The sequence below is a fragment of the Frigoribacterium sp. MEB024 genome (assembly GCF_000878135.1).
Classification (GTDB): Bacteria; Actinomycetota; Actinomycetes; order Actinomycetales; family Microbacteriaceae; genus Frigoribacterium.
In genome coordinates, this window is the sequence record NZ_JXQZ01000081.1 from 1 (window position 1) to 55,196 (window position 55,196).

55 protein-coding genes and 1 pseudogene (1 of these 56 running past the window's edge) are annotated in these 55,196 nt (G+C 70.3%); 39 read left to right on the forward strand and 17 right to left on the reverse strand.

Going from position 1 to position 55,196, the window contains the following annotated elements; translation table 11 throughout:
- Positions 1-286, forward strand: a pseudogene (locus tag SZ60_RS13245) (hypothetical protein); the annotation flags it as partial.
- Positions 287-353: 67 nt separating this feature from the next.
- Here SZ60_RS13245 and SZ60_RS13250 read toward each other — a convergent pair.
- The gene (locus SZ60_RS13250) at positions 354-1,487 is read right to left on the reverse strand and encodes a YihY/virulence factor BrkB family protein (RefSeq protein ID WP_082060156.1); all 1,134 of its coding nucleotides are present in this window, start codon (positions 1,485-1,487) and stop codon (positions 354-356) included.
- Positions 1,488-1,571: 84 nt separating this feature from the next.
- Between SZ60_RS13250 and SZ60_RS13255 the strand changes: the two genes are divergently transcribed.
- Positions 1,572-2,948, forward strand: a complete 1,377-nt coding sequence (locus tag SZ60_RS13255) for a PrsW family intramembrane metalloprotease (RefSeq protein ID WP_082060157.1) — start codon at positions 1,572-1,574, stop codon at positions 2,946-2,948.
- A gap of 67 nt (positions 2,949-3,015) precedes the next feature.
- Here the strand turns inward: SZ60_RS13255 and SZ60_RS13260 are convergent, their stop codons facing one another.
- Positions 3,016-4,356, reverse strand: coding sequence for an MFS transporter (locus SZ60_RS13260; RefSeq protein ID WP_231567167.1), 1,341 nt, complete (start codon positions 4,354-4,356; stop codon positions 3,016-3,018).
- Between the two features lie 264 nt (positions 4,357-4,620).
- Here SZ60_RS13260 and SZ60_RS13265 point away from each other — a divergent pair, with 264 nt between their 5' ends.
- The 3 genes from SZ60_RS13265 to SZ60_RS13275 all read left to right on the forward strand — a co-directional run bounded on the left by SZ60_RS13265 (position 4,621) and on the right by SZ60_RS13275 (position 8,268).
- Complete coding sequence (locus SZ60_RS13265; RefSeq protein ID WP_043596717.1) at positions 4,621-4,995, forward strand: FKBP-type peptidyl-prolyl cis-trans isomerase; 375 nt, start codon at positions 4,621-4,623, stop codon at positions 4,993-4,995.
- Complete coding sequence (locus SZ60_RS13270) at positions 4,995-5,828, forward strand: aldo/keto reductase (protein WP_043596643.1); 834 nt, start codon at positions 4,995-4,997, stop codon at positions 5,826-5,828. Before SZ60_RS13265 ends, SZ60_RS13270 begins: the two co-directional genes overlap by 1 nt.
- Before the next feature lie 118 nt (positions 5,829-5,946).
- Positions 5,947-8,268, forward strand: coding sequence for a UvrD-helicase domain-containing protein (locus SZ60_RS13275; protein ID WP_231567168.1), 2,322 nt, complete (start codon positions 5,947-5,949; stop codon positions 8,266-8,268).
- Positions 8,269-8,290: 22 nt separating this feature from the next.
- Here SZ60_RS13275 and SZ60_RS13280 read toward each other — a convergent pair whose 3' ends face one another.
- From SZ60_RS13280 to SZ60_RS13300, 5 genes are all read right to left on the reverse strand, one after another.
- Complete coding sequence (locus SZ60_RS13280) at positions 8,291-9,409, reverse strand: hypothetical protein (protein WP_231567169.1); 1,119 nt, start codon at positions 9,407-9,409, stop codon at positions 8,291-8,293.
- A complete protein-coding gene (locus tag SZ60_RS13285) occupies positions 9,409-10,479 on the reverse strand; it encodes an extracellular solute-binding protein (RefSeq protein ID WP_043596644.1) in 1,071 nt (356 codons plus the stop codon). Before SZ60_RS13285 ends, SZ60_RS13280 begins: the two co-directional genes overlap by 1 nt.
- A 113-nt stretch (positions 10,480-10,592) precedes the next feature.
- Positions 10,593-11,603: an ABC transporter ATP-binding protein gene (locus SZ60_RS13290; RefSeq protein ID WP_043596646.1), complete on the reverse strand. Its 1,011-nt coding sequence runs from the start codon at positions 11,601-11,603 to the stop codon at positions 10,593-10,595.
- Entirely contained in the window at positions 11,600-12,397 is a 798-nt protein-coding gene (locus SZ60_RS13295; RefSeq protein WP_231567170.1) for an ABC transporter permease, read from the reverse strand. The genes SZ60_RS13290 and SZ60_RS13295 overlap by 4 nt, the downstream gene beginning before the upstream one ends.
- Positions 12,394-13,218: an ABC transporter permease gene (locus SZ60_RS13300; RefSeq protein WP_043596647.1), complete on the reverse strand. Its 825-nt coding sequence runs from the start codon at positions 13,216-13,218 to the stop codon at positions 12,394-12,396. Before SZ60_RS13300 ends, SZ60_RS13295 begins: the two co-directional genes overlap by 4 nt.
- Before the next feature lie 176 nt (positions 13,219-13,394).
- Here SZ60_RS13300 and SZ60_RS13305 point away from each other — a divergent pair, with 176 nt between their 5' ends.
- Positions 13,395-14,363 (forward strand): LacI family DNA-binding transcriptional regulator, encoded by a 969-nt coding sequence (locus SZ60_RS13305; RefSeq protein ID WP_043596649.1) that lies wholly within the window; start codon positions 13,395-13,397, stop codon positions 14,361-14,363.
- A gap of 46 nt (positions 14,364-14,409) precedes the next feature.
- Here the strand turns inward: SZ60_RS13305 and SZ60_RS13310 are convergent, their stop codons facing one another.
- The 3 genes from SZ60_RS13310 to SZ60_RS13320 are packed head-to-tail and all read right to left on the reverse strand — an operon-like array spanning position 14,410 to position 16,429.
- Positions 14,410-15,039, reverse strand: a complete 630-nt coding sequence (locus SZ60_RS13310) for a hypothetical protein (RefSeq protein WP_052505403.1) — start codon at positions 15,037-15,039, stop codon at positions 14,410-14,412.
- Positions 15,036-15,335 carry a protealysin inhibitor emfourin gene (locus SZ60_RS13315; protein ID WP_043596651.1) on the reverse strand — a complete coding sequence of 100 codons (300 nt, stop codon included), beginning with the start codon at positions 15,333-15,335 and terminating at the stop codon, positions 15,036-15,038. Before SZ60_RS13315 ends, SZ60_RS13310 begins: the two co-directional genes overlap by 4 nt.
- 56 nt (positions 15,336-15,391) lie before the next feature.
- Complete coding sequence (locus SZ60_RS13320) at positions 15,392-16,429, reverse strand: M4 family metallopeptidase (RefSeq protein ID WP_043596653.1); 1,038 nt, start codon at positions 16,427-16,429, stop codon at positions 15,392-15,394.
- 141 nt (positions 16,430-16,570) lie between these two features.
- On the opposite strand from SZ60_RS13320, the gene SZ60_RS13325 reads away from it, so the two are divergent.
- A complete protein-coding gene (locus tag SZ60_RS13325; protein ID WP_043596654.1) occupies positions 16,571-17,110 on the forward strand; it encodes an adenine phosphoribosyltransferase in 540 nt (179 codons plus the stop codon).
- 4 nt (positions 17,111-17,114) lie between these two features.
- Positions 17,115-18,182: a hypothetical protein gene (locus SZ60_RS13330; RefSeq protein WP_043596655.1), complete on the forward strand. Its 1,068-nt coding sequence runs from the start codon at positions 17,115-17,117 to the stop codon at positions 18,180-18,182.
- A 57-nt stretch (positions 18,183-18,239) separates the two neighbouring features.
- Here the strand turns inward: SZ60_RS13330 and SZ60_RS13335 are convergent, their stop codons facing one another.
- Complete coding sequence (locus SZ60_RS13335) at positions 18,240-18,974, reverse strand: M50 family metallopeptidase (RefSeq protein WP_043596657.1); 735 nt, start codon at positions 18,972-18,974, stop codon at positions 18,240-18,242.
- A 147-nt stretch (positions 18,975-19,121) separates the two neighbouring features.
- On the opposite strand from SZ60_RS13335, the gene SZ60_RS13340 reads away from it, so the two are divergent.
- A complete protein-coding gene (locus tag SZ60_RS13340) occupies positions 19,122-19,577 on the forward strand; it encodes a VanZ family protein (RefSeq protein ID WP_043596658.1) in 456 nt (151 codons plus the stop codon).
- Positions 19,578-19,670: 93 nt separating this feature from the next.
- Positions 19,671-19,940: a 30S ribosomal protein S15 gene (gene rpsO, locus SZ60_RS13345; protein WP_043596660.1), complete on the forward strand. Its 270-nt coding sequence runs from the start codon at positions 19,671-19,673 to the stop codon at positions 19,938-19,940.
- A 121-nt stretch (positions 19,941-20,061) separates the two neighbouring features.
- On the opposite strand, the gene SZ60_RS13350 is transcribed toward rpsO, so the two are convergent.
- Positions 20,062-21,309 (reverse strand): hypothetical protein, encoded by a 1,248-nt coding sequence (locus tag SZ60_RS13350; RefSeq protein ID WP_156155611.1) that lies wholly within the window; start codon positions 21,307-21,309, stop codon positions 20,062-20,064.
- 338 nt (positions 21,310-21,647) lie between these two features.
- On the opposite strand from SZ60_RS13350, the gene SZ60_RS13355 reads away from it, so the two are divergent.
- On the forward strand, positions 21,648-23,921 hold the full coding sequence (locus SZ60_RS13355; RefSeq protein WP_043596663.1) for a polyribonucleotide nucleotidyltransferase: 2,274 nt from the start codon (positions 21,648-21,650) through the stop codon (positions 23,919-23,921).
- A 249-nt stretch (positions 23,922-24,170) separates the two neighbouring features.
- Positions 24,171-25,211, forward strand: a complete 1,041-nt coding sequence (locus SZ60_RS13360; RefSeq protein WP_231567171.1) for an aldo/keto reductase — start codon at positions 24,171-24,173, stop codon at positions 25,209-25,211.
- A gap of 91 nt (positions 25,212-25,302) precedes the next feature.
- Here SZ60_RS13360 and SZ60_RS13365 read toward each other — a convergent pair whose 3' ends face one another.
- Complete coding sequence (locus tag SZ60_RS13365) at positions 25,303-25,917, reverse strand: TetR/AcrR family transcriptional regulator (RefSeq protein WP_043596665.1); 615 nt, start codon at positions 25,915-25,917, stop codon at positions 25,303-25,305.
- 252 nt (positions 25,918-26,169) lie between these two features.
- Here SZ60_RS13365 and SZ60_RS13370 point away from each other — a divergent pair, with 252 nt between their 5' ends.
- Positions 26,170-27,528 (forward strand): pitrilysin family protein, encoded by a 1,359-nt coding sequence (locus SZ60_RS13370; protein WP_043596727.1) that lies wholly within the window; start codon positions 26,170-26,172, stop codon positions 27,526-27,528.
- A gap of 14 nt (positions 27,529-27,542) precedes the next feature.
- Positions 27,543-28,145, forward strand: a complete 603-nt coding sequence (locus tag SZ60_RS13375) for a histidine phosphatase family protein (RefSeq protein ID WP_043596729.1) — start codon at positions 27,543-27,545, stop codon at positions 28,143-28,145.
- A 27-nt stretch (positions 28,146-28,172) separates the two neighbouring features.
- On the opposite strand, the gene SZ60_RS13380 is transcribed toward SZ60_RS13375, so the two are convergent.
- Complete coding sequence (locus SZ60_RS13380; RefSeq protein WP_043596731.1) at positions 28,173-28,700, reverse strand: N-acetyltransferase; 528 nt, start codon at positions 28,698-28,700, stop codon at positions 28,173-28,175.
- Positions 28,701-28,764: 64 nt separating this feature from the next.
- Here SZ60_RS13380 and dapB point away from each other — a divergent pair, with 64 nt between their 5' ends.
- Both dapB and SZ60_RS13390 read left to right on the forward strand, forming a co-directional pair.
- Complete coding sequence (gene dapB / locus SZ60_RS13385; protein WP_043596667.1) at positions 28,765-29,499, forward strand: 4-hydroxy-tetrahydrodipicolinate reductase; 735 nt, start codon at positions 28,765-28,767, stop codon at positions 29,497-29,499.
- A complete protein-coding gene (locus SZ60_RS13390) occupies positions 29,496-29,942 on the forward strand; it encodes a tetratricopeptide repeat protein (RefSeq protein WP_369700712.1) in 447 nt (148 codons plus the stop codon). Before dapB ends, SZ60_RS13390 begins: the two co-directional genes overlap by 4 nt.
- Positions 29,943-29,969: 27 nt before the next feature.
- Here SZ60_RS13390 and SZ60_RS13395 read toward each other — a convergent pair whose 3' ends face one another.
- Positions 29,970-30,875 (reverse strand): TIGR01777 family oxidoreductase, encoded by a 906-nt coding sequence (locus tag SZ60_RS13395; RefSeq protein ID WP_043596671.1) that lies wholly within the window; start codon positions 30,873-30,875, stop codon positions 29,970-29,972.
- A 91-nt stretch (positions 30,876-30,966) separates the two neighbouring features.
- Here SZ60_RS13395 and thyX point away from each other — a divergent pair, with 91 nt between their 5' ends.
- From thyX to dapF, 16 genes are all read left to right on the forward strand, one after another.
- Complete coding sequence (thyX, locus tag SZ60_RS13400; RefSeq protein ID WP_231567172.1) at positions 30,967-31,734, forward strand: FAD-dependent thymidylate synthase; 768 nt, start codon at positions 30,967-30,969, stop codon at positions 31,732-31,734.
- A 96-nt stretch (positions 31,735-31,830) separates the two neighbouring features.
- Complete coding sequence (dapA, locus tag SZ60_RS13405; protein ID WP_043596672.1) at positions 31,831-32,808, forward strand: 4-hydroxy-tetrahydrodipicolinate synthase; 978 nt, start codon at positions 31,831-31,833, stop codon at positions 32,806-32,808.
- Between the two features lie 83 nt (positions 32,809-32,891).
- Entirely contained in the window at positions 32,892-34,568 is a 1,677-nt protein-coding gene (locus tag SZ60_RS13410) for a ribonuclease J (protein ID WP_043596674.1), read from the forward strand.
- Positions 34,569-34,760: 192 nt separating this feature from the next.
- Entirely contained in the window at positions 34,761-35,783 is a 1,023-nt protein-coding gene (locus tag SZ60_RS13415) for an efflux RND transporter periplasmic adaptor subunit (protein WP_043596676.1), read from the forward strand.
- Positions 35,783-36,544 carry an ABC transporter ATP-binding protein gene (locus SZ60_RS13420; protein WP_082060161.1) on the forward strand — a complete coding sequence of 254 codons (762 nt, stop codon included), beginning with the start codon at positions 35,783-35,785 and terminating at the stop codon, positions 36,542-36,544. Before SZ60_RS13415 ends, SZ60_RS13420 begins: the two co-directional genes overlap by 1 nt.
- Positions 36,541-37,758 carry an ABC transporter permease gene (locus tag SZ60_RS13425; protein WP_231567173.1) on the forward strand — a complete coding sequence of 406 codons (1,218 nt, stop codon included), beginning with the start codon at positions 36,541-36,543 and terminating at the stop codon, positions 37,756-37,758. The genes SZ60_RS13420 and SZ60_RS13425 overlap by 4 nt, the downstream gene beginning before the upstream one ends.
- A 54-nt stretch (positions 37,759-37,812) precedes the next feature.
- On the forward strand, positions 37,813-40,653 hold the full coding sequence (locus SZ60_RS13430; protein ID WP_043596677.1) for a DNA translocase FtsK: 2,841 nt from the start codon (positions 37,813-37,815) through the stop codon (positions 40,651-40,653).
- Positions 40,654-40,656: 3 nt separating this feature from the next.
- Complete coding sequence (gene pgsA / locus SZ60_RS13435; RefSeq protein ID WP_052505405.1) at positions 40,657-41,307, forward strand: CDP-diacylglycerol--glycerol-3-phosphate 3-phosphatidyltransferase; 651 nt, start codon at positions 40,657-40,659, stop codon at positions 41,305-41,307.
- Entirely contained in the window at positions 41,304-41,795 is a 492-nt protein-coding gene (locus tag SZ60_RS13440) for a CinA family protein (protein ID WP_043596679.1), read from the forward strand. Before pgsA ends, SZ60_RS13440 begins: the two co-directional genes overlap by 4 nt.
- Positions 41,796-41,944: 149 nt before the next feature.
- Positions 41,945-42,253, forward strand: coding sequence for a helix-turn-helix domain-containing protein (locus SZ60_RS13445; protein ID WP_043596680.1), 309 nt, complete (start codon positions 41,945-41,947; stop codon positions 42,251-42,253).
- Between the two features lie 70 nt (positions 42,254-42,323).
- Positions 42,324-42,548: a DUF3046 domain-containing protein gene (locus SZ60_RS13450; protein WP_043596682.1), complete on the forward strand. Its 225-nt coding sequence runs from the start codon at positions 42,324-42,326 to the stop codon at positions 42,546-42,548.
- Between the two features lie 294 nt (positions 42,549-42,842).
- Positions 42,843-43,904, forward strand: coding sequence for a recombinase RecA (gene recA / locus SZ60_RS13455; RefSeq protein ID WP_043596683.1), 1,062 nt, complete (start codon positions 42,843-42,845; stop codon positions 43,902-43,904).
- 386 nt (positions 43,905-44,290) lie between these two features.
- A complete protein-coding gene (locus tag SZ60_RS17550) occupies positions 44,291-44,713 on the forward strand; it encodes a regulatory protein RecX (RefSeq protein WP_171007291.1) in 423 nt (140 codons plus the stop codon).
- 37 nt (positions 44,714-44,750) lie between these two features.
- On the forward strand, positions 44,751-46,328 hold the full coding sequence (miaB, locus tag SZ60_RS13465) for a tRNA (N6-isopentenyl adenosine(37)-C2)-methylthiotransferase MiaB (RefSeq protein ID WP_043596685.1): 1,578 nt from the start codon (positions 44,751-44,753) through the stop codon (positions 46,326-46,328).
- A 1-nt stretch (position 46,329) separates the two neighbouring features.
- A complete protein-coding gene (miaA, locus tag SZ60_RS13470; RefSeq protein ID WP_043596687.1) occupies positions 46,330-47,241 on the forward strand; it encodes a tRNA (adenosine(37)-N6)-dimethylallyltransferase MiaA in 912 nt (303 codons plus the stop codon).
- Positions 47,238-48,116: a diaminopimelate epimerase gene (gene dapF, locus SZ60_RS13475; RefSeq protein WP_043596689.1), complete on the forward strand. Its 879-nt coding sequence runs from the start codon at positions 47,238-47,240 to the stop codon at positions 48,114-48,116. Before miaA ends, dapF begins: the two co-directional genes overlap by 4 nt.
- Before the next feature lie 42 nt (positions 48,117-48,158).
- Here the strand turns inward: dapF and SZ60_RS13480 are convergent, their stop codons facing one another.
- On the reverse strand, positions 48,159-48,779 hold the full coding sequence (locus SZ60_RS13480; RefSeq protein WP_043596691.1) for a class I SAM-dependent methyltransferase: 621 nt from the start codon (positions 48,777-48,779) through the stop codon (positions 48,159-48,161).
- Between the two features lie 76 nt (positions 48,780-48,855).
- On the opposite strand from SZ60_RS13480, the gene hflX reads away from it, so the two are divergent.
- Positions 48,856-50,403 (forward strand): GTPase HflX, encoded by a 1,548-nt coding sequence (gene hflX, locus SZ60_RS13485; protein WP_043596692.1) that lies wholly within the window; start codon positions 48,856-48,858, stop codon positions 50,401-50,403.
- A gap of 96 nt (positions 50,404-50,499) precedes the next feature.
- On the opposite strand, the gene lexA is transcribed toward hflX, so the two are convergent.
- Positions 50,500-51,213, reverse strand: coding sequence for a transcriptional repressor LexA (gene lexA / locus SZ60_RS13490; RefSeq protein WP_043596694.1), 714 nt, complete (start codon positions 51,211-51,213; stop codon positions 50,500-50,502).
- 272 nt (positions 51,214-51,485) lie between these two features.
- On the opposite strand from lexA, the gene SZ60_RS13495 reads away from it, so the two are divergent.
- The 6 genes from SZ60_RS13495 to SZ60_RS13520 form a co-directional block, all read left to right on the forward strand.
- On the forward strand, positions 51,486-51,854 hold the full coding sequence (locus SZ60_RS13495) for a LysM peptidoglycan-binding domain-containing protein (RefSeq protein ID WP_043596696.1): 369 nt from the start codon (positions 51,486-51,488) through the stop codon (positions 51,852-51,854).
- Between the two features lie 101 nt (positions 51,855-51,955).
- Positions 51,956-53,041, forward strand: coding sequence for a histidinol-phosphate transaminase (locus tag SZ60_RS13500; RefSeq protein WP_043596698.1), 1,086 nt, complete (start codon positions 51,956-51,958; stop codon positions 53,039-53,041).
- A 5-nt stretch (positions 53,042-53,046) separates the two neighbouring features.
- On the forward strand, positions 53,047-53,664 hold the full coding sequence (gene hisB, locus SZ60_RS13505) for an imidazoleglycerol-phosphate dehydratase HisB (protein WP_043596741.1): 618 nt from the start codon (positions 53,047-53,049) through the stop codon (positions 53,662-53,664).
- Complete coding sequence (gene hisH, locus SZ60_RS13510) at positions 53,661-54,299, forward strand: imidazole glycerol phosphate synthase subunit HisH (RefSeq protein ID WP_043596699.1); 639 nt, start codon at positions 53,661-53,663, stop codon at positions 54,297-54,299. Before hisB ends, hisH begins: the two co-directional genes overlap by 4 nt.
- A gap of 67 nt (positions 54,300-54,366) precedes the next feature.
- Positions 54,367-55,113: a bifunctional 1-(5-phosphoribosyl)-5-((5-phosphoribosylamino)methylideneamino)imidazole-4-carboxamide isomerase/phosphoribosylanthranilate isomerase PriA gene (priA, locus tag SZ60_RS13515; protein ID WP_043596701.1), complete on the forward strand. Its 747-nt coding sequence runs from the start codon at positions 54,367-54,369 to the stop codon at positions 55,111-55,113.
- On the forward strand, positions 55,113-55,196 hold the 5' end (the start) of the coding sequence (locus tag SZ60_RS13520) for an SseB family protein (RefSeq protein ID WP_043596702.1). Its footprint extends 720 nt past the window's final position; 84 of the gene's 804 nt are visible here — the first part of the coding sequence; it begins with the start codon at positions 55,113-55,115; its stop codon lies off the right edge, out of view. The genes priA and SZ60_RS13520 overlap by 1 nt, the downstream gene beginning before the upstream one ends.

Genomic DNA, 55,196 nt, shown 5'->3' on the forward strand with positions numbered 1-55,196 from the left:
CGTCGGCAGCGTCACGGCGCTCACGCCCTACATCGGCTACTCGGCGGCGGCGGCGATCGCGCACACCGCGCTGACCACGAACGCGGCGATCGCGCCGCTCGTCGTGGCAGCCGGCCTCATGACCGACGAGCAGGTGCGCAAGGTGCTCTCGCCCGCCCGCCTCTCGGGGCTCGCGCCGATCACCAGCGCGATCACCGTCATCGACGTCGACGACCCCGCCGCGGCGGTGGCCCGGGCGGCCAACACGACGGGCGCCCGCAACCCGGGCGACGAGACCGCAGGCTGACGCGACCATCGTGCAGGAGGCGCGGTGTCGGGCGGCCGGGCACCGCGCCTCCTGAAGGTCCGCGCCTCTAGGACGTCGAGGGGGCGTGGGTGCTCGGGTCGACCTGGTCGGCGCGTTGCGCGGCCTGCGGCCGTTCGTCGGCCGGCCGGTCTCGATCACCCCGGAGGTGGACGCGCCGGAGTTCGTCGGGTTCGAGCACGCCGCCGTTCTCGCGCAGGGCACGCTCGCGGATCGCCCGGCCCACCCGGACGTCCCACGCGAGGTTGCGAGCCAGGATGTGGTTGCGCGCGGTGTCACGGAGCGGCAGGGGGATGACCTCCTCGGCCTGCACCCCGCGACGAAGCTGACGCATCCGCAGGATCTCGCTGTCGAGCTCACCGCCGATGACGAGCACGAAATTGCTGATGTACGCGTAGAGCAACACGACCACGACGCCGCCCACCCAGCCGTAGAAGCGGTCGTAGTTCGACACCGTCGCGACGTAGACCGCGAAGCCGACCGTGGCGAGCGCCCAGCCGCCGAGGGCGACCATGGCCCCGTACGACACCCAGCGCAGGCGCGGAGGCCGCACGTTGGGCGTGAAGAAGTAGAGCATCGCGACCGACAGCACGGCCAGGGCGACGAGCACCGGCCACTTGGCGATGTTGTAGAGGTCGGTCCAGGGGCGGCCGATGCCGAAGCGTGCGGCCACCGCGTCGCTCAACGTGGGCGTCACGAGCAGGATGACCGCGATGACGGCGAACGACACCATGAGGACGAGCGTGACGATCATCATGTGGCCGCGGAACTTCCAGATGCGGCGCCCCTCCTCGACCTCGTAGGCCGTGTTCATGGCCCGGCCGAACGCCGTCGTGTAGGCCGACAGCGACCACAGCGTGAGCCAGAGGCCGATGCCGAACGCGACGCCGGGGTTCGACAGGCTGAGCATCTGTTCGAGCGGCCAGCGCAGGGTGTCGATCGCATCGGGGGTCAGGACGTACCGGGCCACCGAGAGGATCTCGTCCACGGCGTCGCCGTCGTCGACGAACAGGGCGACCCCCGAGACGAGGGCGAGCGCGCCGGGCACCAGGGCGAGCATCGAGAAGAAGGTGAGCGACCCGGCCGCGTCGATGGTGCGATGGCGCAGGAAATCGTGCCAGACCCGCATCACCACGTACCGGACCAGCGACGGGTCCTCGGGTAGGGAACGCGTCGAGGCCATCCTGCGAGATTACCGGGCCGTCCGGCTCGTCGGGGCAGGCCCGCAGGCTGCGCCGACCCCGGCGTCAGCCCGTAGGGTCGGGGGATGACCTGGTCCGATCCCCGCGGCGTCGGACACGACGCGTACGGCCGCCCGCTGACGCCGTACGCCGAACCCTCCTCCGTCACCCCGGGGGCCGCTCCCGGGTGGTCGGCGCATGCTCCCGCGATCAACCCCGAGCCGGTCTGGTACCCCGTGCAGCCGGTCTTCGTCCAGCCGACGCCTCGCCGCCGGGTGGCCAGTGCCGTGGCGCTCGCCGTCGGCTTCACCGTGATCGGCACCTTCGCCCTGGCCGTCGGCCTGTACTTCTTGATCTTCGTCCAGCCCGCCGTCCTGCTGGCCGGGAGCCTGCTCGCCTTCGTCCCGTTGGCCATCGTCCTGGTCGGCATCTGGTTGGTCGACCGCTGGGAGCCCGAGCCGCGCGTGGCGCTGCTCTTCGCCTTCCTCTGGGGTGCGGCGGTCGCGGTCGGCACCGCACTGATCGTCGACATCGCCCTCACGACGGCGCGGTCGGTGCTCGGGGTCCGCTCGAGCGGGCTCGAGGACGTGCTCGGGGCGGTGGTCCAGGCGCCCCTCGTCGAAGAGGGGGCCAAGGGGCTCGGCGTGTTGCTCGTCCTGTGGATCTTCCGACGACACTTCGACGGCCCGGTCGACGGCATCGTCTACGCGGCGACGGTCGCGGCGGGCTTCGCCTTCGTCGAGAACATCCAGTACTTCGCCCTGCAGGTCGGGGAAGACCTGGCGACGGGCAGCCAGGGGCTCGCCTACGTCTTCTTCGTCCGCGCCCTGATGTCGCCGTTCGCCCACGTCATGTACACGGCCTGCACGGGCTTCGCCCTCGGCCTCGCGGCACGGCGGACGGGTCCGTACGGCGCGATCGGCTGGTTCTTCGTCGGCCTCGTCCCCGCGGCGGGTCTGCACGCGCTCTGGAACGGTGCCCTCTTCGTGGTCGGCGACGGCTTCTTCGTCTACTACCTGCTCGTGCAGGTGCCGATCTTCGTGGCCATGGTGTTGCTCGTGGTGTTCCTGCGACGCAACGAGCGGAGGGTCACCCACGACCGGCTCGCCGAGTACGCCGCGGTCGGCTGGTTCAGCGCCGACGAGGTCGGCATGCTCTCGTCGAGCGCCGGTCGCCGCCGCGCGCGGTCGTGGGCGGCGTCACGGGGCATCCGACCCGCCATGAAGGTCTTCATCTCGAACGCGACGCGCCTCGCCTTCACCCGCCAGCGGCTGGTGAAGGGCCGCCGCGCGCTCGACGAGGCCGTCCAGCGCGACGAGGCCGAGCTGCTGCAGGCCCTGACCGCGAGTCGCGTCGCCCTGCAGGCTCCGCCGACGGCGTTCGTCGGGTACCCCCAGCACCCGGGGTGGCCGCCGCAGGTGCCGCAGCACCCCGGGTCGTCGCAGTCCGGCCCCGGTTGGTGACCTGCACCTCCGCGAGTCCTCTCGCCCCGGGTGCCGTCGACGTGACGACGGCCCCCGACGACTCGGGTCAGGGCGTCGGCGCCTCGGCGTCGTAGCGTCCGAACGCGGGCGTCAGCCGGGCCACGAGGGCGACGAGGGCGACGACCAACAGACCGCCGAGCAGGGGCGGCCAGAAGACGGCGATGCCCGCGACGAGTCCGACGAACAGGTCCCCGACCCGGGGGCCGCCCGTGACCACCACGATGAAGATCCCCTGGAGGCGACCCCGCATGGCGTCGGGCGCGGCCGACTGCAGGATGGTCGACCGGAAGATCGAGCTCACGTTGTCGCTCGCACCCGCTCCGGCCAGCGCGAGGGCGGCCCCGCCGAGGGCGACGAGGTTCGCCTGGTCGAGTCCCGCCGTGACGTCACCGCCGTGGGCCGGCGTCACGAGGAGCACGACGCCGAACGCGGCGATGCAGAGCCCGTAGGCGGTGATCGCCCACCGCACGGCGACGCCCTGTCGGCGCACGTGGCCGAGGCGTCCCGAGAAGACGCTGCTCAGCAGCGCCCCCACCGCGAACGAGGCGGAGAGGACGCCGACCGTCACCGCGCCTCCTCCGATCACGAGCGTGCCGACCACCGGGTAGAGCACGCGGGGCATGCCGAACGTCATCGCCACGACGTCCATGACGAAGGTCGTCCGGATGTTCGGCGACCGCTTCAGGAACGCCAGGCCGAAGCGCAACGACTCGAGCCCCGGACGTTGGGTCTCGCCCTCGGGCCGGATCGGGGGCAGCGTGACGATGCCGAGGAACGCCGTCGAGAACAGCACGACGTCGACCGTGTAGGTCAGCGGGAACCCCACGCTCGCCACCAGCACGCCGGCCAGGGCGGGCCCCACGGTCAGCATGAGACCCATGCTGATGCCGCTCAGGGCGGACGCGGCAGGCAGCAGCTCGCGGGGGAGGAGGCGCGGCACGATCGAGGCGCGCGAGGTCGCGATCATCGTGCCCGCCACGGCGTTGACCGTGGTCAAGAGGTAGAGCAGCCACACCTCGTGCAGCCCGAGGTAGGCGTGCAACGCGATGGCCGCGGTCGAGAGCCAGGCGAAGACGGCGGCGACGAGCGCGACCTTCCGCCGGTCGAAGGCGTCGGCGAGCATGCCGCCGTAGAGGCCGGCCAGGATCATCGGCACGAGCGAGACGACGCCGACGAGCGCGACGGCGAAGGTCGACCGGGTGATCTCGAAGATCTCGAGTCCGACGGCGACGAGCGTGAGCTGCGTCCCGATGCCACTGATCGCGCTCCCCGCGAAGAGGCGGGCGAAGGCCGGGCTCGTCCGCAGCGGGGTGACGTCGATGAACAGCGGGCGACGGACGGTCGCGGCGGGATCGGAAGGCGGAGGCGGAGGCGGGGTGGCGGACAAGCTGCCATTCTTGCCGATCGTGCACATTCCCGCAGGCCCGTGCCGCCCGCCGAGGTCGGTGCCGCGCCGGGTCCGCCCGGGCCCCGCCCCGACCGCGTCGGTGGTCGATCGATTTGGCGTCCCGTCACCGTCGGAGTAGCGTCCATGTGTTCGCATCGATGACGTCATCTCGGTGCGGATGTCGGGTCGGCTCCTCGAGCCTCGCAGGGAGGACGCGAGTGGCCGACCCGCCCCCCCCGGCTCGTCGGTGGTTGGATGGTCGGCATGACTCACGATCCCCAGACCAAGCCCGAGATCGACGCCCCGACCGGCCCCGCCCCCACCGAGCTGACGATCACCGACATCACCGTCGGCGACGGAGCCGAGGCGCAGTCCGGCTCGACCGTCAACGTCCACTACCTCGGCGTCGAGCACGACTCCGGCGAGGAGTTCGACTCGTCCTGGAGCCGTGGCGAGGCCATCAACTTCCCGCTGCAGGCCCTGGTCCGTGGTTGGCAGGAGGGCATCCCCGGCATGAAGGTCGGCGGACGCCGCGAGCTCGTCGTGCCGCCCCACCTGGCCTACGGCCCCGCCGGCGGCGGTCACCCGCTCTCGGGCAAGACGTTGATCTTCGTCATCGACCTGCTCGGCGTCAGCTGATGACGGTCGCCCCCTCGGTCGGCCTCAACGACGGGCGCACCCTGCCCCAGCTCGGCCTCGGCACCTACGGGCTGAACGGCGACGAGGGCACGGCCCAGGTCGTCCAGGCGATCTCGTCGGGCTACCGTCTGCTCGACACGGCGCTGAACTACGGCAACGAGGCGGCCGTCGGGGCGGCGATCCGCGAGACCGACGTGCCCCGTGACGACCTGGTCGTCACGACGAAGTTGCCCGGTCGACACCACGGGTTCGACGAGGCCCTGGCGAGCTTCGACGAGAGCCGGTCGAACCTCGGCCTCGACTTCGTCGACCTCTACCTGATCCACTGGCCCCTCCCGCGCATCGACAAGTACGTCGAGGCGTTCAAGGCCTTCGTCCGGTTGCAGGAAGACGGCCTCGTCGGCTCGGTCGGCGTCTCGAACTTCACGGCCGAGCACCTGCAGCGCGTCGCCGACGAGACGGGTGTGGTGCCCGCGGTCAACCAGATCGAGCTGCACCCGTACTTCCCCCAGGCCGAGCTGCGTGCCGTGCACGAGAGCATGGGCATCGTCACCGAGAGCTGGAGCCCGCTCGCGAAGCAGAGCGAACTCCTGACGGAGGCGCGGGTCACCGACATCGCGCGGGCCCACGGCAAGACGCCCACCCAGGTCGTCCTCCGCTGGCACGTCCAGCTCGGCGCGGTCCCCGTGCCGAAGTCGGCCGACGCCGGTCGTCAGCGCGAGAACCTCGACGTCTTCGACTTCGAACTCACGCCCGACGAGGTCGAGTCCATCAGCGGCCTCGAGCGCGGTCGGCTGTGGGACGGCGACCCGCTGACCCACGAGGAGTTCTAGACCCGGCTCCGACGGGACCACCCCAGGAGGCGCGCTCGTCCCGTCGAGGACGAGCGCGCCTCCTGCGTCCTCGGACCGATTCGGGGCCTCGGCGTCGGTGGCCGGAAGCTAGACTGGCGTGCCGACTTTTCCCGAAGGGTACGAACACCTGTTGTCATCCGAGATCGACCGCGAACGCGCCTACGTGGGCACCCTCTACGAACGCCTCGACGAGCTGAAGGCCGACGCCCGCGTCCGGCTCGAACGGACCCGCCGCGAGACCGTGGGCGGCAACCACCAGAGCCGAAGCGAGCGCGACGCCTACGCGCGCCTGTACGAGGACACCATCGTCCAGCTGGGCTCGGTCGACGAGCGGCTCGCGTTCGGTCGCCTCGAGCTCGAGACGCCCGACCTGCTCGGCCAGACCGGCGACGTCGACCGGCCGGCCGAGCCGGGCGAGGGCGGGCGCTACCGCTACATCGGTCGCATCGGCCTGCGCGACGAGGCCCACCACCCGATCCTGCTCGACTGGCGCGTGCCCGGGGCCAGCGCTTTCTACCAGGCGACCGCCGCGACTCCCATGGGGGCCCGCGCCCGTCGCCACCTGACCCTCGAGGGGCGCACCGTCACCCGTCTCGAGGACGAGGTGTTCGACCCCGACCTGCTCGACCGCGACGACGTGCAGTTGCAGGGCGAGGGGGCGCTCATGGCCGCGCTGACGGCGCAGCGCACCGGCCGCATGACCGACATCGTCGCCACGATCCAGGGCGAACAAGACCGCATCATCCGCTCGCAGCTCGACGGCGTGCTCGTCGTCCAGGGCGGCCCCGGCACGGGCAAGACGGCCGTCGCGCTGCACCGGGCCGCGTACCTGCTCTACTCGCACCGCGACCGGCTGAAGGGCTCGGGCGTGCTCGTCGTCGGGCCGTCGCGGTCGTTCCTGCGCTACATCGAACAGGTGCTGCCCTCGCTCGGCGAGAGCGGCGTCGTCCTGTCGAGCCTCGGCGGCCTGTACCCGGGCGTCGAGGCCCAGACCGACGACGCGCCCGACGTCGCCGCCCTCAAGGGGTCCGCCGAGATGGCCGAGCTGATGCGTCGTGCCGTCCGGTCTCGGCAGATCCGCCCGGCCGAGCCGACCACCATCGACATCAACGGCGAACGCCTCGTGGTGCGCCCCGAGCTCGTCGGCGAGGCCATGCGCAAGGCCCAGGAGCGCGGCAAGCCGCACAACGTGGCCCGGGTCACCTTCAACAAGGCGGCCCTCTCGGCGCTGACGCGCCAGCTGGTCGACCAGATGCGCGAGCACGGCACGACGGTCGACGAGTCCGACGAGGCCGTCCTCCGAGAAGACATCCGGCAGTCGTACGACGTGCGCGTGCTGCTCAACACGGCCTGGCTTCCGCTGAGCGCCGAGAAGCTCGTCGAAGACCTGTACGCCCGGCCGAACTGGCTCGCCTCGATCACCCGGCGTTGGACGCCCGAGCAGCGCGCCCTGCTGCGGCGCGAACGCGGGGCGGGCTTCACGGTCTCCGACGTGCCGCTGCTCGACGAGGCCGCCGAGCTGCTCGGCGAGTTCCAGGCCGGTGTCGACCCCGAGCGCCTGGCCCGCAAGGCCCAGCGCAAACGAGACATCGAGAACGCCGAGCGCGCCATCGAGAACATGGGCGTCGAGGGCATGGTCAGCGCCGAGCAGATCGCCGGGGGCTTCGCCGAGCGCGCGGCGTCGATGACCACGGCCGAGCGGGCCGCGGGGGACCGCACCTGGGCCTTCGGCCACGTGGTGGTCGACGAGGCGCAAGAACTGTCGCCCATGCAGTGGCGGCTGCTCTCCCGTCGGTGCCCGCTGCGGTCGTTCACCGTCGTCGGCGACATCGCCCAGGCCTCGAGCCCGGCGTCGGCGACCTCGTGGGACCGCGCCCTGCAGGCCCTGCTCGGCCGTCGTCGAGGCGGGGGTGCCCAGGGCACATCGGCCCCGTGGCGGCTCGAAGAGCTGACCGTCAACTACCGCACGCCGGCGCAGATCGTGACCTACGCCGAGGACGTCGCGACGTCGACCGGGCTGCGGATCACCCCGAGCCGGTCGGTGCGGTCGAGCGAGTGGCCGGTGCGCGAGGTGACCGGCGCCTCCTCGAAGGACGACTTCGTGCGCGCCACCGTCGAGGCCGTCCGGGCAGACCGCGCGATCGACTCCGAGGGCACGCTCGCGGTGATCGCCCCCGAGCAGGCCGTCCAGGCGCTGGTCGAGGCCCTGTCCGCCGAGTTCGACGGTCTCGTGGCCGCCGGCACGGCGTCGTTGACCAAGCCGATCTCGGTGCTGAGCCCGACGACGTCGAAGGGGCTCGAGTTCGACTCGGTGGTCGTGGTCGACCCCGAGCGCGTTCGCCAGGCCAGCCGCCGCGGCAACGCCAGCCTCTACGTGGCGATGACCCGGCCCACGCAACGCCTCACGGTCGTCTCGTAGGCCGGGTCGGCCCCGAGCCGGGTCAGACCCCGGCGACCCCGAACTCGTGGTCGAGGGCGGCCAGCTCGCGGTCGAACCGAGCCCGCAGCGCTTCCTTCTCGGCGCCGGGCAGCCAGCTGGCGTCGACACCGGCGTAGGCCATCGAGCGCACCTGGTCGGCGGTCGCCCCGATCTGCTCGTGCACGATCCGGTACTCGGCGGCGAGGGTCGTCGGGAACATGCCCGGGTCGTCCGACGCCGGCACGACGTTCAGGCCCGCCTCGAGCATGGCCTCGACGGAGGCGCGGCGCCAGGGACGCCACGACCGTCGCGAGGTCGTCGACACGACGGTGAACGCCACCTGCTCGTCGCGCATGCGCGCGACGACCTCGTCGTCCTCGAGCACGTAGTACCCGTGGTCGATGCGGTCGCAGCCCAGCTGGTCGAGACACGTGATCGTGTTGACCGCGGTGGGGGAGTGCTCGGACGAGTGGGCCGTCCGACCCAGCCCGGCCTCGCCCGCGAGTCGGTAGGCGTCGACGAACCGCTCGGGCGGCCCGCTCGTCTCGAGGTTGTCGAGGCCGATCCCGGCCACGTACTCGTGCGGGTGGTCGACCACCTGACGGACGAGCTCGAGGGCGTGCTCGCCGCTCCGGCTGCGGTCGATGCCCTGGATCATGCGTCCGGTCATGCCGAAGTCGCGCTCGGCGAGCCGGATGCCCTCGGCGTAGGCCTCCACCGAGCCGGTGTAGCCGAGCGACGCGAGGTGCGGCGGGACGGCGTCGAAGAACAGCTCGAGATGCCGCGTCGCACTCGCGTGGTGCGCGTCCTCGAAGGCCTCGTAGACGATCCGGGTGAGGTCGTCCGCGTCGCGCAGCACCTCGACGACCCAGTTGGACGCCTGGAACAACGAGTACGACACCTCTGGCTCGTCGGCGCTGGGCCCCTGCGGCACGGGGATGCGGGTGTCGCGGTAGAGCGCCGGGTCGGGCGGCAGCGAGTTGATGTCGGCGAAGATCCGCTCGGGCTCGTCGGGCAGGACGAGTCCCTCGCGGCGGGCCAGTTCGGCGAACGTGCTCGCGCGGACCGTCCCGATCAGGTGGCAGTGCAGGTCCGCCTTGGGCATGCGGTCCAGGTAGGCCGGGGGCAGGGTGGTGCTCATCAGCGCGAGGTCACCTCACGGGCGAAGCGGTCGACCCACTCCGAGCGGGTGGGGACGAGTTCGGTCGGGTCGAGGGTCGAGTAGCCCGCCGCGACCGGGTCGGAGGCGATGTCGCCCACGACGGCCTCGATCGTGTCGGGCACCGTGGCGCCCGGGTTGACCGGCAGGTCGCCGACGATCTCGGCGGACGAGGTCTGCGCCTCGACCGAGAGCAGGTAGTCGACGAACTGGTTCGCGCCGTCGACGTTCTCGGCACCCGTCGGGATCATCGCGCGGTTGGTGGCCATGTAGCGGCCGGTGGCCGGCGCCGTCCAGGCGATCGGTTCACCCGACTCGACGAGGTCGGTCGCGAATCCGCTCAGCGAGTCCGCGGCGACGATCTCGCCCTGCGTCAGCAGGTTGGTGACCTCGGTGGACGAGCTGTAGAACTGCAGCACGCCCGGGGCCCACTCGCCGAGCTGGTCGAGGGCCGCGTCGATGTCGTAGGGGCCGTCGCCGTACTCGGCGGCGACGCCCGAGACCATCAGCTGGCCGGCCGTCACCGAGATGTCCGGCAGGGCGACCTTGCCTGAGAGCTCGTCCTCGCCGTACAGGCTCCACTCCGCGGCCTCGTCGGCGGTCAGCTCGTCGGTCGAGTACATCGTCCCGTTGAGCTGGTAGCTGTAGGCCGGGCCGAGGTAGGTGTCCTCCTTCGCGAAGTCGGCGATCTCGTCGAGCGACGGCACGGCCGAGGCGTCCACCTGCTGGAAGAGGTCGTCCTCCTGGCCGAGGGCCGCGTAGTAATCCGAGATCAGCATGACGTCGACGTCGGGCTGCCCGCCCGCGACCTGCAGCTGCGACAGGCGGTCCGAGTTCGATCCGGTGTCGACGACGACCTCGATGCCGGTCTTCTCGGTGAACGGGTCGATGACGGCTTCCTGGAACTCCTCGACGCCGAACGGGAACGTGCTCACGGTGATCGTGTCGGCGTCGGGCTCGCCGCCGCCGTCGGCGGAGCAGCCGGCGAGCACGAGGGTCGTCGCGGCGACGCCGGCGACGATCGCCAGGCGGGTGCGGAGGGTGGAGGTCATGGTCGTGTCCTTTCGGGGCGGTCTCGGCGAGACCGGGCGGTGTGGAACGCGGGTGGGTGGGGTGGTGGAGGGGAGAGCCGAGGAGGCGCGCGCGGCTCCGCGCACCGGGCGGGTCAGTCGGCGAGGGCCACGAGCCGCGACGCCGGCGCCGTGACGGTCACCCGGTCGCCGATCGCGACCGTCTCGGAGCCCGTGCTGCGGACGTCCGAGAGCAGACGCACCTCCGCACCGGTGGCGTCGACGGCCTGCACGGTGACGAGCAGGTCGACCCCGCGGTACGCGACGTCGCTGACGACCCCGGCGAGGTGCAGACCGTCGTGCGCCGCGCCTCCTGCGGGGGTCTCGGGCGTGACCCCGAGGTGCTCGGGGCGGATCGCGAGCAGCGTGCCGTCGGCAGCGGTGACGAAGTTCTCGTAGCCGAGGAAGTCGGCGACGAAGCGGTTCGCCGGGTTCGGGAAAACGTGCTGGGGCGACCCCTGCTGCATGATGCGACCGGCACGCATGAGCACCATGTCGTCGCTCATCTCGAGCGCTTCGTCCTGGTCGTGCGTGACGAGCACGACGGTGAGGCCCGTCTCGCCCTGGATGCGGCGGATCTCGGCGCGCATCTGCACGCGCAGGCGCGCGTCGAGGTTCGACAGCGGCTCGTCGAGCAGCAGCAGCTTCGGGCGGATCGCGATGGCGCGGGCCAGGGCGACGCGTTGTTGTTGACCGCCCGAGAGCTTCTTCGGCTTGCTGCCGGCGAGGTGGGCCAGACCGACCAGGTCGAGGGTCTCCATCACGCGACGGCGGCGCTCGGCGGTGTCGACGCCGCGCAGCTTCAGGCCGTAGCCGACGTTGTCGGCGACGCTGAGGTGGGGGAAGAGCGCGTACGACTGGAACACCATGCCGAGGTCGCGCTTCTCGGGCGGGGTGCGCGTGCTGTCGACGCCGGCGATGCGGATCGTGCCCGACGTCGGGGCGGCGTAGCCGGCGAGCATGCGCAGGCTCGTCGTCTTGCCGCAGCCGCTCGGGCCGAGCAGCGTCGTGAGCTTGCCCTCGGCGATCGACAGGTCGATCGAGTCGACGGCGGTGAAGTCGCCGAAGACCTGGCTGACGGCGACGAATTCTGCTGCGGTGCTCATCTGTTGATGCCTCCGAAGATCTTGGCGAAGCCGACGGTGCGTTCGGCGATGACGGCGATGACGACGGTGCCCGCGAGGATCAGCGTGGCCATCGCCGCGACCATGGGGTCGTAGCTCTGCTGCACGTAGTCGAGCATCGTGACGGGCAGGGTGCGGAAGTCGCGGCTCTGCAGCAGCAGCGACAGGGGCACGTTGTTGAACGAGGTGACGAAGCTGAGCAGCGCCGCCGAGAAGATGCCCGGGCGCAGCAGCGGCAGGGTCACCGTGACGAAGGCCCGCAGGGGAGAGGCGCCGAGCCCGCGGGCGGCCTCTTCGAGCGCAGGGTCGGCCAGGGCCAGGGAGGCACCGGTCACGCGGACCGCGTAGGGAAGCATCAAGACGGTGTGTCCGATCAGCAGCACGGGGAAGGCGTCGAGCCGGAACCCGATGACGAGCTGCTGGTAGAGCGCGAGCCCCACCACGAGCTCGGGGACGATCAACGGCGAGAGGAACAGCGCCTCGACGAGCCCCTTGCCCGGCAGCCTGCCGCGATGGATCGCCAGGGTCGCGGGGATGCCGACGAGCAGGGCGAGCACGGTGGCGATCAGGGCGAGCTGGAGGCTCGAGACGAGGGCCTGGGTGAAGGGGTCGTAGCCGAGTGCGGCCTCGAACCAGCGCAGCGAGAACCCCTGGGGCGGGAAGCGCAGGGTGCGTTCACTCGTGAACGCGGTGGCGACGACGAAGAGGATCGGGACGATCATCACGACGTAGCCGGCGACGGCGAGGGTTCCGGCGACCGGGCGGCGGGTGGTCACGAGGTGGCTCCCTTCCGGGCGACGAGCGACGACAGGCCCGACACGACGAAGACCAGGACGGTCATGATCAACGCGGTGGCCGAGGCTCCGGCCCAGTCGATCGTCACGCTCGAGTACGAGAAGAGCTGGGTGGCGAGCATGCGTTGGCCCGAGCCGCCGAGCAGGTACGGGGTCGTGTAGGCGGTGACCGAGCCCGCGAAGACGAGGGTGGCCGCGACGACGACACCGGGCAGGGAGAGGGGCACGACGATGCTCCAGAAGGTTCGGGTGCGGCTCGCGCCGAGTCCGCGGGCGGCGTCGTCGAGGCCCGGGTCGACCTGGGCCACGGCCGAGTAGCACGAGATGATCGCGAGCGGCAGGAACAACTGGGTCAGGCCGAGGACGATCGCCAGCTCGGTGTAGAGCAGCTGTGGGGCCTCGTCGACCAGGCCGAGCGTGGTGAGCAGCTGACCGATGGCACCGTTCTTGCCGAGCACCACGAGCCAGCCGAAGGTGCGCACGACGTTGCTGAGCAGCAGCGGGAAGATCGCCAGGGCGAGCAGGACGCCCGACCAGCGTGAGGTCGAGCGGGCGAGCAGGTAGGCGACGGGGAAGCCGAGGGTCACGCAGATCACGGTCACGACCAGGCCGAGCCCGACGGTGCGTCCGATGATGCGCAGGTCGAAGGGGTCGGTGAGCATCTGGCCGAGCCGGCCGACGATCTCGCCGGCGGTCACGCCGGGTGGGGCGAAGAGCATCGCGAGCGATGGCACTGCGAACCCGATCAGCAGGAAGGCGAGGCCCGGCAGCAGCAACAGCAGCGCGGGTTTGCGGGACGTCACGAGTGTCCTCCGATGGGTTCTGCCTCAGGGGGATGTCGGTTCCACGTCGGGTGAAACCGGTTACATCGACCCTAAGGGCGCAGATCGCCCGCGTCGGTCCTGCCGTGTAAACACCTTGTTACAAGCCTCGGACCGCCGCGCGGGACCGGTTTCACGGAGGCCCTAGGGTGGTGGGCATGACTGGGGCAGGGCGGCTCGCGACGCTGGCGGACGTGGCGACGCTCGCGGGCGTCTCGAAGGCCACCGCCTCACGCGTGCTCAGTCGCCCCGAGCTGGTGTCGCCCGACACGGCCGGTCGCGTGCTCGCCGCCGCCGCGAAGCTCGGCTTCGTGCCGAACCGTGCAGCGCGGCAGCTGGCCCGCGGGCGGACGGGCGTCGTGGCCCTCGTCGTGCCGACCCTCGACAACGCGTTCTTCACGCCGATCATCGCCGGGGCCCAGGCCGCGGCGGGCGAGGCCGACCTGCAGCTGACGGTCGCGGTCCACCCGTTGGCCGAGGCGGGCGAGCTGGCCGCGTTCGAGCGGCTGTCCCACCAGGTCGACGGGTTCATCGTCGTGGCCCCGCGTGGGGCCGACGACGTCGTGCGGGCCGCGACGGGCCACAAGCCGGCCGTGCTCGTCGACCGTGAGGTGGCCGGGGCGTCGTCGGTCGTGGCCGACACGGCGACCGCGTTCGGTTCGCTCGTGTCGCGCTTCGTCGCCGAGGGGCACGAGCGCGTCGTCTACCTCGGTGGGCCCGACGGCTCGTGGCAGAACGTCCAGCGCACGGCCGCGGTGGTCGAGGCCGCCGCCGGACGGGCCGAACTCACGGTGCTGGGGCCGTACCCGTCCACCTTCGAGGCCGGGGTACGGGCGAGCGACGACGTCCTCGCCTCCGGGGCGACGGCCGTCGTTCCCTACGCCACGGCCATCGGGCTCGGCCTGATGTTCGTCCTCCGGGCCGACGAGCACCGTGACCGCTCCGTGACGGTCAGCTCGGAACGCATGGTCGTCGACGCCCTGGGGCTGGTCGGGGTCCCGGCGATCGACGTCGACGGCGAGCACCTGGGGCGGGTCGCGGCCGGTCGCCTGCTCGAGCTGCTGGCACCGGGCGGCCCGTCCGAGCCGACGACCACGCGCCTCCCGGTCCCGGTCCGCTGGCCGTGACCTCGTCGGCGGGCTCCGGCGACCTGGGCCGAGCGGTCGGGGCGGCTCAGCGGTAGTCCGCGGGCCAGGCGAAGGCCGGCGGCGCGGTGACCGTCTCGCCGATCGGCGCGAGCACGAGGTCGATGCGTTCGAAGTCCCGCAGCGGGATGCCGGCCGGGTCGGCCGTGTAGGGGCTGCCCCCGACGAAGGTGTGCAGCTCGAGCCCGTCGTCGTGCCCGAGCGACCCCACGCCCTGTCCGTCGAGCGCGACGTCCCACTCGCTGAACAGCTGTCCCAGGACGAACGTCTCGCGCGTGGGCGACTCGACGTGCACGATGCCGCTCGTGTCGTGCGTGTGGATCTCGGCGGCGAACTTCGTGTCGGAGTCGTGCCCGATGTCACCGGGCACCGTGACCGCCTGCCCGTCGACGGTGATCGAGAGGTGCGTGTGCACGTGCATGGCGAGGTCCTGCCCCCAGACGTTCTCGAGGCCGGCGGCGGCCGCCCTTGTCTCGAGCTGGTCGGTCGCAGGGCGAGCCCACGGAGGCGCGGTGGCGGCCCCGCGGACGTTCAGCGGGTTGCCGCTCTGCACCACGGCCACGCCGATCCCGCCCGCCACGAGGACGACGAGGGCGAGCAGCCCGGCCAGCACCTCGCCCGAGAGCCGTCGGCGAGGTCGGCGCACTCCGTCGCTCATCGCGTCGGACCGGCCTCGGCCTCGGACGTGCTGCGGACACGGTCCACGAGCTCGCGCCACGGGCCGGTGACCTGCTGCTCGGGCAGCTTGGCCTTGCGGGTCGGGCGGGTCTCCGCCGTGATGACCCAGACGAAGCGGTCGGGCTGCACCGCCTGCGCGGCCGCCGGGGCCTGCGACCAGGGCACCTGGTCGATGAGCACGAGCCACGACTCGGTGTCGGGCTCGGAGTCGACGTCGACCGACCAGCTGCGGGTGAGGCCGGCGAAACCACCGGAGCGCGACACGGTGACCTTCATGGGCGCGATGCTACCCCGGCGGTGTGCGGGACAGCAGGGGCTCGCGCCGGCCGGTCTCAGGCCGCCGGGGTGACCCCGACGCCCTCCCACCCGGCCGATGTCGCCCGGGTCTCGTCGGAATCCGCTCCGTACCGTGCCGTGGCGGCTCGGACCGTCGCCGCCGCGAACTGGGCGAAGGAGGCCTCGGTCGACAGGGTGCCGCCGGTGAGCGTGTCGTACCAGATCTGACCCGCTCGCAGCCAGGCCTCGCCGCCCAGGGCCTCGGCGACGAGGTAGAAGGCCCTGTTGGGGATGCCCGAGTTGAGGTGCACCCCACCGTTGTCGTCGGTGGTCTCGACGTAGTCGTCCAGATGACCGGGTTGAGGGTCCTTCCCGAGGACGTCGTCGTCGTACGCGGTGCCCGGGGCCTTCATCGACCGCAGTGCCCGACCCTGCACGTCGGGGGTGAAGAGCCCCTCGCCGATGAGCCAGGTCGCCTCGTCGGCGGTCTGGCCGAACAGGTGCTGCTCGACGAGGGCCCCGAACACGTCGCTGACCGACTCGTTGAGTGCACCCGACTGCCCCTGGTAGGTGAGGTTCGCGGTGTACTGGGTGACCCCGTGGGTGAGCTCGTGCCCGATGACGCTGACCGACGCCGTGAAGCGTTCGAAGACCTCGCCGTCTCCGTCGCCGAAGACCATCCGCTCGCCGTTCCAGAAAGCGTTGTCGTAGTCCTGGCCGTAGTGGACGGTCGCGTCGAGGGGCAGCCCGGCGCCGTCGATCGACGATCGCCCGTAGACCTCGCGGAAGAGCGCGTAGGTCGCGCCGAGTGCGTCGTACGCCTCGGTGGCGGCGACGTCGTCGGTGGCGGGTTCACCCTCGCCGCGGACGCGGACGCCCGGCAGCTCTTCCGTGCCCTGGGCGTCGAACACCGTGCGCTCGAGCACGGACTCGGCGCCGAGCGCGCTCCGGACGACGGGGGGAGTCGCGTTGCGGTCGACGGACTCCATCGCGAGCAGCCCGTTGCGTGCGGCCTGCGGCGCCCGGTGCAGGCGGGGCGAGTCGGCCTCGGCGAGGTGGGCGAGCAGGTACGGGGGGACGATGAACCGCGACATGCGTGCACTCTCGCACGCGCCTCCGACATCGGGCCCGACTGTTCACACGATCGTGACGTACCGGTCGGTCGCGCGTCGCCGTCCGGACGACGAAGGGCGCGAGGGGCGGGGGGCGCCGTCCGCCCGACTAGCGTTGACGGCATGACCGTCACCGATGCCTCCACGTTCGTCGACAGCAAGATCGCCGTCGTCCCCGACTTCCCGAAGCCCGGCATCCTCTTCCGCGACGTCACCCCGCTCTTCTCCGACGCCGACGCCTTCGCCACCGTGACCACGGCGCTCTCCGAGCCGTTCGACGGCGGGTTCGTCGCCGTCGCCGGCATCGAGGCGCGCGGCTTCGCGCTCGCCGGGGCCATCGCCATCGAGCAGGGCGTCGGCGTCCTCACGGTGCGCAAGGCGGGCAAGCTGCCCGGCGAGGTCCTGAGCGAGAGCTACGCCCTCGAGTACGGCGAGGCCACGCTCGAACTGCGTCCGAACCAGATCCCGGCGGGGTCGAGCGTCCTGATCGTCGACGACGTGCTCGCGACCGGCGGCACGGTCGAGGCGACCGTCACCCTGCTCGAGCGCGCGGGCTACGTCGTGGCCGGCGTCGCCGTGCTGCTCGAGCTCGACGGTCTCGGCGGCCGGGCCCGACTCGAAGGCCACGTCCCGGTGCACGCCCTCTCGTCCGCACCCGCCTGACGCCATGGAAGAGTTGTGGTGGTGGCTCCTGTTCCTGCTCTTGCTCAGTGCGTTCTTCTGGTACGTCCTGAGTGTCGTCTTTTTTCTCGCTCTCGGCCTCGTCTCCCGGCGGAGCGATGCATCGCTGACGGAGCGGATCTTGGGGTTTGCTCGCAGCGCGAGAAGAGACGATGCGACGCCCCATTGGCAGCTCGATCACCGCTGGTCGTCGGTGCAGCACCAGGGTCGAGCGATGAGTGTCGCCAAGCGGGCACACGCGCGATTCGCCCTACCACTGGTTCTCGTCGCATTCCTCGTCCTGCTGTTGTCGCTCGGGCAGATGATGGCGATGGTGGAGATAGCGCAGTCTGAGGCCGTTCCTCCCGCGGCATGGTCGATCGCGTTGTTCTTCTCTGGTCTCGCCCTTGCCTTTTTCACCCTGTGGATGGAAGCGCGCAGATGGGAGCAGCGGACGACGCCGTCGTGGCGCGTCCTCGACGTCGGAACCCGCATGATGGCGATGCGAAGGGCCGACGAGGTCGGTGCGGCCGGGCTGAGACCCCTCGCGGTGCGGTTGCAGACGATCGTGGTCCAGACCCTCCTCGAGAGGACGAATGCGCTCGAGCAGTTGGACTGGGCGACGAGACTCAGCGCGCCTGCCGCCGAGTGGATCGCTGGCGGCACGGATGACGTTCTCGAGGATGAGTTCCTCCTCGAGCGTTGGGTCGGCGATGCGACGGATCTCGTGGCTCTCGTCGTTCCTGCTCCTGTGTCGATGGCGGTGGACAACGGTGTCGCGATCCACCCGATCGCGGGAGCGTTACGCGAGATCGAGATGACGCGACTCCACCGAGAGCGTCCAACGCACCTCGTCGGCCTTCTGTCGGTCTGGTCCTTGGCAGCCGCATCGGCATTCGGCATCGTCGCTGTCTTGCAAGAATTCGGTGACTCTGCGCAAGTCATCGGAGGGTTGGCGGCTGGGTTGGATGACGATTTCGTGGATGTGCTCACCTCGATGGGGTCGGTGGCGGCCTTCGTAACTGCTCTCATCGCCTTGATCAAGGCGCTTGTTCGTCGAGCGCACCGCGGCTGAAGCGAAGAGGTCGCGCCTGAACGTTCTCGTCGGCCGGGCGCCGGTGGCCGACCGGCCTCAGGCGAACGAGCGCGCGGCCTCGAGCGCCCCGGGGAAGAGCAGCCCGGCCCCGCCGAGCAGGCAGGCGAGGGCCACGAGAACGAAGACCCCGACCCACACGACGCCCGGCACCCGGGTCAACCCGGCGAGCTGGTCGGCGTCCGACGCGGTCGAGCGGGAGCGACGCCGGCTCCGCTGCAGCTCGAGCGACGCGCGCAGCGCCCCGAACCCCAGCACCGCCGTGACGACCAGCCCGAACACGGCCTGCCAGGTCGGTGACGCGAAGAACGTGACGACGACGACGAGGGCCGCGCCCAGCAGCACCACCCAGAGCCCGAACCAGTTGCGGATCTGCACGAGCATCAGCGCGAGCAGCAGCAGCAGCGCCCAGAGCAGCCCCGCCGCGTAGCCGGCCGACAGCAGCCACGCGGCGCCCAGGGCGGCGATCGCGGGTGCGGTGTAGCCGGCGAGGAGCGTGATGATCATGCCCGGCCCGGTCCGCGGCCCCTTCGAGACGGTCAGGCCCGAGGTGTCCGAGTGCAGGCGGATGCCCGTGAGCCGCCGCCCGGTCAGCACCGCGGCGAGCCCGTGCCCGCCCTCGTGCACGACGGTGACGGCGTGCCGCACGGTGTGCCAGGTGCCCGGCAGCAGCACCAGCAGCAGGCCGGCGACGACGCTGCCGAGCAGCCACGAGCCGGGCAGGGGGGCGGCGAGCTGGCTGATCCGGGCCCAGAGGTCGGTGAGAGCGTCCACGCGACGAGCCTAGGAGGCGCGGTGCACGCGGTCGGACGCCGCGCCTCCTCGGCCCTGCCGCGGTCGCCCCCGGGGCGGGTCGTCCTCCAGGCTGATCTTCGGCCGTTCCGGGCGTCCTCCCACCGACCGGTGCCGCACGATGGACGGATGCGTCGCGCCGTCCTCCTCCTGCTCACCCTCGTCTACCTCGCCGGGGTCGCCTGGATGACCCTGCGCCCGAGCGTCTACGACGCGAACACCGGGGCACTGCTCTGGCGGGCGCTCGACGTCTTCGCCCGGCACGACGAGACCTCGTGGATCACCTTCGCCCGGGTCGAGGCCGCCGCGAACGTGGCGATGTTCGTGCCGATGGGCATGTTCCCGGCGCTGCTGCTGCCCAAGCGGTTCTGGTGGGTCGGCATCGTGGTGGGCTTCGCCGCGACGGTGGGCATCGAGACCGTCCAGGCGACGTACCTGTCGGCGACGCGCTTCTCCGACCCGCAGGACCTCGTGATGAACACCCTCGGGGCGGCGATCGGTGCAGCGTTCGTCGGACTCGTCCTGCCCCGTCGGCGTCGCGGTCGGAGCCGACCGCGACAGCGGGCGGCGTCGCCCGTCTGGTAGGCTCCTCAGGTTGCCGTCTGAACGGCCGCGGAGAAAGAGAGCTCGCACATCCGGTGACGAGCACCGCGCAACGAACTGAAAGGGGATCCCTCCATGGCACTCGCACCTGACGTCAAGACCCGGATCATCGAAGAATACGCGACCCACCCCGGCGACACCGGATCCCCCGAGGTCCAGGTCGCCGTGATGACGCAGCGCATCCTCGACCTGACCGAGCACCTCAAAGAGCACAAGCACGACCACCACTCGCGTCGTGGCCTGTTGCTGCTCGTCGGCCAGCGCCGTCGCCTCCTGGGCTACCTGTCCAAGGTCGACATCGAGCGCTACCGTACGCTCATCGGTCGTCTCGGCCTGCGCCGCTAGTCTTCGCGCTCCGAACGTCTCGACGACGGCCCTCTCGGCACGCAGCTCCGGCTGCACGCCGAGGGGGCCGTTCTCTCGTTCCCGCCGAGGCGCTCCCGACTGCCGGTCGACGCGACCGGACTCAGTACCAGTTGTGCGCGACCGAGTGCGCCCACGCAGAGCACATGGTGCCGTAGCTGCTCTGGATGTACGAGATGCCCCAGTTCACCTGGGTCCTGTAGTTCGTCTGCCAGTCCAGCCCGAACGAGGCCATCTTGTTGCCCGGCAGCGACTGGGGGATCCCGTACGCGCCGCTGGACGGGTTGGACGCGTTCGTCCGCCAGCCGGACTCCTTGTTCCAGAGCTGCACGAGGCAGGTGTACTCGGCTCCGCCGCCGACCTTCGTGGCGGCGTAGGCCTTCGCACCGGCCGGATCGTTCACGGCACCGACCGGGGGAGCCGTGCCGCCGCCGCCCGAACCGCCGCCGGTGCCGGGCGCCGTGCCTCCGGACGAGGCGCTGCCTCCCGACGATGCCCCACCGGCTCCGGACGAGCCCGACGGAGCCTTCGCCGCAGATGCGGCCTGAGCCTTCGCCGCCGCCTGTTGCGCCGTGAACGCCTGCTGAGCCGCGACCCCGGTCCGGTACTGCTGTTCGAGCTCGGCCGTCGAGTCCTTGAGGGCGGCGAGCTGGGCGTAGAGATCGGCCGATCGTTCGGTGGCGTCGGCGACCTCGCCGTCCGCGGTCGCCTGCGCCGCGGTGGCCTGGTCGGCCGTGGCCTGCGCGTCGCGGGCGAGGGCGTCGCGCCGATCGGCCGCGGTGGTCGCCTGCTCGCTGAGCGAGGACACCGTGTTGCTCGCGGTGGTGGCATCGGCCAGCACCGTCTGCCACCGGTCGCCGAGTTGCGTCAACGAGCCCAGTTGGTAGAGGGCGGCGCCGGGGTCGGGCGACGTGAAGAGGTCGGTGCCCATGGTCTGCGTGCCGCCGGTGCGGAACAGGCTGCCGGCCAGCTGACCGGCCTCCCGCTTCGCGGTGTCGGCGGTGGCCCGCGCACGCTCGGCGTCCGCGGCGAGTTCGTCCGCCCGTTGCGCGGCAGCCGCGAGGTCTGCCTGGGCCGTCGCGTTCGCCTGGTCGGCGAGGACCGCCTCGTCGCTGCGGTCGGACGCGGCCTTCTCGAGGCTGTCGAGCGACGCGTCGATCAGGTCGACCTGCGCCTGGGTCGCCGCGGCGTTCCCCTTCGCGGCCTCGACCTGTGCCCAGGTCGGGTACCCCGCGGCGGACGCGGCGGACGGTGCCACGAGCGTCGTCAGGACGAGACCCAAGGAGGCGCCGGTCGCCACCGCGAGACGGCTCGCGCGACGATCCCGGCCGGACCTGTCGTGAGCACGCATGGTCTCGACCCTAACGCCGTCCCCCCGGCACCGCGCCTCCCCGTCCGGGCGACACCCACGGTCCGCACCCCGGCCGGACGGGTGCGAGTGCTAGCATCGCCCTCGGAGCAGGCCGGTACGGCTGCTGGTCACCGGTGGTGACAGGCGGAATGCCCCGAACGGCGCCGAGCGTCCGGGTCGGGCGCGGGGTCCGACCGTTTCTACTGTTGGCCAGACGTGCCACCGCCTCCGTCGCGTTGTTGCACGTGCATGTCGCCATGCCGTCCACGCCGCCCGCTCCGGTACACATCGATGCCCACACGGGGCCTCGATGCAAAACAAAGAGGAGTAGCCCCCACATGGAGGGTCCAGAGATCAAGTTCGGCGAAGCCGTCCTCGACAACGGCAAGTTCGGCAAGCGCACCATCCGATTCGAGACCGGTCGTCTCGCCCAGCAGGCTCAGGGAGCCGTCGCTGCCTACCTCGACGAAGACACCATGCTTCTGTCGGCCACGAGCGCCAGCAAGAAGCCGAAGGACAACTTCGACTTCTTCCCGCTCACCATCGACGTCGAAGAGCGTTCGTACGCCGCGGGCAAGATCCCCGGCTCGTTCTTCCGTCGCGAGGGTCGTCCCTCGACCGAGGCCATCCTGGTCTGCCGCCTCATCGACCGGCCGCTGCGTCCCTCGTTCGTCGAGGGCCTGCGCAACGAGGTCCAGGTCGTCATCACGGTGCTGAGCATCGCTCCCGACGAGTTCTACGACGCCCTCGCGATCAACGCGGCCAGCGCCTCCACCCAGATCTCGGGCCTGCCGTTCTCCGGCCCGATCGCCGGTGTGCGTCTCGCCCTGATCGGTGACCAGTGGGTCGCCTTCCCCAAGGCGAGCCAGCTCGCCGACGCCGTCTTCGACCTCACCGTCGCGGGCCGTGTCGTCACCGACGCCGCCGGCAACGAGGACGTCGCGATCATGATGGTCGAGGCCGAGGCCACCGAGCACGCCTGGGGTCTCATCCAGGGCGGCGCCACGAAGCCCGACGAGGCGATCGTGGCCCAGGGCCTCGAGGCCGCCAAGCCCTTCCTCAAGCAGCTCGTCGACGCCCAGGCGACGATGGCCGCCCAGGCCGCGAAGGAGATCGCGGACTACCCGGTCTTCCTGCCCTACACCGACGAGGTGCTCGAGGCCGTCACGGCCGCCGCCGGCACCGAGCTCGCCGAGGTCTACAAGATCGCCGGCAAGATCGAGCGCCAGGACGCCGACGACGCCCTCAAGTCGCGCGTGAAGGACGTCATCGCCGCCAAGGTCGACGCGGGCGAGCTGCCCGACACGGCCCTCGGCCAGGTCGGTGCCGCCTACAAGTCGGCCACGAAGAAGGTCGTCCGCGACCGCATCCTCACCGAGCAGATCCGCATGGACGGCCGCGGCCTCGCCGACATCCGTCCGCTCGATGCCGAGGTCCAGGTCATCCCGCGCGTCCACGGTTCGGCCATCTTCCAGCGCGGCGAGACCCAGATCATGGGTGTCACCACGCTGAACATGCTCAAGATGGAGCAGCAGATCGACTCCCTGAGCCCGGTCACCAAGAAGCGCTACCTGCACCACTACAACTTCCCGCCCTACTCGACCGGTGAGACCGGCCGCGTGGGTTCGCCGAAGCGTCGTGAGATCGGGCACGGCTTCCTCGCCGAGCGCGCCCTCGTGCCGGTGCTCCCCAGCCGCGAAGAGTTCCCCTACGCCATCCGTCAGGTGTCCGAGGCCCTCGGCTCGAACGGCTCCACGTCGATGGGTTCGGTCTGCGCGTCGACCCTGTCGCTGCTGAACGCCGGTGTGCCCCTCAAGGCCCCGGTCGCCGGCATCGCCATGGGCCTCGTCTCCGACACGGTCGACGGCCAGACGCGCTACGCGGCCCTGACCGACATCCTCGGCGCCGAAGACGCCCTGGGCGACATGGACTTCAAGGTGGCCGGCACGAGCGAGTTCGTCACGGCGATCCAGCTCGACACCAAGCTCGACGGTCTGCCGACCGCCGTGCTCGACGCCGCCCTCAAGCAGGCCAAAGAGGCGCGTACCGCGATCCTCGGCGTCCTCAACTCGGCGATCGACGCCCCCGACGAGATGGCCCCGACCGCGCCCCGCGTGATCTCGGTCCAGATCCCGCAGGACAAGATCGGCGAGCTGATCGGCCCCAAGGGCAAGACGATCAACGCCATCCAGGACGAGACCGGCGCCGACATCAGCATCGAAGAAGACGGCACCGTCTACATCGGTGCCGTCGACGGCCCCTCGGCCGAGGCCGCCCGTGCCCAGGTCAACGCCATCGCGAACCCGACCAACCCCGAGATCGGCGAGCAGTTCCTCGGAACGGTCGTCAAGATCGCGTCGTTCGGTGCGTTCGTCTCGCTCCTCCCCGGCAAGGACGGCCTGCTGCACATCAGCGAGGTCCGCAAGCTCGCCGGTGGCAAGCGCGTCGAGAACGTCGAGGACGTCCTCGGCGTCGGCCAGAAGATCCTCGTCGAGATCACCAAGATCGACGACCGCGGCAAGCTCTCGCTCGCCCCGGTCGTGGCCGACGAGGCCGACACCGACTCGAGCGGAGCGACCGAGCAGTCGACCGATGAGTCCGTCGACGCGTAGTCAGCACGCCACGAAGGGCCCGTTCCGACCTCGGTCGGGGCGGGCCCTTCGCCGTCGGCGCCCGGCTCTCGGGCCGCGATCGGACCGGGAGTCGCGTCCCCCGGATCGGGGCGGCGACACGGCGTAACGATTGGGTGCGGCGGCGGTGGAAACCGGGCGCGTGGCCGTATTCTTGATGGTGGAGGGCGAACCATACCCCATGCGATCGCACAGAGTCGCATCGGCGGTTCGCGACGAGAAAGGGACGGCGTGACCGAGACGACGGCCGAACTCGCCCGTTCAGCCATGTCCGACTTGGCCGCTGCCGCGGTCGCTGCGGCCCGTGCCTCGGCTGCCCAGCCCACCGTTCCCGTCGACCTCGGCATCATCCAGCCGCGTCGGCGCCTCGGTCTCTCCGACCTCAAGGTCTTTCCCCTCGCTCTCGGTGGCAACGTCTTCGGTTGGACGGCCGACCAGGCCGAGACGACCTCCGTGCTCGACGCCTACTTCGACCTGGGCGGCAACTTCGTCGACACGGCCGACTCCTACGCGGGCGGCCGCAGCGAGATCATGATCGGATCGTGGATGCGTTCTCGCCGATCCCGGGACGACATGGTCGTCTCCACCAAGGTGGGCAAGAGCGCCGACAACCCCGGGTTGACCCCGCGGTCGATCGAGCGAGCCGTCGACGCGTCCCTCGAGCGGCTCGGCACCGATCGCATCGACCTTCTCTACCTGCACGTGGACGACACCGAGGTGGCGTTCGAGCGCACGCTGCTGGCCGTCGACCACCTCATCCGGGTGGGCAAGGTCCGGTGGTTCGGTGGCTCCCACCACTCGGGCAACCGCCTCTACGAAGCCCGCATCGCGGCGGGGATGCTCGGCATCGCCCCGATGGTGGCGCTGCAGAACCAGTACAACCTCCTCGACCGTGCCGAGTACGAGAAGGGCCTGGCGCACGTCGCCGCACAGCAGCGTCTCGCCGTCATGCCGCGCTTCGCCCTCGCGAGCGGCTTCCTCACGGGCAAGTACCGATCGCGATCCGACGTGGCGCACAGCCCACGTCGTCGCGTCCTGGCGAAGTACCTCTCCAAGAGAGGACTCAAGGTCGTCCACGAGCTCGACCGCATCGCGTCCGTGCACGAGGTCTCGAGTGCCGCCATCGCGCTCGCCTGGCTGCTCGCCAAGCCGAACGTCGTGGCCCCGGTCGCGAGTGCGACGAACGCCAAACAGGTCTACGAACTCGCACAGGCTGCACGGGTCCAGCTCACGCGCAACCAGGTGCTCGACCTCGACCGCGCCTCCGCCTGATCGTCGGACGTCATGGTCGAGAGGTGACCTGCGCGCTGTGTGACCGAGACGCCCGCGGACAGCCGGGCGTCCGGTGGAATCGGCCGGTGACCTAGGCGGCGAGGAGTCGTTCCGCCGTGCGGCGGAGCGACGCGGCCGCCGCGATGGCGTCGCCGGCGTAGGCGCCCACCTGGGCACCGTCCAGGGCGAGGACGAGATCGTCGGCGGCGTCGCCCGGCAAGGGGTGGCCGGCCGCCTTGAAGAGGGAGACCATCTCGCCCGTCAGCCACTCGCGGTGTTCGGCGATGCTGACGCGCACGGGGTGGGTCGGGTCGCTGAACTCGGACGCCGCGTTCGCGAAGGCCGAGCCTCGGAACGAGACGGTCTGGACCCGGGTGACGACCGCGTCGAGGTAGGCCTCGAGGGTCGCGCGACCGCCGTCGTGGGCCTCGACGAGGGCCGCCAGCTCGGTGGCCTCGAGGTCGTGCCGACCGGCGAGGTACTCGAGCACGAGCGTGTCCTTCGCGCCGAAGTGCTTGTAGAACGTGGCCTTGGTCACCGAGGACTCGGCGATGAGACGGTCGACGCCCACGACGCGGACGCCCTCGTCGTAGAAGAGGCGGTCTGCGGTCGTGAGGACGCGGGCCCGAGCGCCGGGGACGGGGGAGTCGGCGCGAGGGCGACCAGGGAGACGCTGGACGGCCGGTTGGGGGGAATCGACCGTCACAGCGTGGCTCCTTGGGACGTCTCGGCTTGAAGCCGCGTGGGGGACGCGCGCTCCGGACCTTCTGACGACGTCCGACCAGCCGCCGACGGCGACCATCAGGGGGGATGTGGTCGTCGTCGGTGGATCGACTCTAACACCGATGAGGACAAACAGAGTTGTCTGTTTGTCCCCAGGATCGTCCCCCAATTCGGGTGCCAGCCGTTCTGAGCCGCTCACGGACGACTGCAGGGGAGGTCGCCTAGGCTCGACATGATGAACGGCCCTGTCTCCTTCCCGCTCGACGAGGTCGAGATCTCCTTCCGCGCCACGGGCGACGCGCTCGTGAGGCGAACCGTGCTGCCCTCCGGGGTCCGCGTACTCAGCGAGCGCATGCCCGGGGCTCGCAGCACGACCATCGGTCTGTGGGTGGCGGTCGGTTCCCGCGACGAGTCCGACGCCGAACGGGGGTCGACGCACTTCCTCGAACACCTCCTCTTCAAGGGCACGCCGACCCGCTCGGCCCTCGACATCGCCGTGTCGTTCGAGTCGGTGGGCGGCGAGCACAACGCCGCGACCGCCAAGGAGTACACCTGCTACTACGCGCGGGTGCGCGACGTCGACCTCGACGACGCGATCGACGTGCTGAGCGACATGGTGACCTCGTCGACCCTCGACCCGGCCGAGTTCGAGACCGAGCGCGGGGTGATCCTCGAAGAACTCGCGATGGCGGACGACGATCCCGCCGACATGGCCGGTGAACGACTCTTCGAGTCGGTCTTCGGCGACCATCCGCTCGGGCGTCCGATCGGAGGCTCACCCGAGAGCATCCGTGCCGCGGCACGCGACGACGTCAACCGGCACTACCGCGAGAACTACCGTCCCCAGGACCTCGTGGTGTCGATCGCCGGTGCCGTCGACCACGACCGCGCCCTCGACCGGTTGACGGCGGCGCTCGACCGGGCCGGGTGGCCCACCGACGCGGCGTCGCCCGTGCCCCGTCGCGACGACGCGCCCGTCGGACTCGTCGCCGGCGAACCGTTGCAGGTGATCCGGCGTCCCCTCGAGCAGGCCACCGTCCTGCTGGGCCTGCCGGGCATCTCCGTCGGGGACGACCGCCGACCCACGTTGGCCGTGTTGAACTCGGTGTTGGGCGGGGGCATGTCGTCCCGCCTGTTCCAAGAGATCCGCGAGCGCCGTGGACTCGCCTACTCGGTCTACTCGTTCGCCCCGAGCTATTCGGACGCCGGTCTCTTCGGACTCTACGCCGGGTGCACCCCCGCCAACGCCGGTGACGTCGCCCGCCTCATGCTCGACGAGCTCGCCGGACTCACCGTCGACGGGATCACCGACGACGAGCGTCGTCGGGCCCTCGGCCAGTTGGGAGGGGCTGCAGCGCTCGCCCTCGAGGACAGCGACACCCGCATGAACCGCCTCGGTCGAGCAGAGATCTCGACGGGCGAGTTCGTCGACCTCGACACGTCCCTCGCTCGCGTCGAGGCCGTCACGTCCGACGACGTCCGATCGTTGGCGGCCCAGCTGCTCTCCGGCCCCTTGTCGACCGTCGTGGTCGGCGAGGTCGACGAGACGTCCTTCCCCGTCCCGACGACGACGTCGGGATCGACCCTTCGATGAACCAGGAGACGACGGTGTCCCACTACCTCTACCTCGTCCGGCACGGCGAACAGCAGGACGCCGAGCACGGGCTGCCCGACGGTCCCCTCAGCGAACGGGGCAAGCGTCAGGTGCGCCTCCTCGCCGAACGGCTCGGCGGCGTTCCCTTCGACGCGGCGTGGCACTCGCCCCTCGAGCGTGCCGAAGAGACGGCCGTCATCATGACCGAGCGCATGCCGGCGCTCGAGTCGCAGCCCTCGACCCTCCTCTTCGACTGCGTGCCGTCCGGCCCGACGTCCGACATGCCGTCGTCGTACAAGCCGTTCTTCGGCGGGGTCACCGACGAGCAGATCGAGGCCGGGCAGGCCCAGATGGCCGACGCCGTCGCCGAGTGGCTCACCCCGGCCCGCGAGGACCGCCACGACCTGCTCATCACGCACAACTTCGTGATCGGATGGTTCGTCCGCGAGGTGTTCGGGGCACCCGACTGGCGGTGGATGGGCGTCAACCAGGCCAACGCGGGGTTGACGATCATCCGGGTGCGATCGGCGAAGCCGCCCGAGCTCGTGACGCACAACGACCTCGGCCACCTTCCGGTCGAGCTGCGCACCGGTCTTCCCGTCGAACAGCCTTTCTGATCCGTCGTCCGCCCGGGCCGCCTCTCGTCAGGCGGGGCCGTGCGGGGTCCCGGCCCGGACGGTCTTGCCGTACCAGGTCGTCGCGTTCGGATTCGCGTTGTACGGCTCGATCGTCCCGTACCCCGCGCTGCGGTACAACCCTCCGGCAGCCGCCAGGCTGTCGTTCGTGTCGAGGACGATCTCGTCGGCACCGAGAGCAGAGGCCCGACGTTCGAGCTCGTCGAGAAGGGCCCGCCCGAGTCCCTGCCCCCGACCGGTGGGACGCACGTAGAGGTGCTTGACCTCGTACCGCACGGCCCCCGAGGCCGAGGGGGCGATGAGCCGGATGCCTCCGCACGCGGACGGCTCGGCGGCCTGGCCGGGGTCCGAGTCGGCCGTCTCGCCGTCGACGACGACGAACACGCCGCCCGGGGGAACGAAGGCCGTGGCGTCGGGCAGGGTCGTGGTGTAGCTCCCCTGTGCCGAGGGGAACGTGTTCTCGCGCTCGGTGAAGTACTCGGTCAGGAGGGCGGCGGCATCGGGGGAGGAGACGCTCGTCTCGCGGAACCGGGGCATGCCCTCCATGGTAGGTCGGGGTTCCGCCCTCGTCCGTCCGGGTGCCCCCGGTAGATTGGACGGCATGACTTCGCGCATCGCCGTGGTGGGAGCCACCGGCACCCTCGGCTCGTTCATCGTCGATCTCGTCGAGCGCACCCCGGGCCTCGAGCTCCACGCCGGTCTCTCGTCCCGTGACGATCTCGACGACGTCCTCGGGGCCGACCTCGTCATCGACGTCACGCATCCGGCCGTCAGTCCGGGGATCGTCGAGCACGTCGTCCGCGCCGGCATCCCGGTGCTCGTCGGCACCTCGGGCTACAACGCCGAACGGCTGGCCCGTCTCACGACGGTCGTCGCCGACGCGGGTGGCCCCGGCGTCCTGGTGGTGCCGAACTTCTCGATCGGTTCGGTCCTCGCGACCCGGTTCGCCACGCTCGCGGCGCGATTCTACGAGTCCGTCGAGATCGTCGAGGCGCACCACCAGGGCAAGGTCGATTCGCCGTCGGGCACGGCCGTCCGCACGGCCGAACTCATCGCCGAGGCCCGTCGTGACCTCGGTCCGGTGTCGGCGCCGCACGCCGACCAGCGGGCCAGGGGCCAGCAGGTGGCGAGCGTGCCGGTGCACAGCATGCGTCTGCGGGGCGTCGTCGCGAAACAGGAGGTCGTCTTCGGCGGAGAGGGCGAGACCCTCACGTTGACGCACGACACGCTCTCGCAGCGCGCCTACGAGCAGGGGCTCCGCGTCGCCATCGAGGCCGCCCCCGGCGTCACCGGCGTCGTCGTGGGTCTCGACGCCGTCCTGCCCCTCGAGTCGTGAAGGGACGTACTGCGGCGCTCCTCATGGCGCTGCTCCTGTTGCTCTACGTCGTGCTGGTCGGTCAACGGGCCGTGCTGTTCCTGTCGACCGGCGAGCCGGTGGCGATCGCGCTCGGCGTCGCCCTGCTCGTCCTTCCCCTCCTGGGGCTCTTCGCCCTCGTGGTCGAACTGCGCTTCGGCCTCCGCACGCAGCAGATCGTCCGACAGCTCGCCGACGAGGGCGCGCTGCCGGTCGACGACCTGCCGCGCCGCACCTCCGGTCGGTACGAGCGAGAGGCGGCGGACGCCGCGTTCCCGGCCTACAAGACGGCCGTCGAGGCGGCTCCCGACGACTGGCGTGCGTGGTTCCGGCTCGGCCTGGCGTACGACGCCTGCGGCGATCGCCGACGGGCCCGCCAAGCCCTGCGTTGGGCCATCAAGCTCCGACGCGAGACGACCGACTGAGCACGCCGGCCCGGTTCGGCCGAGTGGTCAGAGTGCGTCGACGAACGCCGTCAGTGCGTCCTCGACCGTGCGGTGCTGGAACACGAAACCGTCGCGCTCGAGCGCCTCGGGCACGACCTGCTGGCTGGGCAGCAGCATCTCGCGCCCGGCCTCCTGCATGGCGGTCGAGATGACGACCTCGGGGACACCCAACAGGTAGGGGCGGTGCAGGTCGGCGGCCAGGGTCCGCGTGATCAGGTCGCTCGTCGCCGGCGTGGGTCCGACCAGGTTCACGGGGCCCGAGACGGACGACGTGAGCAGGTGCACGATCGCGGCGGCCTCGTCGTGGAGGCTGATCCAGGGCCAGAACTGGTCGCCGGTGCCCAGTCGCGAGCCGAGGCCCAGCTTGGTGAGGGGCAGAAGGGGCTTGAGCGCGCCTCCTCCGGGGCCGATCACGATGCCGGTCCGCAGCGTCACGACGCGCGTGGCCTCGGGGGCCTTCCCGGCGGCGGCCTCCCAGGCGACGACGACGTCGCTCAAGAATCCCTCACCCCGGCCGCTCGACTCGGTCAGTCGTTCGCCCGGGCGGTCGCCGTAGACGCCGACGGCCGAGCCGCTGAGGAACGTCGCGGGCGGTGTCGAGGCCGCCGCCATGCCGTCGACGAGCGTCGACGTCGCGGCGAGGCGCGACTCGAGGATGTCGCGCTTGTACCCGGCCGTCCAGGGCAGACGACCCAAGGAGGCGCCGGCCAGGTTCACGACGGCGTCCGCGCGGGCGATCAGGTCGTGGTCGACGATGCCGGCACTCGGCACCCAGGTGTACTCGTCCTCGGCTCGGGGTTCGTGACGCACCAACGAGAGCGGACGGTGGCCTGCCTCGCGCAGCTGGCGGGTGAGTTCGGTGCCGATCATGCCGCTGGCGCCGGAGATCAGGACGGTGAGTGCGTCGGTCATGGGGACACCGTATTCCGGCCCGCTGGGGGAGCGTCCGCCGGCGGCCACGGTGCTTCCCGGCGGGGGCGCCCTGCGAGGTAGAGTCGACGCCGTGCCTGAGACCGAAGCCACCCCCGCCGTGCCCTCCGCCAAGACCCCCGAGTTCCGCTCCGACGTCACCGTCGAGTTGGTCCGCTCGAGCGCCCACGACTCCGACGTGCTGTTCGCGGCCCGGGTCTCCACCATGGGCGAGCTGACCCTCGACGGCGCCCAGGCATCAGCCGACGGTGCCCAGGCGACCAAGGGTGCCGGTCTCATCAACTACCTGATGCGCGATCGCCACGGCTCGCCGTTCGAGCACAACTCGATGACCTTCTACGTGCAGGCGCCGATCTTCGTGTTCCGCGAGTTCATGCGTCACCGCATGGCGAGCTACAACGAAGAGAGCGGTCGTTACCGCGAGCTCAACCCCGTCTTCTACGTGCCCGCCCCCACCCGCAACCTGCAGCAGGTCGGCAAGCCCGGCGCGTACGACTTCCTGCCCGGCACGCCCGAGCAGTCCGCCCTGGTCGACGAGGCCACCCGCGCCGCGTCGGTCCAGGCGTTCGAGGCGTACCAGCGCATGCTCGACGCCGGCATCGCCCGTGAGGTCGCGCGCATCGTGCTGCCGTTGAACATCTACTCGTCGATGTACGTGACCGTGAACGCCCGGTCCCTGATGAACTTCCTGAGCCTCCGCACCAAGCGCGAGGGCACCCACTTCCCCTCCTTCCCGCAGCGTGAGATCGAGATGTGCGCCGAGAAGATGGAAGACCTCTGGGCCGAGCTCATGCCCCTCACCTACGCGGCATTCGGGGCGAACGGGCGCGTCGCCCCCTGACGGCGGTCCTCGCCGACGCGACCCGCGCCTCCTGACAGGGGCGTCGGACGCGGCGCGGGGAGGTCGGGCCCGACGCGAGACAGTACGCTGGAGGGCGTGTCGAACATCAGCAACCCCTTCGGTCAGGTCCTCGTCGCCCTCGTGACGCCGTTCACCGCTGACGGCGAGGTCGACTGGCCGGCCGTCGAGAAGCACATCGACGACTGCATCACCGCGGGGGCCGACGGCATCGTCGTCACCGGCACCACGGGCGAGACCAGCACCCTGACCGACCCCGAGAAGCTCCGTCTCGTCGAGGTGGGCAAGTCGGTGGCCGCCGGCCGGGCCAAGATCATCACTGGTGGCGGGTCCAACGAGACCGCACACGCCATCCAGCTCTACAAGGCCAGCGAGAAGGCCGGCGCCGACGGCGTCATGATCGTCACCCCCTACTACAACAAGCCCACACAGGCCGGTGTGCTGACGCACTTCCGCATGATCGCCGATGCGACCGACCTGCCGGTCATCCTGTACGACATCCCCGGCCGCACCGGCATCCCGATCAAGTACGAGACCCTGCTCCGGGCCGCCAAGCACCCCAACATCGTCGCGGTGAAGGACGCCAAGGGCGACTTCGCCGAGGTCAGTCGTGTCCTCAACCAGACCGACCTGCTCTACTTCTCGGGCGACGACGCGAACGTGCTGCCGCACCTGGCCATCGGCGCCTCGGGCCTCATCGGCGTCACCGCGAACATCGCTGCAGCCCCGTACCGCACCATCGTCGACGCCGTGAACGCCGGCGACCTGCACACGGCGACCGAGGCGCACCAGATGCTCGAACCCCTCGTCCGCGCCGTCATGACCCACGTGCCCGGCACCGTCGCGGCGAAGTACATCCTGCACGGCCTCGGTCGCATCTCGAGCCCCCGGGTGCGCCTGCCCCTGGTCGGCCCGGAAGACAGCGAGGCCGCTCTCATCGAAGACGAACTGTCGCACGTCGGGTCCATCCCCGGCCTCGACCTCAGCCGCTTCCGGCCCGACCGCAACGCGGCGGCCGGCGGTGCGCTGCCCAAGGTGCACGGCACCACGCGCTGACCTCCTGATCCCCGCCGACGACGACGTCGGCCGCACACCTCCCGCACAGAGGGGCACGAGCCCCACCCCAACCGAAGGAACAGATGCCCACGACAATTCACGCTCCCCGAGAACTCGCCAAGGGCACGCTCCGCGTGATCCCCGTCGGCGGTCTCGGCGAGATCGGCCGCAACATGACGGTCTACGAGATCGACGGCAAGCTGCTGATCGTCGACTGTGGCGTGCTCTTCCCCGAAGAGCACCAGCCCGGAGTCGACCTGATCCTTCCCGACTTCTCGCCCATCCGCGATCGCCTCGACGACATCCTGGCCGTCGTGCTCACGCACGGGCACGAGGACCACATCGGTGCCGTGCCCTACCTGCTGCGCCTCCGCAAGGACATCCCGCTCATCGGCTCGCAGCTGACGCTCGCGCTGATCGAGGCGAAGCTCAAAGAGCACCGCATCACGCCGTACACCCTCGCCGTCAAAGAGGGCGGGCGTGAGTCGCTCGGGCCGTACGACCTCGAGTTCATCGCGGTCAACCACTCGATCCCGGACGCCCTCGCGGTCGCCATCCGCACCTCGGCGGGCACCGTGCTCCACACCGGCGACTTCAAGATGGACCAGCTGCCGCTCGACGACCGCATCACCGACCTGCGGGCGTTCGCCCGCCTCGGTGAAGAGGGCGTCGACCTGTTCCTGCCCGACTCGACGAACGCCGACGTGCCCGGGTTCACCGCGCTCGAGCGGGACATCGGGCCCGTGCTCGACGACGTGATCCGCCGGGCTCCCCGCCGCGTGGTCGTCGCGAGCTTCTCGAGCCACGTGCACCGCGTCCAGCAGGTGCTCGACGCGGCCCACGCCAACGGCCGCCGTGTCGCCTTCATGGGGCGCTCGATGGTGCGCAACATGGGCATCGCCGCCGACCTGGGCTACCTCAAGGTGCCGGACGGCGTCCTGATCGACGCCAAGAAGGCGAAGGACCTTCCCGACGACCGCATCGTCTACATGAGCACCGGGTCGCAGGGCGAGCCGATGGCCGTCCTCGCCCGCATGGCGAACCTCGAGCACCAGATCGAGATCGGCGCGGACGACACGATCATCCTCGCGTCGAGCCTGATCCCCGGCAACGAGAACGCGGTCTACCGCGTCATCGACGGCCTTACGAAGCTCGGGGCCAAGGTCGTCCACAAGGGCAACGCCAAGGTGCACGTCTCGGGGCACGCCTCCGCCGGCGAGCTGCTGTACTGCTACAACATCCTGCGACCGAAGAACGTCATGCCGGTCCACGGCGAGCACCGTCACCTCTACGCCAACGCGGCGCTGGCGGTCCGGACCGGTGTGCCGCAGAAGAACACCATCCTCGGCGAGGACGGCATCGTCGTCGACCTGCGCGACGGCGTCGCCGAGGTCGTCGGCCAGCTCGACATCGGCTACGTCTACGTCGACGGCTCGACCGTCGGCGAGATCACCGACGCCGATCTGAAGGACCGCCGCATCCTGAGCGAAGAAGGCTTCATCTCGGTCTTCATCGCCATGGACGCGTCGACGGGCCGTGTCGTCGTCGGGCCCGAGATCCAGTCGCGCGGCTTCGCCGAAGACGAACGGGTGTTCGACGACGTCAAGCCGAAGATCATCGCAGCCCTCACCGAGGCCGCCGAGAACGGCACACGAGACACGCACGCCTTCAGCCAGGTCGTGCGTCGCACGGTCGGCCGGTGGGTGAACACGCAGCACCGTCGTCGTCCGATGATCGTGCCGGTGGTCATCAGCGCCTGAGCCACGAGTTCACGACGACGGCCCGCGGGGGAGACCCGGCGGGCCGTCGTCGTCCCCGGGGCCGGTCCCGGGCCGCCCCGATCCCCGCGGAGGAGATCTCATGCTCCCGATCATCCTCCGGGGTGAGGCGGTGACGCGCCTGGCCTCGCTACGGTGACGTCTGACACGTCAGTACATCGACCGGGGGTAGCCGTGCGCATCGCCAAAGTCTGGGTCTTCCCGATCCTGCGCATCCTGATCTTCGTCGCCATCGCGGCGGCACTCGTCAAGCTCGCGTTCTTCGCGGCCCCGGCTGCCGGTGACGACACCGTCGCCGTCCCGACCGGCGAGCTCGTCGAGCCGCAGATCGCGGTGGCCGTCGGCACGATCACCAACGACGTGGCCGTCGACGCGACCGTGGTCGCCGACCCGGCGGCTCCCGTGCCCGCGACGCTCGCGGGCACGGTCACCGGAGTCGACGTCGTCAAGGGGCAGGCGGTCGCCGCGGGCGACCGGCTCGCGACACTCCGGTCCGAGACGCCGCAAGAGCCCCTCGTGGCCGCCGACGGCACCGTGACCGAGCGCAAGCCGATCGTCAAGACGGCCGTCATCACGGCACCCGTGGCCGGGACGATCACGTCGGTCGCCGTGATCAAGGACCAGACGGTCGTCGTGGGTGACGCGGTCGCGCAGGTCGCGCCTCCCACGTTCCACGTGACGGGATCACTCGCCGCGGACCAGCTGTACCGTCTGGTCAGTCGGCCGGCCGAGGGGTCCGTCGCCATCACGGGGGGGCCGGCGCCGTTCCCGTGCACGGCGCTCACCGTGGGGGGGAGCACCTCGTCGTCCGCGGGGCCGGACGACGGCGGGGAGGCCGGTGCGCCGACGGGGGACTCGTCGGGACAGAGCGTCTCCTGCGTCGTGCCGGGCGACGTCACCGTGTTCAGCGGACTCGCCGCCAGGCTGACCATCCCTGCCGGTGTCGCCACCGACGTCCTGACCGTGCCCCTCACGGCTGTGGAGGGCGCGGCGGGCAAGGGCGTCGTCTCGGTCGTCGGAGCGGACGGCTCCACCGAGAAGCGCGACATCACGCTCGGCATCAACGACGGCACGATCGTCGAGGTCACCGGCGGTCTGGCCGAGGGCGACCTGGTGCTCGAGTTCGTCCCGGGCGCCGCTGCGGCGCCGCAGGGTGACTGCATCGACCCCGCCACGGGCGCGGACCTCTGCAGCTGATGGCTCTGATCAGGCTCGAGGCGGTCACCAAGACGGTGCCGCTCGCCGACGACCGGACACTGGACATCCTGACGGGCGTCGACCTCGAGGTGGACGCGGGCGAGCACGTCAGCATCGTGGGGCGTTCGGGGTCGGGCAAGTCGACGTTGCTCAACATCCTTGGTCTCATCGACGAGCCCACCACGGGGACGCACTGGTTCGACGACGTCGACGTGCGCGCGATCCGGCGCGGTCGGCGCGATCGGCTGAGGGGCGCCCAGGTCGGGTTCATCTTCCAGCAGTTCAACCTGCTGCAAGGGCGCACGGCACTCGAGAACGTTATGACCCCGTTGCTCTACTCGTCGGGTGCCGAGTTCTGGCGTCGGCGGTCCATCGCGGGCGAGATGCTGGAGCGCGTGGGTCTCGGTCACCGGGCCGACTCCATGCCCCATCGCCTGTCGGGCGGCGAACAGCAGCGCGTGGCGATCGCCCGCTCGCTCGTCCGCCGGCCGCGCGTCATCCTCGCCGACGAACCGACCGGTGCGCTCGACGTCGAGACGGGCGCGGGGGTGATGACGCTGCTCGACGGCATCGCGACCGAGAACGAGGCCGCACTGGTGACGATCACCCACGATCTCGCGGTCGCCGCGCGCGCCTCGAGGCATTACCAGCTCGACGAGGGTGTCCTCTCGGCATCGGCCGACGGAGCTCTCCGGACACCGACGCCGACGTCGTCGCGCGTCGCGTCGACGTCGTCCCCCCGCGACGAGGTCGACGCGTGAGGCGTGTGGTGGCCGACGTGGTGGGGGCATTCGCCGAGGCCTGGGCCGAACTGCGCGTCAACAAGCTCCGCGTGCTGCTCAGCCTGATCGGGGTGGCCGTCGCCGTCGCGGCCCTGACCGGCGTGGTCGCCCTCGGCGGGCTCGCCGAGCAGTCCTCCCGCGAGAACGCCGAGCGGTTCGGTGGCCGTCCCGCGAACTACTACGTCAACGCCTATTCCGACGGCGCCACGTCGCCGAGCACCGAGGCGATCGCGGACGCCTTCGCCACGACGACGGCACGCTACGGGATCGAGCAGACCAGCCGCGTCGTGTACGGCAATCGAGCCGTCCAGCTGCCGGACGGGGTGACCGAGGTCGGGGCCGTCACGGTCGACGTCCCCTACGGCGAGATGCACCGGGTCGTCATGACGGAGGGGTCGTGGTTCACGGACGGGGACGCGTCACGTCTCGCGCCGCCCGTCATCGTCAACGAGGTGCTCTGGCGGCAGCTCGGCTCCCCGCCGTTGTCGTCGCATCCGACCTTGCTGGTCCGGGGGTCGGACTCGGCGACGCTCGTCGTCACCGGAGTCTCGGCGGCGACCGAGTACGACGGCCCGCAGATGTACCTGCTGCCGATCACCGACTACGACCTCGCCCTGGCGAGCTACGGCGCCGAGACCCCGCAGTACGAGATGTGGCTGCCGCCCGAGACCAGCGATGCCCTGAGCGCTCAGGTGGCGTCCGACATGGGGGCGAGCCTCGGCGACGACGTGCAGGTCGACGTGTCGCGACAGGACTACGCCGCCGGCGGCGACGCCGACCCCTTCGGTCCCATCAAGCTGATCATCACGGGGGTCGGCGTGCTGGTGTTGCTCCTCGGCGGTCTCGGCCTCGTCAACATCGCGCTCGTGACGGTCCGTCAGCGCATCCGCGAGATCGGCGTGCGTCGGTCCTTCGGGGCCACGGCTCCCCGGGTCTTCTTCTCGGTCATGCTCGAGAGCGTCGTCGGCACGGTCGTGGCGGGCGCCGCGGGCGTCATGGTGGCCGTCCTCGTCGTCGAGAACCCGACGGTGCAGGGTTACATCGCCCAGGGTGCCGTCAGCGACCTCCCCCCGTTCCCCGTCGAGGCGGCGCTGATCGGCCTGGCATCGGCAACGGCCATCGGGGCGGTGGCCGGTCTACTGCCGGCTCTCGTGGCGATCCGTGTCAAAGTGATCGACGCCATCCGCTACTGACACACACCGGAGCACCTGCGGCCGCTGTCGGTGCTGAGAGGTACCTTGGAGCCCATGGCCACGCCCACCAAGTCGACCGCGCGCGCGCGCTCGTCGTCGCGAGCGTCGCAGACCTCCGGCGCCACGAAGGCGACCAAGAAGCTGCCCGCACCCCGCCAGCCCGACCCGGTCCGCGAGGGTCCGGGGCCGTTCGTCGCGGCATGGATGGGGCTCGCGCACCTGACCGGCGGCGCGTTCCGGCTCCTGGGCAAGGAGTCCTTGGCGAAAGACGAGCGACGGGACGGCGTGCCGTTCCTGCTCGTCCTGCTCGCGATCGCCGGGGCGGTCGTCGAGTGGCTGAACCCGACCAGCCCCGTCGCGATCGGATTCGACGCCTACACGTTCGGCGGGCTCGTGGGACGCGTCGCCTACGCCCTGCCGGTCATCATGGTCCTCTTCGCGGGCTGGCTCTTCCGTCACCCGGCATCCGTTCACGACAACACGCGCATCGGCATCGGACTCGGCCTCTCGATCGTCTCGATCAGTGCGCTGTGCCACATCTTCGGCGGGCAGCCCGAAGCCGCAGCAGGGCTCCGCGCCCTCGCCACGGGTGGTGGCGTGCTGGGCTGGGTCGTCGCCTCCTGGCTCGTGGCCCTCGCCACCGAATGGGTCGCGGTCCCTCTGGTGGTCGTCCTGCTGGCGTTCTCGCTGCTGATCATCACCAAGACCCCGCCGAACCGCATTCACCGTCGGCTCGGCGAGCTCTACTCCTACCTCTTCGGTGAGACGACCTCGGCGGCGGCCGGGGCCGACGGTGATCCCGACCTCGTCGACCTGGCCGAGTCCGAGTCGCTGCCCTGGTGGCGGCGGAACAAGGATCAGCGCGAGGACGACCCCGCGTACGACACCCCGCTGGTGAAACCGGACGAGTCCTCCTCCACCGACACGCTCGGGCGCCGTCGACGGAAGAAGCCCGTCTTCGAGCCGGGCGTGGACGACGGGGGCAGTGCTGCCGCGGCGGGTGCGGCAGGGGCCGCCGCGCCGACGACGGCTCCGACCGACGTCTTCTCCGCCGACCTCCTCGGCGATCTCGATCGGGCAGAGGACGCCGTCCGTGCCCAGGGGTTCGACGTCCCGTCCGTTCAGCCCACCGCGGCGACCACGGTGCTCCCGGTCGTTCCGTCCGAGCCCGTCGGCGAGAGCGACGCAGCGGCCGACTTCCTGGCGGTCGACCCCGACGAGGCTGCACCTCCCTCTCTCGACGAGGTCGACGACGGTGCCGAGAGCGCCCCGTATCGTCTCCCGGCCGCCTCGAGTCTGTCGGTGGGCGAGCCCGCGAAGGCGCGCAGCGAGGCGAACGACGCGATCGTGGCCGCCATCAGCCAAGTGCTCGACCAGTTCAACGTCGACGCCAAGGTGACCGGCCTCAAGCGCGGTCCGACCGTCACGCGTTACGAGATCGAACTCGGCCCCGGCGTCAAGGTCGAGCGGGTCACCGCCCTGACCAAGAACCTCGCCTACGCGGTGGCCTCCAACGAGGTACGCATCCTGTCCCCGATCCCCGGCAAGAGCGCGATCGGCGTCGAGATCCCCAACACCGACAAAGAGATCGTCGCCCTCGGCGACGTCCTGCGGTCCTCAGCGGCGAGCAAGAGCGTCCACCCGCTGACCATCGGCGTCGGCAAGGACGTCGAGGGCGGCTACGTCGTGGCCAACCTGGCCAAGATGCCGCACCTCCTCGTGGCCGGCGCCACCGGGTCGGGCAAGTCCAGCTTCATCAACTCGATGATCACCTCGTTGTTGATGCGCGCGAAGCCGACCGACGTCCGCATGGTGCTGATCGACCCCAAGCGGGTCGAGCTCTCGATCTACGCCGGCGTGCCGCACCTGATCACGCCCATCATCACGAACCCCAAGAAGGCCGCCGAGGCCTTGCAATGGGTCGTCAAAGAGATGGACATGAGGTACGACGACCTCGCCAGCTTCGGCTTCCGACACATCGACGACTTCAACCGTGCCGTCGTCGGCGGCGAGATCGTCCTCCCCGCCGGCAGTCAGCGCAAGCTCAAGCCGTACCCCTACCTCCTCGTGGTCGTCGACGAGCTGGCCGACCTCATGATGGTGGCTCCGCGCGACGTCGAGGACAGCATCGTCCGCATCACCCAGCTCGCCCGTGCCTCCGGAATTCACCTGGTCCTCGCCACGCAACGCCCCTCGGTCGACGTCGTGACCGGACTCATCAAGGCGAACGTCCCCTCCCGGTTCGCGTTCGCCGTCTCGAGCGTCACCGACTCGCGGGTGATCCTCGACCAGCCCGGGGCCGACAAGCTCATCGGTCAGGGTGACGGGCTGTTCCTCCCCATGGGTGCCTCAAAGGCCATGCGCGTCCAGGGCGCCTGGGTGCAAGAGAACGAGATCGCCCAGGTCGTGGCCCACGTCACCCGCCAGGCGCGTCCCGACTATCGTCCCGACGTCGCCGCGGTGGTCGAGAAGCGCGAGATCGACGGTGACATCGGTGACGATCTCGAGCTGCTCCTCGCGGCGGCCGAGCTCGTGGTCAGCACACAGTTCGGTTCGACGTCGATGCTCCAACGCAAGCTGCGCGTCGGGTTCGCCAAGGCCGGCCGCCTCATGGACCTCATGGAATCGCGCGACATCGTCGGTCCGTCCGAAGGGTCGAAGGCTCGCGACGTGCTCGTCACGACCGAGCAGCTCCCCGGCGTGCTCGCGAAGCTGCGCGGCGGTGACGCGGCCCCCGAGACCGGCGCCGGTCGCACCTCCTCGGGTTCGGCCTCCGCCTCGCGGGGCGACGCCGGAGACTACGACGGCGACCCGGTCGAGGCCATGACCCGTGGGTACGCGGAAGACGACGACGCCGGAAGCGAAGACGCCTGGCACCTGACGGGCAGGGAGTAGACCGTGAGCCACGACGACGCCGCCGCCCGCCCGCCCGCCCCGCGTTCGGCCTTCTCGTTCCGCGGACGGGTGGCCTCGAAAGGGCCCGGGCCGGCCAGCACCGCCAACATCGCGAACGTCATCACGGTCGTCCGCATCCTCATGGCCCCGTTGTTCATCGCCTGGTTGCTGATCGACGACGGGGCGGATGGTTCGCTCCGTGTCTGGGCTGCTGTGTTGTTCGTCGTGGCGATCCTGACCGACAGCCTCGACGGCATGCTGGCCCGTGGCCTCGACCTCGTGACCGACTTCGGCAAGATCGTCGATCCGATAGCCGACAAGGTGTTGATCGGCGGAGCGCTCGTCTCGCTCACGATCCTGGGCGAGCTGCCGTGGTGGGTCACCGCTCTCATCCTCGTCCGCGAGGTCGGCATCACCGTCTACCGTTTCGCCGTGCTGCGTGATCGTGTGATCCCGGCGTCCCGCGGCGGCAAGGTCAAGACGGTGCTGCAAGCGGTCGCGGTCACCCTGGCACTCTTCCCCCTCTGGAACGTCGTCGGCGAAGGCATGCACTGGGTCAACGGCGTGCTGATGACCGCGGCAACGGTCGCCACCCTCGTCTCCGGGGCGGACTACATGCGCGTCGCGATGAGGCACGGGCGGGCCGCCGCGTGACCACGGCTGCCGACCTCGTGGCCGAGTTGACGAGCAGGGGTCTCACGGTCGCCGTCGCCGAGTCCCTGACCGGCGGCGCCCTGGTCGCCGAGCTCGTGTCCGTGCCCGGGGCCTCGGCCGTCGTCCTGGGAGGGGTGGTCGCTTACCAGACGGAGCTCAAGCACACGCTGCTCGGCGTCGATGCAGGACTGCTCGCACGACACGGGCCGGTGCATCCCGACGTGGCCGCGTCCATGGCCGTCGGGGTACGGGACCGGCTGACGACGGGCGGCCACCCGGCCGACATCGGGCTCGCGACCACCGGCGTCGCCGGCCCCGCCCCCCAGGGCGGACACGCACCGGGAACGGTCTTCGTCGGTCTGGCGGTACCCGGTGACGTCCGCGTCGCCGAGCTCACGCTCGCGGGCGACCGGCAGGCCATCCGAAACGCCACGGTCTCCGAATCCCTCACAGCACTCGATCGATGGCTGGTCGAGACGAGGGAATAGCCGGCGTTTCGGTCTCGTTACATCTCTCGAGTTCACAACAGGTGCACAGTCCCCGATGGCTACAGTCGTGGTCAGTCGGTCCGAGCACCATCCGCCGTCCCCCATCTGCAACCATCCCGTCAGATGGGTCGTCCCCGAAGGAGGGTCCCATGGTCCTGGTACGTCAAGAAATCGGCGACGTCCTTCGCGACTTCCGTCTGCAGAAGGGTCGCACGCTCCGTCAGGTCGCGAGCAAGGCCAGCGTCGCCCTCGGCTACCTGAGCGAGGTCGAGCGGGGCCAGAAAGAAGCGAGTTCAGAGATCCTCGCTTCCGTCGCGGACGCCCTCGAGACGCCCATCTCGGTCATCATGCGCGAGGTCGGTGACCGCATGGCCGTCATCGAGGGGCTCAACCCGATCCCCGACACCCTTCCGGACGACCTCGTCGCCGAGTTCGACTCCGACCTCGCGGTCCGCTGACCTTCCGTCATCGCCACGAACGCCCCCGGCTCGCGCCGGGGGCGTTCGTCGTCCGGGGTACCCTCGTCTGATGCGCAAGAGCGAGTTCGCCCGGGCCGTCGAGGACGAGTTCGGAGAAGCCTACGGTCGGGTGGTCACCCGGGACCTCGTCATCCAGTCGCTCGGTGACAGGACCGCCGACCAGGCGATCGCGCAGGGGGAATCGCCCCGCGACGTGTGGCTCGCACTCTGCGAGGCCGAGGGCGTCCCGGAGTCCCGTCGGTACGGTGTCGGGCTGCCCGAGCCGACGAGCTGAGCCGCTGCTCGCTCGGGCGTGTGTTCGACACGCCGGAGGCGATGGGTCGAACACGTGTTCGGACGGGTGGTAGCGTCCTCCACAAGGACGTCGACGATCGAGTTCTGCACGTCGGGCAGTCACCGCCACCGCGATGTCGGGGGTGGCCCGTAGCGTTTCTCGCATCGACGTCCCGCGTCACCGGCACCTGCCGGCGACACCAGCCTTGTCGTAGCGACGACGACCCTGCACCACCGGTCGACGTCGACGCGACAGCCTACAGGCGCACGGACGACCACCACGAAGGAGAAAGACATGCCCTCAGCCGAAAACCGCGAAAAGGCCCTCGAGACGGCTCTCGCCCAGATCGACCGACAGTTCGGCAAGGGCGCCGTCATGCGCCTCGGCAGCGACGAGCGTGCTCCCGTGGCGGTGATCCCGACCGGCTCGATCGCTCTCGACGTCGCTCTCGGCATCGGTGGCATCCCCCGTGGCCGCATCGTCGAGATCTACGGTCCCGAGTCGTCGGGTAAGACGACCCTGACCCTGCATGCCATCGCCAACGCGCAGCGCAACGGCGGCATCGCCGCCTTCATCGACGCCGAGCACGCCCTCGACCCCGAGTACGCCAAGAAACTCGGCGTCGACATCGACGCCCTGCTGGTGTCGCAGCCCGACACCGGCGAGCAGGCGCTCGAGATCGCCGACATGCTGGTCCGTTCGGGGTCGATCGACCTCGTCGTCATCGACTCGGTCGCAGCCCTCGTACCGCGTGCCGAGATCGAGGGCGAGATGGGCGATTCACACGTCGGTCTGCAGGCTCGCCTCATGTCTCAGGCGTTGCGCAAGTTGACCGGTGGGCTCAGCCAGACCGGCACCACGATGATCTTCATCAACCAGCTGCGCGAGAAGATCGGTGTCTTCTTCGGTAGCCCTGAGACGACGGCCGGCGGAAAGGCGCTCAAGTTCTACGCGTCCGTGCGTCTCGACATCCGCCGCATCGAGACCCTGAAAGACGGTACCGACGCGGTCGGCAACCGCACTCGCGTCAAGGTCGTCAAGAACAAGATGGCGCCGCCCTTCAAGCAGGCCGAGTTCGACATCCTCTACGGTGTGGGCATCTCGCGTGAGGGCAGCCTCATCGACTTCGGTGTCGAGCACGGTATCGTCCGCAAGTCGGGTGCCTGGTACACGTACGACGGCGACCAGCTCGGTCAGGGCAAAGAGAACTCGCGGAACTTCCTCATCAAGAACGCAGCCATCGCTCAAGAGATCGAGCAGAAGATCCTCGCCAAGCTCGGAGTCGGCGGTGCCAAGCCCGTCGAGGCACCCGTCGAATCGATCGAGGCGAAGATCGCCGCTCGAAAGGGCGCATGACGTCGCGCGACGACGACGCCGCAGGGGCGGGTCCGACTGACGACAGCAGGCGGCTCGCGCCGGTCACGCCCCTCTTCGGTGCTTCGACCGGATCGCCGTCGTCCGACGCGAGGGTGGATACTGCGGCCCCGGATGGCCCGTCTCACGGTACCGAAGCCGTCCTGACGGCCATCAGCGCCCACTGGGTGGGCGACGCGTCCCCGCTGGCTTCGGAGGCCGACCACCCGTCTGCCCGAGGTTCTCGGGCGGGCGCGGCCGGGCGTCCCAAGGCGACCGGGTTCGACGATGAGTCCGACGGTGGGCCGGAGGACCGAGAAGCGCAACAGCGACGGGCGGAGAACGTCAGTCTGCATGCCCTCTCGCGCCGCGGTGTGTCCTCGTTCGAGATGGAGAAGCTGCTCCGCTCTCGCGACCTCGACGAATCGGTCGTCGCCGACGAGATCGCTCGTCTCGAGCGGGTGGGTCTCCTCGACGACAGCGAACTCGCCGCGACCCTGGTCCGGTCGAAGCAAGAGCGCAAGGGGCTGGGCCGCGGGGCTGTCACGTCCGAACTCCGCGCCCGCGGCATCGACCCGTCGATCATCGACGAGGCCCTGTCCGACACGGACGACGACGAAGAGCAAGAACGTGCCGACGAATGGGCTCGCAAACGGGCCGGTTCGTTGCGCGGGCTCGACCGCGAGACGGCCGAGCGTCGCCTGAACGGGTATCTGATGCGCCGCGGCTACCGCTCCGAGGTCGTACGCCGTGCCATCGAGAAGGCCCTGCCCCGGGGTGGCAGCGGTCGCGGCGGCGTCCGCTTCGAGTGATCGGCTCGGGGGTGGCGGCGATCTACACTGAGTCACCATGACGACGGTCGCCACCACCCGCATCCCCTCGGCCGTCGACGGCCCGGCCCGCACGTACGAGGTCCGTACCTTCGGGTGCCAGATGAACGTCCACGACTCCGAGCGGTTGAGTGGTTCGCTCGAGGCGGCCGGCTACGTGGCCGCCGACGGAGCGGAGGCCGACATCGTCGTCATCAACACCTGCGCAGTGCGTGAGAACGCCGACAAGAAGCTCTACGGCACGCTGGGGACCCTCGCCGGCCTGAAGAAGAAGCGCGAAGGCATGCAGATCGCCGTCGGCGGGTGCCTGGCTCAGAAAGACAAAGACGTCATCCTCGACAGGGCGCCGTGGGTCGACGTGGTCTTCGGTACGCACAACATGGGTGCCCTGCCGACACTGCTCGAACGCGCGCGGCACAACGACGAGGCTCAGCTGGAGATCCTCGAGGCGCTCGACGTCTTCCCTTCGACCTTGCCGACCAAGCGCGACTCCACACACAGCGGTTGGGTCTCGATCTCGGTCGGCTGCAACAACACCTGTACTTTCTGCATCGTCCCCTCTCTTCGGGGCAAGGAGAAGGACCGCCGACCCGGCGACATCCTCGCCGAGGTCCAGGCGCTCGTCGACGACGGTGCCGTCGAGGTGACGCTGCTCGGGCAGAACGTGAACTCGTACGGTGTCGAGTTCGGCGATCGGTTCGCCTTCGGCAAGTTGCTGCGGGCCGTCGGGGCGATCCCCGGGCTCGAGCGGGTGCGCTTCACCAGTCCGCACCCGGCGTCCTTCACCGACGACGTCATCGCCGCCATGGCCGAGACGCCCGCCGTGATGCCGCAGTTGCACATGCCCCTGCAGTCGGGGTCCGACCGAGTGCTGCGGGCCATGCGGCGCAGCTACCGCAGCGAGAAGTTCCTCGGCATCATCGACCGTGTGCGCGCGGCCATGCCCGACGCCGCCATCAGCACCGACATCATCGTCGGATTCCCCGGCGAGACCGAGGACGATTTCGCCGAGACCCTCCGGGTCGTCGAGCGGTCCCGGTTCGCATCGGCCTTCACGTTCCAGTACTCGGTGCGCCCCGGGACGCCCGCGGGCGACATGGCCGAGCAGATCCCGAAGGCCGTCGTCCAAGAACGGTTCGAGCGCTTGACGGCGGTGCAGGACCGCATCTCGGCCGAAGAGAACCGTCTCCGGGTCGGCCGTCCCGTCGAGGTCCTCGTGGCCACCGGCGAGGGGCGGAAGGATGTCTCCACGCACCGTCTTTCGGGTCGTGCCGAAGACAGCCGTCTCGTCCACTTCGAGGTACCGACGGGTGGTGCCGTCCCGCGACCCGGCGACGTCGTCAGCGTGAGGATCACCGACGCCGCACCGTTCTACCTGCTCGCCGATGCGATTGAAGGGCCGAAGTCCCTCTACGAGGTCCGTCGCACGCGCGCGGGCGACGCCTGGGACGCCGCGCAGGCCGCTTCGTGCGGGGTGCCGTCCGGGGGCGACGCGACCCGCGCCTCCTCGACCCGGCCGGCGAGGGTGAGCCTCGGTCTGCCCACGCTGCGGGTGGCGACGACACCGATCTACAGCACGACCGACGACCTCCGCTGACGTGCTGGTCGCGATCGTCGGGGCGACCGGCACAGGGAAGTCCGCCTTCTCGCTGGACCTCGCCGAGGCACTGTCGGCCCGGGGCGAGACGGTCGAGATCGTCAACGCGGACGCCATGCAGCTCTACCGAGGAATGGACGTCGGTACGGCCAAGCTGCCGTTCACCGAGCGGCGAGGCATAGCGCATCATCTCCTCGACGTCCTCGACGTCACCGACGAGGCGAGCGTCGAGTGGTATCAGCGCGAAGCCAGGGGTCTCATCGACGGCATCGTGGCGCGCGGGGCGGTGCCGGTCCTCGTCGGTGGGTCCGGGCTCTACGTCTCGAGCGTGTTGTTCGACTTCCGGTTCCCCGGCACCGACCCCGCGATCCGGAGTGGTTACGAGGCGATCGCGGACGAGCGAGGGGCAGGGGCACTGTACGAGTTGCTGCGAGAGCGTGATCCGGCGTCCGCGACGTCGATCGGGCCTTCCAACGCCCGGCGTCTCGTCCGGGCGCTCGAGGTCGGGGACCTCACCGGACGCCCCCTCTCGGGAACGCTGCCCGAGAAATCGTCGCCGTGGCGGCCGTCGAGCGTTTTCGGTGTGGCCGAGGAGCGACCCGTGCTCGTCGAACGTCTCGACCGACGCGTCCACGAGATGTGGCGAGACGGTCTCGTCGACGAGGTACGGCGTCTGCTGCCTCTCGGGCTCGAGCGAGGGGTCACGGCGAGTCGGGCGATCGGCTACGCGCAGGCCGTCGCGCAGCTCCGGGGCGAACTCAGCGAGGGCGACGCCATCGATGCCACGGCGGCCCTCACCCGTCGCTACGCCCGCCGCCAGGCGAGCTGGTTCCGCCGGTACGACGACGTCGAGTGGTCCCGCTCGGGCGACGCCCAGGCGATCGACCGGGCCGTGGCTAGGATTCTGGGGTGACCACCACGCTGCAGTTCACCAAGGGGCAGGGCACGGGCAACGATTTCGTCCTGTTCACCGATCCCGATGCGGGCACCGACCTGAACCCCGCCATGATCCGGGCCCTGGCGGACCGGAGGTTCGGGGTGGGTGGTGACGGGGTCATCCGTGCGGTCCGCACGGCGGCGTTGTCCACCGAGGCGGGCCTGCTCGAGACCGAGCCGCGCGCCGAGTGGTTCATGGACTACCACAACGCCGACGGCAGCCCTGCCGAGATGTGCGGCAACGGCATCCGTGTCTTCGCGCGCTACCTCCTCGAGCGAGGGCTGGTCCAGCTGGGCGAGGACGACGTGCTCGTCGTCGGCACGCGGGCCGGCGCGCGCGAGGTGCGTCGCGACGGCACGGGTTTCCGCGTCGACCTGGGGCCGTGGAGACTCGGCGACGACGATCCGGTCGTCCGAGCGCGAGAGTTGCACGCCGCACGCCCCGGGCTGCCGATCTCGGTGGGCAACCCCCATGTGGTGGTCGCACTCGCCGGTGACGACGAACTGGACGGTCTCGACCTGACCTACGTGCCGATCGTCGACCCGGCCCCGGCCGACGGGGCGAACGTCGAATTCGTGGTCCCGGCCGATCCGCTCGTGGTCGACGGGCTCGGTCGCATCCGCATGCGCGTCCACGAACGCGGCAGTGGCGAGACCCTCTCGTGCGGCACCGGAGCGGCAGCGGCCGCGCTGGCGACGCGGTACTGGGCAGGAGCCTCGGCACCCGAGGCCTGGTTGGTCGAGGTTCCCGGCGGCGTCGTCGGCGTGTCGGTCAGCCATCACGCCGATGGCGAGCACGTCTCGCTCAGCGGGCCGGCCGAACTGGTCTTCACCGGCGCGCTCGAGCTCTGAGCCTCGGCGGGCGCGGCGTCCGGGTCTCGGCGAAGAGTCCGATCAGCCGGCGTCGGTGAGACGCTCGGCGCGCAAGATCCGGTATCCCTTGCTGGTGGAGGCGCGGGTCACGTCCACGACGTCGGCCATGGTCTCGTTCATCCAGCGCTGGAGGGAGTCGGCCCCCAAGTTCTTCTGCACGACCAGCCACGCGTCCGACCCCACGTCGAGGCGGGGGAGCCACCGTTCGAGCAGGGAGTGCAGTTCGGCCTTGCCGACCCGGATCGGCGGGTTCGACCAGATCGTCGCGAAGCGCAGGCCGTCGGGAACACCGTCGGGGGTCACGGCGTTGACGTTCTCGAGGCCGACCGACCGCGCGTTCTCGCGCACGAGGTCGAGCACTCTCTCGTTCACGTCGACGGCCCAGACCGTCGCGTCGGGTGACGACAACGCGAGGCTCAGTGTGATGGGGCCCCAGCCGCACCCGACGTCCAGCAGATGGCCCGCCCTCGGCGGCGTCGGCGTGCCCGCCAGCAACACCGAGGTGCCGGGGTCCACGCGGCCCGGGCTGAAGACGCCCGCGGCCGTGGTGAGCGTCAACTCACGCCCCGCGAGGACGACGTCGATCGTCCTGGGCTTGGCCGCGCTGCCGGGCTGGGGTGAGAAGTAGTGCTCGCTGGCCATGCTCGCCAACCTACCGAACATCCGCAGGGGCATCGTTCCCTGCTCTCCGCACACCGAAAGGGTTAGTATCACCCCGATGACAGACCACACCACGACACCGCTCGACTCCGAGCGGAACGACCAGCCCGACGACGTCGTCGCGCGCGTCCTCGATCGTGCGGCCCAGAGGGCCTCCGGTTACACCGTCTTCTCGCCCGCCCAGGCCATCCAGACGCGCTCGCTTCACGACGGGAGCGGCTCCGACGGTGACCAGTCGGAGCGCGACGATCGCCAGGCCCTCCGCCGCGTCGCAGGCCTCTCGACCGAACTGCAGGACGTCACCGAGGTCGAGTACCGCCAACTGCGCCTCGAGAACGTCGTCCTCATCGGCGTGTACTCGCAGGGTTCGATGTCCGACGCCGAGAACTCCCTGCGTGAGCTCGCCGCCTTGGCCGAGACGGCGGGCGCCGTCGTCCTCGACGGGCTGCTGCAGCGACGACCGAACCCCGACCCGAGCACGTACCTGGGCAAGGGCAAAGCCGAAGAGCTGCGGGGAACGGTCGCAGCCCTCGGTGCCGACACCGTCATCGCCGACACCGAACTGGCCCCCAGCCAGCGTCGCGCCCTCGAGGACGTGGTCAAGGTGAAGGTGATCGACCGCACCGCCGTGATCCTCGACATCTTCAGCCAGCACGCCAAGAGCCGCGAGGGAAAGGCGCAGGTCGAACTGGCCCAGCTCGAGTACCTCCTGCCGCGCCTCCGCGGTTGGGGCGAGTCGATGTCGCGCCAGGCCGGTGGGCAAGTCGGAGGCGCGGGTGCCGGTATGGGCAGCCGCGGGCCCGGTGAGACCAAGATCGAGCTCGACCGGCGCCGCATCCACACCCGCATGGCCCGGCTCCGCAAGCAGATCAAAGAGATGAAGCCCGCCCGCGATGCCAAGCGGGCCAACCGTGACCGCAACGAGGTGCCCACCGTCGCCATCGCCGGGTACACGAACGCCGGGAAGTCCAGTCTCCTGAACCGGTTGACGAGTGCGGGCGTCCTGGTCGAGAACGCGCTGTTCGCGACCCTCGACGCGACGGTCCGCAAGAGCGTGACGGCGGACGGCCGTCCCTTCACGTACGCGGACACCGTCGGATTCGTGCGCAACCTGCCGCACCAGCTGGTCGAGGCCTTCCGGTCGACGCTCGAAGAGGTCGAGGCGTCCGACGTGATCGTGCACGTCGTCGACGGGTCGCACCCCGACCCTGCCGCACAGCTCGCCACCGTCCGCGACGTCATCGCCGAAGTCGACGGTCGTGACATCGCCGAGATCGTCGTCTACAACAAGAGTGACCTCGTCGACGACGACCAGCGTCTCGTCCTGCTCGGGCTCGAGCCGACGGCGGTCTTCGTCTCGGCACGGACGGGCGAGGGAATCGACGAGCTGCTGGCTCGCATCGCAGCCGTCCTGCCCGAACCCGAGATCGAGCTCGACCTGTTGGTGCCGTACGACCGGGGCGACGTCGTCTCCCACCTCCACGACTCAGGCCGCATCGTCAGCACCGACTACGAAGAAGAAGGCACACGGGTCCACGCCCGTGTGTACCCGAGCGACGTCGCCGGGCTGACGCCGTACATGGCTCCCGTGGGCGTGGGGCGCTGACGCCGGGCCCCGCACCGTCGAACGACGAAGCGCCGACCACCTGTGGTGGTCGGCGCTTCGTCGTCCTCGGGGCGGATCGCCACCGCGGGCAGGGGATCAGACGGAGCGCAACACGGCGACGACCTTGCCGACGATCTGTGCATGGTCGCCGACGATGGGCTCGAACGCGCTGTTGCGGGGAAGCAACCAGGTGTGGCCGTCTCGCTGGCGGAAGACCTTGACGGTCGCTTCGTCGTCGAGCATGGCCGCGACGATGTCACCGTTCTCGGCGTCCTGCTGCTGCCGTACGACGACCCAGTCCCCGTCGCAGATGGCCGCGTCGATCATCGAGTCGCCGACCACCCGCAACATGAACAGTTCGCCCTTGCCGACGAGTTGACGCGGTAGGGGCATCACGTCCTCGATCTGCTGCTCGGCCGTGATCGGGATGCCGGCGGCGATCCGTCCCACCATGGGGACGTGAGCCGTGTCGCCGTCGTCACTCGTGGTGAAGACCGTGGCCGGAGCCACCGCCGGGGCCGTCGCGTCCACGAGGACCTCCAGGGCTCGGGGACGGTTCGGGTCACGGCGGATCTTGCCGGCGAGTTCGAGCTGGTTCAACTGGTGCGTGACGCTCGACAGGGACTTGAGGCCGACGGCGTCGCCGATCTCGCGCATGCTGGGGGGATACCCGCGGTGGCCGATGCTCTCGGTGATGGCGGCGAGGATCGACGCTTGCTTCGCCGTCAACTCCTTGCGGGGGAGGACGCCGGGATCGAGCTGACGGGGGGCGTCGGGGGCCGCCTGCGGGGTGCGCTTCGGGTCGCTCATGGGTCTCCTGCCGTCGATGTCGGTGGTCCCTGTTTGACTCCTACCACCGATCGAAACCGTATCCGATCAGGCGGTGTCGACAAAACACATGTTCGAGTGTGTCGCGTTCTCGCTCGCAGATCGACACCGATTTAGACCTGAATTACCCATCACAGGGGTTGAAAGCACCGGCAATCGAATGTATGTTCGGAACACGTCTTCGTGTCCGGCATTCCCGGCCGAGTGCCGGGCACGAACTCGTCCCCTGTCTTCCACGGTGAAAGGACCACCTCATGAGCGTCACCTCAGCATCAGCAGTTGCGTCCCCCGTCGACTCGACCCGAGTCGTGCGCACGCGTCTGCGCATCACCCGGCGGGGCCGCGCGGTCGTCGCCGCGCTCGTGGCGGTCCCGCTCGTCGTCGTGGCAGGCGCGCTCGTCCTCAACGGCGGCGGCGCGGTCGCGTCCGACACGACTGGTGCCACCGAGTTCCAGCACGTGACCGTCGACGGTGGCGAGACGCTCTGGCAGGTCGCGTCAGAGATCGACCCCGACGCCGATCCTCGCGACGTCATCGCCGACCTCGTCTCGCTCAACAATCTCCCGAGCGCCGAGGTCTCCGCCGGTCAGAGCCTCGCGGTCCCCGCTCAGTACGCTCGCTGAGGCGTCGTCGTCGACGAGGTGAGCGGTCCGGCCCTCAGGCATCGTGTCTCCTCGATGGCGACAGCCCCGACACATCGTCGGCCCGCCCGTACGATGGTGGGGTGTCCTTCAGTCTCGACGACCTGCCCATCCGTGACGATCTCCGGAGATTGACGCCGTACGGCGCTCCCCAGAAGAAGGTCCCGGTCGCTCTCAACGTCAACGAGAACACGCATCCCATTCCCGAAGACGTCGCACGTGACATCGTCGAGTCGGTGGCCCGGGCGGTCCTCGACGTCAACAGGTACCCCGATCGCGAGTTCACGACACTTCGCGACTCGCTGGCTGCTTACCTCGGGCACGATCTGACCCGCGACAACATCTGGGCGGCGAACGGCTCCAACGAGGTCATCCAGCAGCTCCTCCAGGCCTTCGGTGGCCCGGGCCGCTCGGTCCTGGGGTTCCCTCCCACCTATTCGATGCACTCGATCATCGCCACGGGCACCGGCAGCCGATGGGTCGAGGGGCGTCGTGACGAGGGGTTCCGCATCTCGCCCGAGACCGCGGTCTCCGAGATCGAGCGCACCCGTCCCGACATCGTCTTCTTCTGCGGACCGAACAACCCCACGGGCACCCCTCTCGACCTCGCCACGATCGAGGCTGCCTACGACGCGACGGACGGCATCGTCTTCGTCGACGAGGCCTACGCCGAGTTCATGCCGGCCGATCAGCCGACGGCACTGACCCTCCTGGCGGGCCGCGAACGGCTGGTCGTGTCCCGCACGATGAGCAAGGCGTTCGCGTTCGCCGGTGCCCGGGTCGGCTACCTGGCCGCGCACCCGGCCGTGGCCGACGCGTTGCGTCTCGTGCGCCTCCCGTACCACCTCTCGTCCCTGACGCAGGCGGCGGCCGTCGCCGCGCTCTCGCACGCGAGCGAGATGCTCGCCATGGTCGACGACATCAAGGCCCAGCGTGACCGCATCGTGCACGAGTTGACCGAGCTCGGGTACGAGCCGTGGCCCACCTGGTCGAACTTCGTCCTCTTCGGTGGGGTCGACGATCCGACCGACGTCTTCGAGCGTCTGCTCGAACGGGGCGTCATCGTCCGCAACCTCGGCATCCCGAACCACCTGAGGGTCAGCGCGGGCACCGAGGCCGAGACCACCGCGTTCCTCGAGGTGCTCCGCGACATTAGGCTCTCTTCGTGACCGACGTGACCGAGACGACCCGTGCCTCCCGTACCGCCTCCCTCTCGCGCGAGACGAGCGAGTCCAGCATCACGCTCGCCCTCGACCTCGACGGTTCGGGCCGATCGACGGTCGACTCGTCGGTGCCGTTCTTCGACCACCTCCTGACGGCGTTGTCGAAGCACTCCCTGATCGACCTCGAGGTCGCCGCCAAGGGCGACACGCACATCGACGTCCACCACACCGTCGAAGACATCGGCATCACGTTCGGCACCGCCTTGAAGCAGGCGCTCGGCGACAAATCGGGCATCTCGCGCTACGGTGACGCGCTCGTCCCGCTCGACGAGGCCCTCGTGCAGGCGGTCGTCGACGTGTCGGGGCGTCCGTACCTCGTGCACACGGGTGAGCCAGAGGGCTTCGAGTACCACCTCATCGGCGGGCACTTCACCGGCTCGATGGTCCGGCACGTCTTCGAGGCGATCACCTTCCACGCCGGCATCACCGTGCACGTCCGTGTGCTGGGCGGGCGTGATCCGCACCACATCGCCGAGGCCGAGTTCAAGGCGTTCGCCCGGGCGCTCCGTCAGGCCGTCCAGCCCGACCCGCGCGTCAGTGGCATCCCGTCGACGAAGGGCGCCCTGTGACCGGCGCCCGTCCCTCCGTCGTCGTCCTCGACTACGGCAGCGGCAACGTCCACTCGGCCGTCAAGGCCCTCGAGCTCGCGGGTGCCGACGTCGAGCTCACGTCCGATCGTGCCCGGGTGCAGGCGGCCGACGGCCTCTTCGTCCCCGGTGTCGGCGCCTTCGCGGCCGTCATGAGCCAGCTCGAGTCCGTTCGCGGTGGTGAGCTGATCGACCGACGGTTGGCCGGCGGGCGTCCGGTCATGGGCATCTGCGTCGGCATGCAGGTCTTCTTCGAGGGCGGCGTCGAACGCGGCAACAGCACCGGTGGCCTCGGGGCGTGGCCCGGCGTGGTCGACGAACTCAAGGCCGACGTCCTGCCCCACATGGGCTGGAACACCGTCGACGTGCCCGAGGGCAGTGTGCTGTTCGACGGCGTGGCCGACGAGCGGTTCTACTTCGTCCACTCGTTCGCCGCGCAGGAGTGGTCGCTCGACGTGATCCGTCCCTTCACCGAGCCGCACGTGACCTGGGCCGACCACGGTGGCCGTTTCGTCGCCGCCGTCGAGAACGGCCCGCTCTGGGCGACGCAGTTCCACCCCGAGAAGTCGGGGCAGCCGGGCATCCGGTTGCTCTCGAACTGGCTCGGCACCCTCTGACCCCGACGCGACCGACCCGATCGCGCCTCCTGACCCTGCGGTGCCCCGGCGCCGTGAGAGAGACGACATGAGCGAGTTCTGCACCACCCCCGCCCTGACCCTGTTCCCCGCCGTCGACGTGGCGGGTGGTCAGGCCGTGCGCCTGACCCAGGGTGAGGCCGGCAGCGAGACGAACTACGGCGACCCGGTCTCGGCAGCCGACGACTGGGCGAGCCAGGGCGCCGAATGGCTGCATCTGGTCGACCTCGACGCCGCCTTCGGGCGCGGTGACAACCGCGCCGTGATCAAGAGGGTCATCAAGCAGGTCAAGGGCGTCAACGTCGAGCTCAGCGGGGGCATCCGCGACGACAAGTCCCTCGAGGACGCGTTGAGCACCGGCGTGAAGCGCATCAACCTCGGCACCGCGGCCCTCGAGAACCCCGAATGGGCCGCCCACGTCATCGCCGAGTACGGAGAGGCGGTGGCCGTGGGGCTCGACGTCCGCGGCACCACGCTGGCGGCGCGGGGCTGGACCGAAGAGGGCGGCGATCTCTGGACCGTCCTCGCCCGGCTCGAAGAGGCCGGCTGTGCGCGCTACGTCGTGACCGACGTGACGAAGGACGGCACGCTCCAGGGTCCCAACGTCGACCTGCTGCGTCAGGTGATGGAGCACACCGATCGTCCGGTGATCGCCTCGGGGGGGATCTCGAGCCTCGACGACCTCGTGGCTCTGCGTGAGCTCGTGCCGCAGGGACTCGAGGGCGCCATCGTCGGCAAGGCGCTCTACTCGGGAGCCTTCACCCTCGGCGCAGCCCTCGACGTCGCGTCGAACTGATGACCACCGCGCCGGGCGGACCGGGGCACGCACACGACGATCCCGGCCACGGCCGTGACAGCGCCGGGCGGCCGTGGGCCGGT

What these genes read in the sequence shown, in the direction of transcription:
- SZ60_RS13285 (WP_043596644.1), bottom strand. Translation starts at nt 10,479, where the DNA reads ATGACCTCCACCCTCCGCACCCGCCTGGCGATCGTCGCCGGCGTCGCC.
- SZ60_RS13280 (WP_231567169.1), bottom strand. Translation starts at nt 9,409, where the DNA reads ATGAGCACCACCCTGCCCCCGGCCTACCTGGACCGCATGCCCAAGGCG.
- SZ60_RS13305 (WP_043596649.1), top strand. Translation starts at nt 13,395, where the DNA reads ATGACTGGGGCAGGGCGGCTCGCGACGCTGGCGGACGTGGCGACGCTC.
- SZ60_RS13395 (WP_043596671.1), bottom strand. Translation starts at nt 30,875, where the DNA reads ATGACCGACGCACTCACCGTCCTGATCTCCGGCGCCAGCGGCATGATC.
- priA (WP_043596701.1), top strand. Translation starts at nt 54,367, where the DNA reads ATGAGCGAGTTCTGCACCACCCCCGCCCTGACCCTGTTCCCCGCCGTC.
- SZ60_RS13325 (WP_043596654.1), top strand. Translation starts at nt 16,571, where the DNA reads ATGACCGTCACCGATGCCTCCACGTTCGTCGACAGCAAGATCGCCGTC.
- SZ60_RS13380 (WP_043596731.1), bottom strand. Translation starts at nt 28,700, where the DNA reads ATGCCCCGGTTCCGCGAGACGAGCGTCTCCTCCCCCGATGCCGCCGCC.
- SZ60_RS13265 (WP_043596717.1), top strand. Translation starts at nt 4,621, where the DNA reads ATGACTCACGATCCCCAGACCAAGCCCGAGATCGACGCCCCGACCGGC.
- SZ60_RS13340 (WP_043596658.1), top strand. Translation starts at nt 19,122, where the DNA reads ATGCGTCGCGCCGTCCTCCTCCTGCTCACCCTCGTCTACCTCGCCGGG.
- SZ60_RS13270 (WP_043596643.1), top strand. Translation starts at nt 4,995, where the DNA reads ATGACGGTCGCCCCCTCGGTCGGCCTCAACGACGGGCGCACCCTGCCC.
- recA (WP_043596683.1), top strand. Translation starts at nt 42,843, where the DNA reads ATGCCCTCAGCCGAAAACCGCGAAAAGGCCCTCGAGACGGCTCTCGCC.
- SZ60_RS13310 (WP_052505403.1), bottom strand. Translation starts at nt 15,039, where the DNA reads ATGAGCGACGGAGTGCGCCGACCTCGCCGACGGCTCTCGGGCGAGGTG.
- lexA (WP_043596694.1), bottom strand. Translation starts at nt 51,213, where the DNA reads ATGAGCGACCCGAAGCGCACCCCGCAGGCGGCCCCCGACGCCCCCCGT.
- hflX (WP_043596692.1), top strand. Translation starts at nt 48,856, where the DNA reads ATGACAGACCACACCACGACACCGCTCGACTCCGAGCGGAACGACCAG.
- SZ60_RS13480 (WP_043596691.1), bottom strand. Translation starts at nt 48,779, where the DNA reads ATGGCCAGCGAGCACTACTTCTCACCCCAGCCCGGCAGCGCGGCCAAG.
- SZ60_RS13330 (WP_043596655.1), top strand. Translation starts at nt 17,115, where the DNA reads ATGGAAGAGTTGTGGTGGTGGCTCCTGTTCCTGCTCTTGCTCAGTGCG.
- SZ60_RS13410 (WP_043596674.1), top strand. Translation starts at nt 32,892, where the DNA reads ATGCCCACGACAATTCACGCTCCCCGAGAACTCGCCAAGGGCACGCTC.
- SZ60_RS13255 (WP_082060157.1), top strand. Translation starts at nt 1,572, where the DNA reads ATGACCTGGTCCGATCCCCGCGGCGTCGGACACGACGCGTACGGCCGC.
- SZ60_RS13350 (WP_156155611.1), bottom strand. Translation starts at nt 21,309, where the DNA reads ATGCGTGCTCACGACAGGTCCGGCCGGGATCGTCGCGCGAGCCGTCTC.
- SZ60_RS17550 (WP_171007291.1), top strand. Translation starts at nt 44,291, where the DNA reads ATGGAGAAGCTGCTCCGCTCTCGCGACCTCGACGAATCGGTCGTCGCC.
- SZ60_RS13450 (WP_043596682.1), top strand. Translation starts at nt 42,324, where the DNA reads ATGCGCAAGAGCGAGTTCGCCCGGGCCGTCGAGGACGAGTTCGGAGAA.
- SZ60_RS13370 (WP_043596727.1), top strand. Translation starts at nt 26,170, where the DNA reads ATGAACGGCCCTGTCTCCTTCCCGCTCGACGAGGTCGAGATCTCCTTC.
- SZ60_RS13495 (WP_043596696.1), top strand. Translation starts at nt 51,486, where the DNA reads ATGAGCGTCACCTCAGCATCAGCAGTTGCGTCCCCCGTCGACTCGACC.
- SZ60_RS13420 (WP_082060161.1), top strand. Translation starts at nt 35,783, where the DNA reads ATGGCTCTGATCAGGCTCGAGGCGGTCACCAAGACGGTGCCGCTCGCC.
- SZ60_RS13355 (WP_043596663.1), top strand. Translation starts at nt 21,648, where the DNA reads ATGGAGGGTCCAGAGATCAAGTTCGGCGAAGCCGTCCTCGACAACGGC.
- SZ60_RS13445 (WP_043596680.1), top strand. Translation starts at nt 41,945, where the DNA reads ATGGTCCTGGTACGTCAAGAAATCGGCGACGTCCTTCGCGACTTCCGT.
- SZ60_RS13320 (WP_043596653.1), bottom strand. Translation starts at nt 16,429, where the DNA reads ATGTCGCGGTTCATCGTCCCCCCGTACCTGCTCGCCCACCTCGCCGAG.
- SZ60_RS13315 (WP_043596651.1), bottom strand. Translation starts at nt 15,335, where the DNA reads ATGAAGGTCACCGTGTCGCGCTCCGGTGGTTTCGCCGGCCTCACCCGC.
- miaB (WP_043596685.1), top strand. Translation starts at nt 44,751, where the DNA reads ATGACGACGGTCGCCACCACCCGCATCCCCTCGGCCGTCGACGGCCCG.
- SZ60_RS13250 (WP_082060156.1), bottom strand. Translation starts at nt 1,487, where the DNA reads ATGGCCTCGACGCGTTCCCTACCCGAGGACCCGTCGCTGGTCCGGTAC.
- dapB (WP_043596667.1), top strand. Translation starts at nt 28,765, where the DNA reads ATGACTTCGCGCATCGCCGTGGTGGGAGCCACCGGCACCCTCGGCTCG.
- rpsO (WP_043596660.1), top strand. Translation starts at nt 19,671, where the DNA reads ATGGCACTCGCACCTGACGTCAAGACCCGGATCATCGAAGAATACGCG.
- SZ60_RS13430 (WP_043596677.1), top strand. Translation starts at nt 37,813, where the DNA reads ATGGCCACGCCCACCAAGTCGACCGCGCGCGCGCGCTCGTCGTCGCGA.
- SZ60_RS13290 (WP_043596646.1), bottom strand. Translation starts at nt 11,603, where the DNA reads ATGAGCACCGCAGCAGAATTCGTCGCCGTCAGCCAGGTCTTCGGCGAC.